The following is a 48,348-nucleotide window of genomic DNA, read 5'->3' as shown; positions in this document are numbered from 1 at the left end:
CTATAGTTGTTTTTATCATGTTATTAGAGAAAGGCATGGAAAAAGAACCATTAGTGTTGGCAATTGACTGTGGTACTCAAAGTGTCAGAGCAATGGTTTTTGATACGTTCGGAACACTTTTGGCAAAGCAGCAAATTGCGTTACAAGCATACATATCACCACAGCCTGGTTGGGCAGAGCAACAACCTGATTACTTTTGGCAGCAGTTGTCGACGGCTTGTCAACAATTATGGCAAAAGTACCCAGAATATCAGTCTCAAATTTCAGGATTAGCACTTACTTGTCAGCGAGGTTCGGTTGTTTTTCTGGATCAACAAGGTATACCACTACGTACTGCTATCTTATGGCTGGATCAGCGCAGAGCGACACAACTGTTACCTTTGCCAGGTTATTTAAAATGTGGTTTAGGTCTTTTGGGGTTATCGTCAACACTAACGTATTTACAAAGTAAAGCACAAGCAAACTGGGTAAGGCAGTATCAGCCAGAAATATGGAATAAAACGGCATATGTAGTCTATTTGTCTGGGTATTTACTGTATAAGTTAACTGGGGAGTGGGTAGATTCAACAGGGGCAATGGTTGGTTATTTGCCTTTTGATTATAAACGTTTACAGTGGGCAAAAACAGGGTCATGGCGCTGGTCATTGGCGGGTATTACGACACAACAGTTGTCAACGTTATACGAGCCAGGTGCATTATTAGGTCATTTATCACCGCAGGCAGCTAAAGCCATAGGCTTAAAGGTTGGATTACCTGTATTTGCTGCTGCCTCTGATAAGGCTTGTGAAGTATTGGGGGCGGGTGCATTGGCATCGGAAGTTGCCTGTTTAAGCTATGGTACCACTGCAACCATTAATACCATTCAGCAAAAGTATGTTGAGCCCATTCGTTTTATTCCTCCGTATCCTGCCGCCATTCCCAAAGCTTATAATACAGAAATAATGGTATATCGTGGGTTCTGGATGGTAAGTTGGTTTAAGCGTGAATTTGGTAAGGAAGAGCAGCTTCGTGCAAAGGAGCTCGGTGTTCCCGCGGAAAAATTATTCGATGAGTTACTGGCAAAGTCTCCTCCCGGTGCTATGGGCTTAACTTTACAGCCTTATTGGTCTCCAGCATTAAAGCAACCTTTTGGTAAAGGTGCAATTATTGGTTTTGGTGATGTTCACACGAGAGCACATTTATATCGTGCTATCGTTGAAGGGTTAGCCTATGCGTTACGGGCAGGAAAAGAACAAATGGAAGCACGTAGTGGGACCGCTATTAAGTCTATCAGGGTATCAGGTGGTGGGGCTCAAAGTGATGCCGTACTCCAGTTGACCGCTGATATTTTTGACTTACCCGTTAAGCGTCCACATACCGTTGAGACATCTGGGCTTGGAGCCGCAATTAATGCTTATGTTGGTTTGGGGGTTTATTCAACCTATACAGAAGCGGTTTCTGCTATGACACGGCATGATAAATCATTTTTGCCGCATACGGAAAATGTTAAGTTATATAATGCACTTTATGGTAAAGTCTATAAAAAAATGTTTGGCAGGTTACGGCCATTATATAAGAATATTCAGCAGATTACAGGTTACCCGTCATACTGAGCATATGAATCAATAATCGATTTTTTTAGCTTCAATCTATCTAGCTTTTGTTACTTAAAACTTCACTATGGGTATATAAATTTTTACCCACAGTGAAGCCACTGAATGTTGACATTAATACTTGCTGAAGTTCTTGAAAACTTCACTGAGACTTGTAATTAACACCGACGTTTTTTTCTGTTAAACATTAATCCTAAACCACCCAGCATTAATAAGACAGGTGTTGCTGGAGTCGGTACTTGGGTAAAAGACAGTGCATCCATACCCCAAACGGTAGGTGAATGGGTTTTGATTACAACTTGATCAATGTTGGTCCAACCTAATTGAATATGGGTGGATTGAGCATCACTTAATGTAAACACCTCACTGGAAATAATCTGCTGGCCATCACGCCATCCTTCAAAGCTTATTAGGCTATCATTGCTATCACTTACCCAGTAGCCGCCATTAAAATTAATTAAACTATTTCCTAGCCAACGCATAATGATGTCTTGGCCAGAAAAATTTAGCACTGCATTAATTCCGTCAATAGCTGCATTTTTTAAGCCCTTTGCTTGCTGGCTTGCATTAAATACTAATGAAGGTCCATCTCCACCAAAAGAAAAACCGCCGTAATTATTTATAACTTCTAAATTACTACCAGGATTAATATCTTCAAAGCTTAGTAAGCTTGCTTGAGCTGAAGTGGCACAGATCGCAAAGGTTAATCCAGCAATTTTTTTATAGATTGACTTCATCCATGACTCCTTATGTATATTATTTAAGTACCTAGCGTGTTTGTTATTGTAGTAAGGGTTTTATCCTTGACCACAGCAGTAGTGGATTTGCTTCGTTTAAAACCCTACATTTTTGGTGTCTTATGTCTTTGGTACAAGACATTTATATCATTATTATTTACTACAACCAGGTCAACTAAAATGGTGTAAAGTATTGCTTTATATCGGTTGTTTTTTATATAAGCTGTTTTGTATAAGTCGAACGTTTTTTTGTTATTGAAAATATTTGCTGTGGTTGATGCTGAGTTACTACTTGTTTAACATTCACTCACAGTATACCCTTCACGAATCATTTATATCCCCCTAGGACGCAAGGGGTTTGTTGTCAGTGTTCTTGACCACACCAGTCACTTGATGGCCCAGCTAGCGCTTTTAAAACAACGGTTGGTGTTATCGTTAGTCTTAACAAATCAGGCTAGCCCCACTAAACCCCCTCGTTATGGGTATATTCTCTTGGAGAACGGCTACTTAACGTATTTAAAAGTAATTGCACTGGAGTCAGGACAACCTGTATAAATATTTTAAGGCATATGTTGTGAGTGAATCTTGTACGATAATGCAAATTTTTTTGGTTGTACAGTGATATAATTTTAAGTAAGTAGAAGACAGTTGTTTGATGTTAAAACAACAAAATATAAAAATAAAGTATTAGGTTGGTATTGTGTGTGAAGTATGGCTGGTATAAATTGAAGGGGTAAAAATAAAACTACAAAGTTACAGAAGGGATGTACCCGTAAAAAGCTTTTTAGAGCAATAAACTAATAATAGCGAGCATTCTCTTAACTAAAGCGATTAATTGTTAGTTTGGTGCATTTGGCCATCATATTCAAATTAACAAAATCACAGAATAGATTCTTCTGTCATGCTTTGAAAAAAGGGATGTTGAGCAATAAAAAAATCCGCGCAACGATATGGAGGACATCATGCGCAAAAAACTTCTTCCGGCAATGATTGCGTTATTAGGAGGCACGTCAGGCCTAGCAGCAGCTGACTCTACAACCACTACCGCTGTGTGTGATCAAGGCATTAATAGTATGCCTTGGCAATTGATGGAGTGTGTTAATGCCTATGGTGTAAAAAAACATCTACAAATGTTTCAAACGATTGCTGATGCTAATGGTGGTACCAGGGCATCAGGTACCAGTGGCTTTGATCAAAGTGTAGATTATGTTGTTAATTTAATGTCATCTGCAGGTTACGATGTTAAGGTTCAACCTTTTGCATTTACTGCATTTGAAAAACTTGGTGCTTCGACAATGGTACAGCTTGCACCAGATTCAAAACAGTATCAGGAAGATACTGATTTTAAAGTGATGACGCATTCTGAACCAGGTAATGTGAGTTCACCTGTTACACCTGTCGATATTCATCTTGGTCCCAATAATAATTCAACCAGTGGTTGTGAAAAAGAAGACTTTGATAATTTCCCTGCAGGAACTATTGCGTTGATTCAGCGTGGTGCGTGTACTTTTAGCTCTAAGGCTGAAAATGCAGCAGCGGCTGGCGCTGTAGGTGTTATTATTTTTAATCAAGGAAATACGGAAGATCGTAAAGGCTTAATGAGTGGTACATTAGGTAGTGACTACAGTGGAGGAATCCCTGTTATGTTTGCTACTTATGATGTGGGAGAGTCATTAGTCCATACCCGCACTCCCCAGCTACAAATGTTTGCCAATGTTAAACGTATTGCGACTGAAACATATAACGTAATAGCAGAATCAAAGGGCGGGAATGCTAATAATGTGGTGATGGTGGGTTCTCATTTAGATTCTGTGGATGATGGACCAGGTATTAATGACAATGGATCGGGGAGTGCTGGAATTCTTGAAATTGCATTACAAATGCAATATCTGATGCCAAAGAATAAATTACGGTTTGCTTGGTGGGGGGCTGAGGAGTCAGGCTTAGTGGGTTCTACCCATTATGTACAGAACTTATCTGAGGAGGAAAAAGACAAAATAGCCTTATACCTCAACTTCGATATGATTGGTTCACCTAATTATTTTAACGGTATTTATGATGGTGATGGTTCTTCCTTTGGACTTGAAGGCCCTCCAGGTTCTGATGTCATTGAGCATACGTTCGAGCGATTTTTTAGTTTATTTGGTCAACCTTACCGGGGGACTGAAATAAGTTTCCGTTCAGATTATGCTGAGTTTTTTAATGAAGGTATTGCTTTTGGTGGACTGTTTACAGGTGCAGAAGGTATAAAAACTGAAGAAGAAGCAAAGCGTTTTGGTGGTGAAGCAGGTAAAGCTTATGACCACTGTTACCATCAAGCTTGTGATGATATTACTAATATCAATGATCGAGCACTTGATATCAATGCTGATGCTGCAGCCTTCACCACATTGATCTTTGCTTTCTCAACCAAGTCTCTCGAAAATACGACAATTCAACCTCCTTTACGTGCTAATACTATGCGCCGCACAGTGCCCGCTCAGAAAATCGAGCCAGAGCGTTGGGGGAATGACTGGTTAAAATAGTCACACCCATTGACAATATAAAAGAAAAAAACGAGCGGCTATTAAGGCCGCTCTCCTCTTTTTAAGCGTGCTTCAATATCTTCTAAGCACGATTGAATGTCACTGACGGTGTCTACAACATAATGTGCTCCTGCACGGTAAAGACTGAGCGTTGCTTCACTACGAATTTTATCTTTTTCTGTATTGCTTAGTTGATTCCATTCACTCATTGAGCGGTTATTGTATTCTCCGCTAATGGCTGTCCCTACTGTCCACATGCCGGCATTAAGACCTTCTTCAATCCCTTTGAGACTATCATCTACTTTGACACATGCGGCGACACTCATAATATCTAAAGCAACCGCACAGGTGAGGGCGAGGTGAGGTGCTGGCCTAGGCTGGCTAACATCAACGGCACTTACCCAGTGATCAATTTTTAAACCTTGTTCAGTCAGCTGTGGAATTAAGTCACTAGCGATATCACGACAGTAATGTGTACAGACTCCGACCTTATAACCTTGTTTTCGTATAAATTGGAAGACAGGTTTACTGTCAACAGGCAATGAAAGTTGTTGACTAGCATACTCTATTTGATGTGTTCTAAACTGCATAATCAACTGCTCGAGTTGCTTTTCATCTGGAAGGGAACTGTGATGCTGTTGCCACTGGCTTTTAAAGCCCTCCATATTAAACAGATACGTTAACTGGGCTAAGTCAGGTAAATCTGCAATGGCCAGTAAAATATCGGGTGATAAATGTATCTGGCAGTGACTAAAAAGCTGTTGAAGTGCTTGACCATTAGCTTTAACACCAAAATCTACCAGTGTACCTGTCATATCAAAAATGACAGCTTGTATTTTGCCGCAGTATTTGCGGTGATAATTGAGATGCATTGGGGCTCTCCCATTAGCGTGGCTACACAATCCGATGTGTTGTCGGGCATTCACTAGAGCCTTAGGGTGCGTGAATTGTGTTGTTATTATGATCTATTTTTGAACATTGCATGCTTACTAAACTCTATAATAGACGGTTTTATGTGAGTCGGCATAAACAATAATTACCTAAATCAACAATAAATTATGATTAGACAGTCAGGTAAGGCGAGGAAAATGTTATAAAAGCTGGCATGCTGTCAATAGGTTTGGGATAAGTTAGTTAAAATATGAAGTAATTATGAAGAAAAATTGAATCCTGTATGAATGAAAGCACTTTTATGACTCGATATTCAAAGTAAAACAATCTGTCTAGTATTTAATATACAGTTTCTTAATAATAGGTTCTATAGAGTGAAATTTGAACAGTATCAGTTGACTCAGAAAATGTTAGCTGAAAAAAGTAGTAAGGAGGCTGAGAGCTTTAGTTGTGATTTTTTCTTATACAAAGCCTACTAAATATTTTTTTAATTATAAGGGAATTCTTTACCTAATATCTAACAATTTGGTAATGTAACTACGCTAGCCTTTGTGCCGTGTTTTTAGCGATGTTGGTTAAAAATACGACAAAATTAGCATTTGGTAGCGATTTTTATTAGGTTGCATGCCTCAAGTTATGAAACGACAAAAAATATTAAAACGCTAGCACCTTTAACGTTTGTTTAGGAAGAGAATTTTTGAAGGTACAGGTTAGGTATAGTTGTTATCATATGAAATAAATAGGTATGTATTGATTAAAAACTGTAACTCATGTGCAGTAGGTTTTATTTAGCTGATCGTGTTTTTACTCTTTCACTGCTCGTTTAGTATAAGAGTCAGCTTCTTAATCAAACTAAAAAATGCTGACTGAGTTATAAATTTAAGCTACAAATATTTTCAACACTGTTTATCCCAAAGTTAGTATTGAGGAGATTATGAAAGCCAAAAAAGGTTTATTCGCAGGATTGATCACGGCGTCAATGTTAACAGTTGCGTCTAGTGGTTATGCAGAACAAAAGATCAAAAATGTTATTTTAATGATTGGTGATGGCATGGGGCCCCAACAAGTAGGCCTATTAGAGTCGTATGCACGGCTTGCACCTCATTCAATCTATAAAAACAAGCAAGGAAAAACAGCTATCACCAGAATGGCTGAAGACGGTGTCGTTGGACTATCTATGACTTATCCTGCTGGCGGGGTTGTTGTTGACTCAGCATGTTCTGCAACGCAGTTATCATTAGGAGTTTCAGCAGGCTCAGAAATGATCGGGCTGGATGATCAAGGCAATGTGGTGGAAACAGTGTTGGAAAAAGCTAAAAAGCTTGGTAAAGCGACGGGCTTGGTTTCTGATACGCGTTTAACTCATGCTACGCCTGCTTCCTTCGCAGCACATCAACCTCACCGTTCACTGGAAAATAAAATTGCCGTGGATATGTTGAATGTGGGTCCTGATGTTATGCTTTCCGGTGGTTTACGACACTGGATACCAGCATCTGTGAACTCTGATGATGCCAGCAAAAAAGGTGTTGCAAAGTTGGTTGGCAAGAATGTCGCCATCAAATCAAAACGTAAAGATGAACGGAACTTGTTACTTGAAGCCCAGAAAAAGGGTTATCAACTTACCTTTGATCACGATCAGTTGAGTAAAGTTAAAGAGGGTAAGGTGCTTGGATTGTTCAGTAATTCAGGCATGATGGATGGTATTGCTTACACTCATAATAAAGATAGCAAACAGCGTCATGAGCCATCGTTAAAGGAAATGACGACTAAAGCAATTGATGTCCTATCTAAAGATAAAGATGGCTTCTTCCTGATGGTTGAAGGTGGTCAGATTGACTGGGCTGGTCATAACAATGACGTGGGAACTATGCTTCATGAAATGATCAAATTTGATGAGGCAATAGGTGCAGTGCTGGAATGGGCTAAGGGACGTGATGACACATTAGTCGTATTGACGGCTGACCATGAAACAGGCTCATTTGGCTTCTCTTATTCAGCCAATAATTTGCCAAAACCACGGAAATTACCAGGTGCTGGCTTTAAAGGCACTGACTATGCCCCGTTTTTCAATTTTGCTAAGCGCAGTGTGCTAGATGATATCTATAGTCAAAATAAGACATTTGGTGACATGATTGCAGATTATCAGGCATTACCAAAAGCCAAGCAAACGCCTGTAGAATTGGCAAAAATAATCAGTGATAGTACTGGTTTTCAAGTCACTGAGGCCCAAGCTAAAGCGATTCTTGCAGATCATTCTAACCCCTTTTATGTAAAAGGACATGATTACCTTGGCGCAAAAACATTACCTAAGGTTAATGACTTTACGGCATTTTATGTTTATGGCGAAGAAATACGCTATAACCTGATTGGCCGTGCATTATCTCAACAGCAGAATGTGGTTTGGGGAACGGGTACACATACTCATACACCGGTTGCAGTATTTGCTTATGGTCCTAAGGACGTTACACGTAATTTTTCATTGTTACAGCACCATGCTGATGTAGGCCAAAAACTTAAAGCTGCGCTACAGTAAGCGTATACTTGCTTTAATAGATGTAAGGGAGTGTCTTGACTGTTTAAGGGGTCAGGCATTCCCTTCAGGTTAGTAACAATGAACTATTTAGAGATACAATATGGGATATGTTGTTACCCCCACACCTTGCCTTTCTTCGTTTAGCTCTGTTTGTCCGACGTTATTAGTACTGTTTTTTCAATGGGATGCTTGCTGAAACTGGTTATTACTGGGTAAAATCACCGTTAGTTTGTGTTTGGGTTATCAGTTTGAGCTTAGTGTTTGATAATTGTCGATGCATTATCACTTAGTTATACAAAATTCATAGTATGTTATTAGCTGTTGCTTGATCGTCAAATGATGTGCGCTGTGTTTTTTGCTAATCTTTTTTAACTTAACTGGCATGAATGTATAACTGCAGAGAGTGGCTGAGTGCTGAAAATTTTATAATGGTGTCAGTTGCTTTATAACGCACTGATTTGACTGTTTAAGTTAAGTATTTGTAGTAGCAAGAATTGATCAAAAAAACATCAAGCTCATGATTGGTATAATGTCGAAGCCTAAAATGAGCTTCAGTTGTTTGGTATTTATGCAGTTCGCATAATAATAGCCTGTTAGTAAGTGATAACTGATCCACATGTGTGAATTAGTTTAAAGCTAACAACGTGCGTGATAATGACAAGCAAGATAAAATACTTCCATGAGAGCAAAAAGATTATTGGTTGAGGATTTCGAATGTTAATGGTGTTACGCAAAACGGCTTTTTCCCTGCTGCTTAGTATGTGTGTAATAGGGCAGAGCTTTGCAGAGCATCCTGATGACCCATGGGAAGGTTTTAACCGATCTGTTTTCCAATTTAACGAAACAGTGGATGAGAATTTTTTTAAACCAGTGGCTAAGGGATATCGCTATGTGACGCCTGATCCTGTTGAGCAATTGGTTACTAACTTTTTTGGTAATATTGGTGAAGTACCCAACATCATTAATGATTTGCTGCAGCTAGAAGGAAAACAAGCGGCTAACGATACGGGGCGCTTATTGGTTAACTCAACTGTTGGTATGTTGGGCATGCTTGATGTAGCTGAACACATAGGGCTTGAGAAAAACTATGAGGACTTTGGTTTGACCATGGGCCATTGGCAAGTACCACGAGGTCCTTATTTGGTTTTACCTTTACTTGGTCCCAGTACTGCTCGTTCTGCAACTGGAATGGTGCCTGATAGTTACATGAACCCCATTCGATATGTTGATAATGTGCCTACCAGAAACGCACTATATGTTATGAAGGTCGTGGATAAGCGAGCAGGGCTATTAAAGTCAGAAGATTTGATATTGGGTGATAAGTACACATTTATTCGTGATACTTATATACAAAACCGTGAATTTCTATTAACGGGTGAACAGCCAGAAGACGACTTTTAATAAAAGATCCTACCTGATTTTGATAAATATCTAGTTGCGGTATGTTTTTCATACCGCTTTTAAGATAGTCATCATGTCTGTTATATAATTTTCTCAATTCTTAGAGCTACTTCATATAACTCATTTGCTGGTTTTTGAGTTACCCGAATTACTGTGCCTTCAGCAATAAAATCAGGAAAATCCTCACGCTCAGAAGGTATAGTAATTTCGAGTGAGCTGCCTTCCACCATAGGTTGTGTAGATTCAATGAGTACTCCGGTACTACTTAAGTTGATGCACTTTACTGCCATTGATGCCTGTGAGTGGTTACCCTCATTGTCTGCCAGGTCCTTGAGTTTGGCCTGAGTGTCCATTTTCATCCGAATAAAGCCACGTTTTTCTGTATAAAACTGGTTACTTAGGTTCATGGATAACCTCTTTCTATAACACCCCGTTAGTGTAAGCATAGGCGTTAAAAGTACGGTTGGTTATGTGTTATTGCTTGAGTTTGACTGACTGTTAAAAATTGTTGCCTATTTTAAAATCACTCTTGCTGTCTCCTATATAAAAGAGTAATGTTGCCCCCCTCATGTAATGCAATTAGTGATTAGCCAGATTTATAGTGAGTAAAGTCACATAACTGGATTGAGTAACATAAGAAAGACCTATTCTGTAAAGGATAGACAAAGCTTGCGAAAAGCAGGTATTGCAAGGTCCGTTTATGAATACCAACAGTAGTAAGCTTTTGGTGATTGATGATGAACCTATTGTCCGAGAAAGCATTGTGGCTTACCTTGAAGACAGTGGATTTGCGATCATTCAAGCTGAAAATGGTGAAGAAGGCATTCGGGTTTTTAAAGAAAAGCATCCTGATCTTGTGATCTGTGATTTGCGTATGCCTAAATTAGATGGTTTAGGTGTTTTAAAAACCATTCGAGGTATATCACCCAATACACCTGTGATTGTGGTATCAGGAGCGGGTGTTATGTCTGATGTAGTTACAGCATTGCGACTGGGTGCCAGTGATTACTTGATAAAACCAATTGGTGATCTAGAGGTGCTTGAGCACTCCATCAATCGGGCCCTGATAAATGCGCAATTATTGCAGGATAATCAGCGTTATCGGGAGAACTTGGAAGAAGCCATCCAGACATTGCGTAATAGCTTGGCGGAACTACAAGCAGATCAGAAAGCGGGCCGTCAGGTTCAGTTGAAAATGCTACCGCAAAGCCCATTCTCAACAGATGATTATGTTTTTGCTCATCATATCAATCCCTCACTCTATTTAAGTGGAGACTTTGCAGACTATTTCCCAATGGGGGAGCATCGATTTGCTTTTTATCTAGCAGATGTTTCGGGTCATGGCGCCTCTTCAGCATTTGTCACAGTATTGTTAAAGCATATGACTATGCTTTTTGTAGAGGAGTGTGAAAAGCAAGGTCGGTTTGAGCAAACAACGCCTGCTGATTTATTGGATTATCTCAATCAGGGACTGAATAGTGCAGATCTTGACAAGCATGTCACTATGTTCTGCGGATTTCTTGATACGAAGTGTCATCAATTGACATATAGTTATGGGGGGCACTTCCCGTTCCCTTTGTTTGCAACACCTGATACAGAGTATTACCTAGAGGGGCATGGCCTACCAGTAGGATTATTTGATGATGCGACCTATGCTAATACTGTAATGGATTTGCCAGCGCAGTTTTCATTAACTATCTTTTCTGACGGCATCATGGAGGTTCTACCTCAAGAACGCCTTAAAGATAAAGAAGCGTATTTGCTGTCTATTATTAGTGAAGGAGCATCAACGGTTGGTGCAATTGTACAAGCGTTAGGCTTGGATAAAATGCAGGATGCACCAGATGATATAGCCTTACTGGTGTTGGCTAGGAATATGTCATGACAGCCGGAAAAATACAATTTGCTGAAAATGAAGGAACGTATGTTCTAAAATTTGTGGGTGATGTGAGGTTAACGCTTTGCTCAACCCTGGATACGTTTCTAGACAAAATGTTTGCTCAGCCTGATTTTAAATCAGTGATTGTTGATTTAACAGAGACTGAGGGAATTGATAGCACATCACTTGGATTGTTAGCAAAACTATCTATTCAGGCTAAGAAAAGGCTTGGCTTGGTGCCCACCGTCGTGTCTACAAATGAGGATATCACGCGTATTTTACTGAGTATGGGGTTTGACCAAGTATTTATTTTGGTTCGTGAGCAGGCTCATCCTTCTCAATCCCTCCAAGAAGTGCCTGTTGAAGAATGTTCAGAAGAGTCAGCTAAGCAAAAAGTGCTGGATGCGCACAAAGTGTTGATGAGCTTGAACGAAAAGAACCGTCAGGCGTTCAAGGATTTAGTGAAGTCGCTTGAGTGTGACGGATAACGCAAAATATCCTTTCTATTTAATGTAATAAACAGCAGCAGATTTAGATCATTCCTGCTGCTGTTGGCTTCAAAGTATTAATAAAGCTGGTTTAATTTATTTTCCAACTTAACTTGGTCAATGGCAAAGTTACGGATACCTTCGGCCAGTTTTTCTGTAGCCATAGCATCTTCATTCATAAACCAACGGAAACTTGTTTCATCAACAGCTGGTTTAGCAATTGAATCACCTAAGTTTTCTGCGTTGAGCTTTTGCTCAAGTGATTCATTGGTAGAGGCTAACTCATCAAGCAGTTGAGGGCTGATTGTTAGCCGATCACAACCTGCCAGTTCTTGAATCTCACCAATATTTCTAAAGCTGGCTCCCATGACGATGGTTTTATAGCCATGCTGTTTGTAGAAGTTGTAGATTGTTGAAACTGACTGTACACCAGGGTCTTCTGTGGCTGAGTAGGTCTTGCCTGTAGCTGCTTTATACCAGTCTAAAATACGACCAACAAAAGGAGAGATGAGATAAACACCTGCATCAGCACAAGCGGCTGCTTGGGCAAAGCCAAACATCAGTGTAAGGTTACACTGGATATCCTCTTTTTCTAATATTTCTGCAGCACGTATACCTTCCCAGGTAGAAGCGATTTTAATCAGAATTCGATCGCTGCTAATCCCCGCATCAGCGTAAAGTGCCATTAACTGCTTTGCTTTAGCGATAGTTGCTTCTGTATTGAAAGAAAGGCGAGCATCTACTTCGGTGGATATACGGCCAGGAATAACCTGCAAAATCTCATTACCAATGCTCACCGCCAGTTTGTCACATGCATTAGCAAGCATTTCCTGCTGGCTTCCACCTTGAACTTTAGACCAGCTAATAGCATCTTGAATGAGAGACTGATATTGAGGAAGTTCAGCGGCTTTAAGAAGTAGTGATGGATTGGTTGTCGCATCCACGGGTTGGTATTTTTTTATGGCTTCAATGTCACCAGTATCTGCAACCACTGTGGTAATTTGCTTTAGTTGTTCCAATTGGTTCTGCATACAGATATAAACTCCGTGAGTGCAAGGGTTTGTAATGTGGGTGGGTAGTATAGCATGCTAGTTAAGAAATGTGGTTACCTAACTAGCCGTTAGTGCTGCAGCTGCTTGCAGAGTTTGTAGATTACTTTCTGGTTTGCAAGCATGTTCACTTAAAAAACGGCGAAAATTTCTTCCTCCTGGCTGCCCCTGAAACAAGCCAAGAATATGTCGGCTTAAGTGATGTAAGCGGGTACCATTATTCAACTGTTTTTCAATATAAGGATAAAATCGGCTAAGGATTTCATGCCGAGATAAGACAGGATAATGGTCATTGAAGCAAAGTGCATCTGCTTGAGCCAATATATAAGGATTTTGATAGGCTTCACGGCCAATCATGACACCATCAACATACGATAAATGCTGTTGCACTGCATTCATGGTATTAACACCACCATTTAAAATAATTTCCAAATGGGGAAATTCTTTTTTGATGGCATAGACCCAGTCATATTTAAGGGGGGGAATATCTCTGTTTTCTTTGGGACTTAATCCTTCCAGAATTGCTATGCGGGCATGAATAATAAAAGTTTCACAACCTACTGCGGAGATTTTTTCAACAAATTGGCAGAGCTGTTCAAATTCTTCTCGGCCATTAATACCAATTCTGTGTTTAATTGTCACAGGAATAGAAACAGTCTTCTGCATTTGTGCTATGCAGTCGGCAACAGTGTCTGGTTCAGCCATCAGGCATGCACCAATACGCCCATTTTGTACGCGATCACTTGGACAACCTACATTGAGGTTAACTTCATCATATCCCCAGTCTTCAGCCATCTTAGTACACAATGCAAGCTCTTGAGCGTTAGAACCTCCAAGCTGTAAGGCTACTGGGTGTTCTTCAGGGTTGAATTGTAAAAAGCGCTCACGATCTCCGTGAAGTAAAGCGCCTGTTGTGACCATTTCGGTATAAAGTAATGTGTGACGAGTAATCAGGCGTAAGAAAAAGCGTTCATGACGATCTGTCCAATCCATCATGGGCGCAATGCTCAGAGTTCGGTTTAGCTTTTTACTACTTTTATTAGTCATATCAACTAGTTATCGATCACTCTTAAATCAAACAAATGTTTTAAAAAACGCTAAAATACAATATATTTCACCTGTCAGTGCAGCAAATGGTGTAGCATTTGGAGTATGCTGCACCATGCACAGGAGGGAACCAAATGTTGACCATTTTAAAACGTTCTAGGGCAAATGGAAGTACCGCTTACCAGGCGTTGGTGAGAGTAAAGCGTAAAGGTAAGATTGTCTATTCCGAATCAAGAACGTTTGATCGAGAACGGCTTGCTCAGGCATGAGGAAAACGTCGTGACTTGGAGTTACAGAGTGCTGAAGGGCTAGAAGAGTTAAAAGCTGCTAAGTTGCCTTAGCTATATTGCCGAAGCTGGCCAAATTAAACCGCTTGGTCACAATGAGAGGCTCAAGAGGGGGCAATTTTTAGTTGCTACTAACAGAGGTGATTGAACATTGTAGAATCTGTTAATCCAGATCCTCAATCTACTTGGGTTACTGATAAGTCGGTTTGAAGAGGTCGTCGGATTAGCTTTGAGGAAACATCAACAGTTGATGTCTGGATTTCGTGGCCAGGAAGAAAGATAGACAACAATCCAATATTCAGATATGTAATATTTTTGAATTTGCTATTGAAACAGCTATGTGGCAAAAAAAAATTTGCAGTTTGTGGATTTTATCCTAAATATTTTTAACTACACCATTCAGTGGAATAACTGTTTTTCCATGCGTTGCCATTAATAATTAAATTATATTTAGTTTAAATGCCATTTTGTCCTTTCCTTATATTACAAATTCTTAACCTAGGTTTTTTTACGGCATGAATTAATGATCTTGGCTATCGCTCGGTTAGCAATAGACGCGAAATATCCATTTGCGTGGAACAAATAACGGTTCTAAAGATTTGGGTTAAATGTTCAAGCGTAATAAAATTAATAACGCGCTAATTAGTCTTTCATTTTTTTTCATTACTATGCCGTCCTGGTCGTTTATATTAAGCTTTTTGAAGTTAATTATTTCTTCTGAGCCAGTTTTCGAGGTTCATTATCCAACCTTTGTCTGCTAATGCACTACATCGAAATACCACAGATATGGTAAGATCACCATCGACCTTTGGCACAATGATTTTACCGCTACGAGTCGTCAACGACCAGAATATCTCCATTATTAATCTCCGTATAAATCATAGAATGACCACTGGCATGTAAGAAGAGAGGCGCTGTGTCTAAGCATTCTGTTTCATAGCTATAAAATCACTATCTGTATGTATATACAGCATTGTGGTCTGCTGTATGGCTTTTAATCAAGATGGCTGCATCAGAGATTTGAGTGAGTTGTTATTGTCTGGAGATGACATAAGCATGCTTGTCTAAACTTATTACGTTAGCCTGGCTACATACTAAAGTGAATAGTGCTACTGGATTATATTCAAAAGGGCAGAGCGATGTTTATGCAACAAAATAAATGCAGGAAAATTTGGGCACCATTAAGGTTTGCAATTGTTCTGTTTGCAGGAGCTTTGATGGCGCCAACGCAGACCCAGGCACAACAGGGAGGTTCTCTTTATGAGCGGTTGGGAGGGTTAGCGCCTATTTCTGTTGTGGTCAGCGACTTTATTGATGCGCTTGTACCTGATGCCACTCTCAATCAAAATCCTGCAATTGACGCCGCTAGAAAACGAGTTCCTTCTCCTTATTTGAAGTACCATGTGACTGCGATGGTGTGTCAAGCTACAGGTGGACCATGTCAGTACCATGGAAAGGGTATGAAAGAGGCTCATGCTCATTTAAATATAACAGGACAAGAGTGGGATCGTATGTTGACTATTTTTAAAGGGGTACTTGCTAAACATCAGGTGCCAGCAAATGAGACCAAAGAGCTTTTGGATATTGTAGAGTCAACGAAAGCAGACATTGTCACTAATATTCCTTAGGGACTGTAATGGTAGAATTTGTGCATGAGTAGACCAGGGAAAGACTGCAGAATCACTATATGAGAACAGGAGTGCTGTGTTTAAGTTTGTTTGTTGGATGTTTTACAATACTGTCCACAGTATTGGAGTAGGAATTGGCATAATAAAGGCCAGAAAACGTGGTTTTTAGTATTAAATAATAATTAATTGCATTTACCTTTTAGAATTTAAGCTCTCCCCTAAAAAATTGAAATTTTGGTTCAATTTTTAGAGGTGCCCTTTAGTTGAAGTGGGGGGTGGACAGGCATCGGATATTAAAAATTGGGATCTTGAGCGGTTTACCGATATGTTTAGTGGGTAACTCTTTTGTGTGACCATTAGGTTTTATTTGTTGTCTGTTGTTCATGAAAGATTAACTGAATCCCTGAAGCTTTTTAAAAGTAATGCATCTGGCTGGACATCTAAAATGGTGGTAATTAATATAGCTACCGCCAATAATTATATCTCTAATGGAAGAGATATAAAACAATAATAATAAGCGTACACTTTATGTTCAGCCCATAGTGAAGAGGCTTAAACGCGCAAGACAGCGTGTCATGAAGTAACCGCTGAACTGGATTAGCCTGATATAAGGAAGTTATGCATTGTGTGATTGGTTAATCATGCAGTGTTAGATTATTGAGATTCAAATAGGGATACATCATGAATCGTTTTAAAAAGGCAGCCATTCAGGGTAGCTTGTTGTTGTTTGTGTGTAGCTTAGCTATTTTGCCATCTGTGCATGGTGCTAGCAAAGGATCTTCTGTTGATCATAGCATTGTTGTAAATTCAGCTGATGAATACTTGAGAGCAGATAGCTCGGGTATTTATCGTATTCAACATGCTGTTTATGCAGTCATTCATTTAAAAAAAATACTTCCTACTGATGCACGTTTTTTCTTGAATGGAAAAGCCGTGACTTTTCAAAACGTTGATACTTCAGGATTGGTGTTGAAGGTCGAGGTAACAAATCTTCGTGATACTTGGTTAAAAGTCAGGTCAGCGCAAGGATCGATTCATCAATTATTGACGTTGAAAAATGGATAAGGGAGTTCTGGGCATGAAAAAACAAGTAATGGCTGTTTTTGGTGTTTTACTGTTCAATGTGTCGTTAGTTTATGCTGCACCAGGTGAAGTCTTTGGCTATTTACGTATGTCTGTTTTTGACTACCATACTCGTTATTTTGATGAGGCTGGTAATGTCCGTATTTATCCAAAGCACGCTCAGATTGACTTAACAGCAGATCAACCAGAGCCTCAGTATTTATTTGTAGATGATACACCTTTGGGAAATGATATTGTCATTTCCTTTGCAGCAGATGAGGTATGGTCTCAGGCGATTTATAAAGTGGCTAAAACAGAGACTCTGGGTAATCCAGCCAATGAGCGTGAGTTAATATGGCAGTTGCAGGATAACGCTATTGTGATTGATGCTAAGTCAGCAGCACTTGAAGGATTTAATGGCTTACATGAAATTGTGGTGAGAGCTCACAGTTATAAGCCACGTTTTGTTAACGTGCATTTAACCAAAAAAGCACCGAAGATTTTTGTTTCGAATGGTCGTCAACCTACCGTAGGGCAGGATCTTACCCTTAAACTGAAGGATTTAAACTACCGCTTTAAAAATCCTGTCTATGAAGTTGCTGTTGATAATCAAGTATTGGCTGACAGCGACTATCGTGTTGTTGCTAACTTAGTGACCATTAATGATCATGTTGTGACGACACCTGGTGTCCATTTTTTACAAATTAAAGCTTGGGGGTATGAAACAGCTAAGCGGGCTTTAAAGTTTGCCGCAGGATATAACAGCACATCATCAGTTATCTCTGAAGAAGAGAGTGACTCAAACTCTCTTGCAACAGGGCCTTATATGAATGCTGCCGTTGTATTTGATTTTGACTTGGTCGGTAATGCTTATATTTTACAGGCGCTTGGATATAAGACTGGTGTCGTAGCGCGTATTATTGATGCCTGGGAAAATACTGAGAGAACGATGGTTTGTGGTAAAAAAGGCAATATTAATGCTACTTCGGGTTTTTACAGCTGGGAAGATTATACCTATGCAATAATGGAAGCCGAGGTTGAGGGTCAGCATTTAACTTTTGACGACTTTTTACAGTCAAATCCAGTTGAATATCAAGGACGGCCTTATCAAGTGAAATTTATGCTGGCAGATGGGCACTTTGGTGAGGCTGTTGCTTTTAACCAAGCTATTGCTCAAGAAGCGCCTAAGCTTGAGGCTTCGCTTAATGAATCGACAGGTGACGTAATTATTCGTACAGAGCAGCCTAGTGAAAAAATACAGGTTTGGTTGAATAACCTGGAACGTGTCAAAGTGGCTGCCACCGAATTATGGCCTAATGAATACACAATTGAAGATAATGTATTAATCATTACTGATAGTGGACGTTTTATGTCTGGAAAAAATCGTATTGCCTTGGTTGCTAAAGGCTTTAGAGATGTGACTCTGGAAGTATGGAAAGGTGAGTAAGGGCTATCCATAAGCAAAACGTTGTCTGCTGCAGATTATGTAGCAGACGATTAAATAAAATTTCAGTTTGCTGAGTGAAGGCTGCCTGTGGCGTTAGAGTAACCAGTCTCTTAACTGGTAATACAACATTCCTAGAGCTAATAGCGGTGACCTGAAGCGTCTTCCGCCTGGGAAATGCATATGTTTTATTTTTTCAAGTATGGCAAAACGTGTTTGGTCACCATTAATGGCTTCAGCTATTAATTGACCTAATAAATGACTCGCGCTGACACCATGGCCTGCATAGGCTTGTGCATAAATAATGTTATTGTCAATAATCCCTAATTGCGGCATGCGATTCATTCCAATACCTAAGAAACCACCCCAAGCATAATCGATCTTAATGCCTGCTAATTGTGGAAAAACCTTTAACATGGCAGGGTAGAGTGACTGTTGAATATTTTTGGGATGCTTCCCAGAGTATGTACATAATCCCCCAAACAGTAGCCGGTGATCAGCGGATAGTCGAAAGTAATCCAGCACAGTACGTAAATCACACACGGCCATATTATAAGGCAGTAGTTGTTTAGCTCGGAGCTCGCCCAATGGTTCTGTCGCAATCATATAGCTGCCAGCGGGTAGAATTTTACCACTGATTTCAGGAATTAAATTACCCAAATAGGCATTACCTGCTGCAACTAAATAATTTGCTGTAATTTCACCATTTGGAGTATGAATGATTACTTTTTTACCACGGCTGATGTTGAGTACAGGGGAGTTTTCATACACAAGTACGCCTAATTCTGTCGCTGCTTGCGCTTCTCCTAAGCATAAATTTAAAGGGTGTATATGGGCGCCCCCCATATCAATGAGTCCCCCAACATATTTTGGAGAATTAATATATTGTTGGATGTTTTCTCGATTGACTTGCTGTAAACGGTGAGGGTAGTGGTAGTGTTCGCAGGCTTCAATATGGTCTGTAATTGCTTTCATATGGCTGGGTTTTAAGGCCGCTTCAAGAAAACCCCAGGTAAGGTCGCAATTAATATCATATTTTTCGATGCAGTCAGTGACTCGTTTTACCGCCTCATGCCCCATATCCCACAAGAGTCGTATACCCGTTTCACCAAGGGTTTTACGAAATGGTTCTAGCCCATGACCGATGCCAGTTAACACTTGACCACCATTACGGCCAGAGGCGCCCCAGCCAACTTGATGTGCCTCTAACACGGCAACGTGATAACCAAGCTCGGCAAGTGATAGTGCGGTACTCAAACCAGTAAAACCTGCACCAATAACACACACATCAACCGCTTGCATACCTTGAAGTTGAGGCCAAGTCCAGGGTAGGCGGGTTGCTGCATAATACGACAGAGGATGGTTTTTGGTGTGTATTATAGGATCATAGTTGAAGCCATCAAGCATGGGCGCATTATCCTTATTATCAGTATCTCCGTCACCTGGAGATACTTTTATACCTTTCGTTGAGGTTATTCATCAAGCGGCTTTTAGATTATTAAATTTGTCGGCGTTTTAATCCTCTTATTAAAAAGCGGCTTGGATGAATGGCTTGTAATACTTCAGTTGATAACGGTATAGGTTCTCCCGCTAGGTAACTTGCGATAATTTCACCAGCCAGTGGTGCTGTAATGAGTCCTCTGGAGCCATGAGCTGCGGTAATCCATAACCCTGGCTGATAAGGCGGAGGGGTGGTAAACGTTGTATTGCCGTTCTGCCGTAGTAGAGCATAGTGCTCGATAAAGTAGGGTTGATCAGGAACTGGCCCGACAATAGGTAAGTAATCAGAGCTGCTGCAGCGAAAGCCGACCTTGTCATTATTTATAGCGTCAGGGTCTAGTGTATTTTCTGCACGCTCATAAAGTTCAGGTATGAGCTGACTGAGTCGTTGAAGGTTTTCATGTCGATCCTGCACAGTACATGTACTATCGGCATTGTCATGAGTAAAGGTTGCCCCTACATGGAGTACATTATCTACCATGGGTGAAATATAACCATCACCACAAATGACTGTTTTGGGGCTTAGGCCTTGGAAAGGTAACTGACTGACTTGACCTCTAATGGCTTTCATAGGCAGCTCAACGTCAGGCAACAATGTTTGGCAGGTATGGCCTGCAGCAATGATAACGTGAGGTGACTGCCAGTGTTGATCTGCCGTGGTCACATGCCAGCCTTGTTCAGTATCTCCTGTCTGGAGTACTAATGAAGTTACCTGTTGATGATAATAGGTTGTGATATTTAGATGGGCCAGCATGGCTTCGCACAGTGCCTGTGGCCATACCCAACCGCTGGTCGGCCACCATAATCCTGGGTATTGGATATGACTACCTGCTTTTGCGGTTAATTGCTCTGCAGTTTGGAACTCAAATAGTTGTGCTGGAAATAGCCCACTCTCTACTAAAGCTTCCTGACGTTTGGCTTCTTGCTCATTGAATGCTAATTGAATTAATCCGCAGTTATCCCAACTTTTTCCTTGATGGACTTCAGAGGGGAGTAGTTGGGGTAGAAGACGGGTGGTGTATTGATAACCTGCTAAGATCAGTTGTGATAGTGGTGTCTGGTGAGCGGAGAGTTTGGTATAAAGCATGCCCTGGCGATTACCGGATGCGGCTTGAGCTGGACCTGCGTGTTGGTCTAGCACCTTAACTTGCCAGCCTCGTTGTGCGAGGGAATATGCAACACTGGCCCCAGCCAGCCCTGCACCAATAATAATGGCCTCTTTTTTTGGCTCGATACTTGTCGTTTTGGTTGATACTTTATTTAATGAGTGGTTAAACATAGCGGGGGGAGGTTGCCACCAAGGAATGGTGGGCATGGTCGATGGGGTATTGGTGAAATGGCCAATTAACATATCTCGCTTATGACCAAACCCTTTCGTTTTTTCGACATTAAAACCAGCAGCTTGTAATCCCCGTTTGACAATACCTGCGGCAGTAAATGTACTTAATGTGGTGCCTGTTTTACTTAAGCTTGCTATTGTTGTAAATAATTCAGGTTGCCACATTTTAGGGTTTTTGGCGGGCGCAAAACCATCAAGAAACCAGGCATCAACAGACCAATTATTAAGGCCTGCTTGCCCCTGTTGTAAAGCTAAATGGGGCAGTTGCTCAAGTGCATCGCCAATTAATAATGTCAGTTGGACACTGCCATGTGCAAAATTAAACCGGTGTATACCTTCAGTAAAAAAAGGTGGATATTGACGAAGTAACGCTTCACAAAGTGGTTGCAGTTCAGGCCATAATTTGAGTGCTTTTTCTAAATCAGTTTTAGTCAGCGGGTATTTTTCAACAGAAATAAATGATAATGATTGAGTGGGCTTACAAACCTCAAGCCACTGTTGCCAGGCACATAAAAAATTAAGGCCCGTGCCGAAACCTGTTTCTGCAATAATAAAATGTTGATGATCACTCAGTTGCTGCCAGCGTGGGAGCAATTGATTATGCTGTAAAAAAACATAGCGGGTTTCAGCTAAACCTGATTGACGTGAAAAATAGACGTCATCAAATTGAGTGGATATGGGTTGTCCGTCCTCATCCCAGTGAATCGTGGCGGGAAGAGTTTTTTGTTCTGGATGCTCAGTGGTCAAAACTACTTACTCCATGGTATCCAGCTTCTGTATTCTCTTTAGAAATCCTTCGTTATGGATATTGACACAGAAGTGGTACGTGTTTTCAGCTTCATCTATGCCCATTTAGGAATGGCTTTATTATAGGTTTTGCTGAGTACCTATTCATTAAAGGGCATTTCTAAAAATCACTATTTTTAGCGATGCCCTAAAGTATTCATTATGGGGATATTTCATAAAGTGAGTACTTTTCCTGTAAATAGATTTTTTTGCAACTAAATAAATCGTTTGGTATGTGAGTTATAGAATAGTATTGAAGACAAACTACAAAACAAATAATTGACAGTTTCTTTGTTACTTTGTCAATAATTTCTGAATTTGTGTTAAAGGTTGACGCTTTTTTTTTACTTAACTATTGCCCGATAGCAGTGCTGAACTACATTTAGATTAAGGCTTGGTCAGCCATGGAAGGTTGAGTCGTGTGTGGCAGTTATGTCGGCTTGAAGTATTTATAAGCTGGGTGGGTGTAGGCTTTGTAATTTAGCCCATGTCAGACGTTAAGCAACCTTCAAGGGGGTGGAGTGATAGCTAATTTTATTGTTATCACGATCATAATGCAGTTGTTGGTGCTGTTCTGTTTTCGATTACGGCATCATTTGAGCTTAGCCATTACCTACAGCATGTTAGTTATTTTGAGCGTGCTGTTATGGCGATTTGGCTATGCTGATTTACGCTTATCAAAAGATCCTCAGTCATTGTTATTAGTAGATGTTGCTATTTATAGCAGCATGATGTTGCAAATTCTGCTGCTATATATTTATGAGGGGGACTTTGCTGCTCGTGTAGGTATTGGCATCTGTGTTGTCAGTGCGCTAGTACCCAGCATTAACCTACTGCTTATTTCACTTTCTGCAGAAAAAATTGTAGTTGATCCTATGTTTATGGTGCCGTTACTAGGGCCAGGATTATTGAGTGCGCTGGTAACTATTGTGACGTTTATTCTTACGGCAGTAACCTGGGAGTGTATACAAAGGCTTGAACAGTGGTTGCCATTGGTGATTCGAGTAGTCATTACACTCATGGTGGTTTTACTACTTGATCTCATGCTCCGGGAGCTGACGGCATTTACAAATTATCTATATGCTCAAGATATTACCCATATTGGTATCCTTGGTGTGGGCACCGCTGTTTTGATCGCGACGTTAATGCTATTGGTTTATACCAAATGGGAACAACGCCCTGTTCATGGTCTGGCCGAAAAACAGCTTTTTTCCCTATTCTCTGGTCAACAAGAAATGCAAGAGGAGATGGACCGACTGCGAGAAACCTTGGAAAGAATGCATGCCCCCGTAACATCTGCTGAAGGTATCAATGCCGCCAGCAGCCAAGTGCAAGCAATGTTAAATAGCCCTGTTATTCAAGTATTTTCATTGGACTTGGACTTTCACTATACCCTCTTTAATGAAACCCATCGTGAGTTGATGCAACGTGTCACGGGTAATGAAATTGGGGTAGGGATGGAGTATTTGGCCCTAGCAGAAAAAATAATCAATAAAGAAGAAGGATTACGTTTTTTTAACCAAATTGTGCGCGGCGAAACCTCGCAAAAACAACAAGAATACTTATCGATTGAAGGAGAACGTATCGTTTATGACATGCGCTATTATCCAACGCTGACATCCGATGGCTACATTACTGGGGTTACGGGGTTTGGTGTTGATATTACCGAACAGAAATGGGCCGTAGACCGTCTTAAAGAGTCGGAAGAGCGCTGGCAACTCGCGTTAGAGGGTAGTCAGGATGGTATTTGGGATTGGGATGTCGTCAATAATGATTTTTTCTATTCGCCTCGCTGGTATGCCATGTTTGGTTATCAGGAAGGCGATATGGATAACAAGGGACAAGAGTGGCTGTCATTAATTCACCCAGATGATCGAGAAAAAACGTTAAGGGAGTTACAAAGTCATACCAGTGGTGATAAAGGGTTTTATATCAGTGAGCATCGTAAGCGTCATAAAGAAGGATTCTACCTTTGGGTGTTGGAGAGAGGAAAAGCGCTTATTAATCGACAAGGGTTTCCAGCACGATTACTGGGGACAGTTTCCAATATTAACCCACGGAAAGAGGCTGAAGAGCGACTTAAAGCCAGTGAAGAACAGCTTCGCTATGCCTTTGAAGTGGCGGATGAAGGCATTTGGGATATCGATCTGCAACAAAAGAAAGTCTTTTACAGTCCACGCTATATCACGATGATGGGATACAGCCCGGATGAATTTGGCCATTCGTTGGATGCCTGGGTTAAGTATGTTCACCCAGATGATCAGGAACATGCCCGGGATTTCTTGCTGCATAAGGTGATAGAAGAAGGGGAGCATGAAGCACAGTTTCGTATGATCCATAAAAATGGGGAAGTCATACACATGTTGTCTCGTGCCAAAGTGGTTGCCTATGATACTAATCAGCAACCTGCCCGTGTTATTGGTATCCACAAAGATATCACTGATCGTGTCTTGCGTATGGAACAAATTGAAAACATGGCCTTTTATGATTCATTGACTAACTTACCCAACCGTCGATTGCTTCTTGAACGCGCACAGCAAAGTCTCTCAATTGCCAAACGCCACAATCACAGTATGGGGGTTATGCTGATTGACTTAGATAAATTTAAGCATATTAACGATACACTGGGCCACGATGTGGGTGATGGTGTTTTAATCGAATTAGGACGGCGCGTTAAAAGTTGTTTGCGGGAGATGGATACCTTGTGTCGGCAAGGGGGTGATGAGTTTACCGTGATTCTTCCTGAGTGTAACTCAGTACTAGCCTTCGATTTAGCCAATCGTATTCATGATACGTTTCATGAGCCATGTTATATCCTGGGGAATCAAGTTCAATTGGAAGCCAGTATAGGTATTGCTTGTTTTCCGGAAGATGGTGATACGCTTTCTGAGCTCTTTAAAAATGCTGATGTGGCGATGTATCAAGCCAAACATAAAGGCCTTGAGGTATCACTCTTTCAAGAAGAACAAGCAGAGGTTATGCAGCGTCGTGCTAGGTTAGAGAAAGATTTGCAGCATGCGATTGGTTCTTCACAAATGTATTTGCTTTATCAACCACGTTTAAGCTTGATCAATGGTGAAGTTACTGCGGTTGAAGTCTTAGCACGTTGGCATCATCCCGAATATCAAATGATTCCTCCTTCAGAGTTTATTCCTATTGCAGAACAGTCAGGTTTGATCCATCGATTAGGTCGGTGGGTGGTTGAGCAGGCTTTTGTACAAGCAACTTGTTGGAAACGTCAGGGATATTCGCTCCGTGTGGCGATCAATGTATCTGCTTATGAATTGCAGAATCATCAATTACACACCAATATTCGTGATTTGTTACAAAAGCATCAATTGCAAGGCTCTGATATAGAGCTGGAGCTGACTGAAACAGCGGTTATGTCTAATGTAGAAAGCTCCGTTATGCTGCTTAATGATATTAAAGAGCTTGGATTAGGTATTTCTATTGATGACTTTGGTACAGGTTATTCTTCTCTTAGTTATTTAAATCGGCTACCTATTTCTTGTGTCAAAATTGACAAGCAATTTGTGCATCAAATTTCTTCATCAAGCACTGAGGGGGAAGATGATGTGGTCATTGTTCGTTCAATTATTACCCTGGCAAAAACAATGGGTTTAAGAACAGTCGCTGAGGGTGTTGAAACTATTGAGCAGCAACAATATTTACAACACTTGTCATGTGATGAAGCGCAAGGTTATTTGTACTGTAATCCTCTCGACCCTGATGACTTAGAAAAATACTTAAGGACTCATCAACCTATTAATAAAATTGCTTAATCAAAATTTGAAGAGAAAAGGCCAAATAATATCTGTCAATAATAAATGTGTTGGGTATTTTGGCTCAAATAGACTCTTTAATCTTTAGTAAATGGCACCTCTAAAGTCAGTTACTTTGTTTTGATGTACTTGCTTTCAGTTGAAATGGATCTTGTTTTGGCCAAACACGTTTTCCTGCAACAAAAGTTGCCATAACTTGAGTTTGCCAAATACTATTATCTGGGATACTAAATAAATCCCGATCGATGATAATAAAGTCAGCGTATTTTCCTGGTTCAAGGGTACCCAGAATTTTTTCCTGAAACGCGGCATAAGCTGCATTTTGGGTGAAGAGTGCCAATGCTTCTTCACGGCTAAGTCGTTGGCTGGGTAGCCAGCTTGCGCGAGGTTTTAGTGCTCGCTCTTGACGTGTAATGGCGGCATGCAAACCATAAAAAGGATTAGCAGGCTCAACAGGAAAATCAGAGCCACCTGTAAGCACAATCCCATGTTGTTTTAAGCGCTGCCAGGCATATGCACCATCAAGGCGTTTTGGACCTAAACGCTGTTCAGCCATATCACGATCACTGGTAGCATGAGTGGGCTGAACAGATGCGATTAAGTGAAGTTTATTGAATAAATCCATATCGTTAGGATCAACAATTTGCGCGTGTTCGATGCGGTGGCGTCCTGGCTGCTTGTGCTTCAACTGTTTTATATTGGTTTTAGCTAAACGTTGATAAAGTTTGAGCGCAGTGCCATTGCCACGATCACCAATCGCATGGGTATTTATTTGCAGGCCTTGTTGAAAAGCAGACTGTACTTTTTTTATTGCCTGGTCTAGAGAATATTGTAGTAAACCTTGCTGTCCAGGTGCATCAGCATAATCGTTATAAAGGGCTGCTCCTCGGCTACCCAATGCTCCATCAAACATCAGTTTGATACTGCGCCAGGTGAACATATTGTCAGTAGAGAAGATAGGACCTTTCGGCAGCCATTGTTGATAATCATCAGCACTCGCTGAAAGCATGGCATAGACTCGAATGGGTAGCTGATGTTGCTGGGCAAGTTGTTGGTACAGCGCAAGCGTTTCACCTGACACCCCAGCATCATGCACACTGGTTATACCCAGTTTGGCTAGCTGCAGTAGTGTTTTTTTCAGCAATTGTTGTTTTTCGTTAGCTTGTGTTTCTGGAATATGTGTTCGAACCAGGTCCATGGCTCGATCGATAAAAATACCCGTTGGTTTGCCTTTTTCATTACGGAGAATCTGGCCGCCTTCAGGATCTGGCGTATTGGCATTAATACCTGCAATTTTCATAGCTTTGCTGTTGGCCCAAGCCGCATGACCATCTACTCGACGTAACCAGATGGGACGGTCGCTAATGACTAAGTCTAAGTCATGTGCTTGTGGATAGGTTTGAGGTTGCCAGTGCATTTGATTCCAGCCGCGGCCGATCAACCACTGCTGTTTAGGATGATCAATAGCAAACTGTTTGATTTTTTGCAGGGCGGCATGCTTGGAGCGGCTGGCCGTTAAATCAATGTTTTGCTGTTTGTAGCCAAGGCCCAGCACATGACCGTGAGCATCAGTTAGGCCTGGCAGAATGACATAGCCTTGGCCATTTACTTTGGTAATTGTGGAAGGTAGCTGTAGCCATTGGTTGGATGTTTGGTAAATAGCTTTGACTTTGTCATCGCTGATATGCAGTGCTGAAAATGTCTTTAACTGGTTTTGGGCTGTTAATGTATACCCTTGTACATTGTATATCAGCCACTCTGAAGCATACGACAGTGTACAGGTAAGTAGCCAAACACATACCAAACTTATTGTATATTTACAGACCTTGTTAACAATCATCCTTTATATAACCTTATGCTCCATGCTGGTTAAAATGATCTTGCCTATAGTTGATGACACTTAAATGACAGGCTAGGTGCTATGAGTTTATTAAGTACCATGAATCTATTTAGATAAAACTTGTTAACCCCCAGCGACTCAACATAAAAACACTGATTCCTGCGACCAGGGTAAATAGCAGAGAGTTTTTCCACCAGGCAACAATGATGGCTGCGACTGCCGCTATTAACGCAGGGTTGTGAATAGAAAGGTTAAGCGTTTGCTGCTCTGATGACAGAATCGCTGGCGCAATAATGGCACTGAGTACGGCAACAGGCACAAAGCTCAGTGCTTGCTGGGTATTTGTTGATAGACGAACTTGTTGTGCCGCTAAAAAAAGTAGACTACGAATGAGGTATGTAACAGCACACATGCCAGTAATTAATAGTACTTCAAACACGTTGACTTCTCTCCAGTAATTTAGTGGTACTAATACCCATCATTACACCTGTCACTGCGGCAGCAATCAGCCCTAACTGATGAGGCCATTGTTGGCCAATAATAGCGACCACAGCGGCACTAATAGCGGCAGTGAGCATAGGTGCTGATCGTAACTGGGGAATAAGCAAGCCTATAAAGGTAATAGGCATAGCGATTTCTAAACCTAATTGATCAATGGCTGGGAGTGTCTGGCCTAAGTGTAGACCCAAGAATGTAGCTATTTGCCAGCAAAAATACAGGGTAAACATTGAGCCTAAGTACAGCCAGTGTTGGTATTGGTTTGTTAAGGCATCACTATTAGCAACTGATTGCAGCTGATCTATGTTTTGTAATTTGGCTGTATGGCTTGATACCACCGCAAACGTTTCATCTGTGAGACCAAAAGCCATTAATGCCCGCCAGCGAAAGTTTAAGGACTTAACCATAGGCAACAGGGATGCTGCATAGAGTAAGTGCCGGAGATTGACGATGGCTGTAGTGAGAATAATTAATTCCAGACTAACACTACTGGCCAGGAGTCCTATGGCAATAAACTGACTGGAACCTGCAAACACAAAGAGGGACATAGCAAGTGTAGCCCATTCACTCAGGCCACTTTGCAACGCAAGTGTTCCATAAATAATGCCAAAAGGAAGTGCACCAATTACGAGTGGGATGGTTTGGTGCATGCCTGATATAAAAGCATGCTTGTGATAATTTGTTTGATTGGTAACGAATGAGTTGGTTGTGTTCATAAGATTTACAGCTCAATTAACAACATTGTTTTTTGATTTTTTAGCGTAAGGTTTTTTTCATATAAATATCGGCTCTGGGAAATTCAGGTAGGCCATCAATAGGACCTGTTTCTTTGAAGCCTAACTCTCGATATAAGTGAAGTGCTGCTTTAAGCTGGCGATTGCTTTGGAGCACCAGGCATTGGGCACCGACCATGGTTGCCATGCTGATAGCGTATAACATGAGGCGGCGACCAATACCCAGCTGTTGATGTGTTTCTTCAACAGCGAGTTTAGAAAGCTCAAAGATATCTGAAGTTATTCTTTTTAAAGCTACGGTGCCAATGGGTTGGTAATCTGCTGCAGCGAACAGGATATAGCCACCATCATTCAGGTAATACTCTTCTGGGTGGAATAGTGCGTATTTGTCCAGCGCGGTGACAGAGAAGTAATGTTCTAGCCATTGTAAATTCAGCACTGCAAACGGCTCACGCCATTCAGGCTGCCAACCAGATAGTTTTATTTCTGCAGGGCTGGAATTGGTTTGGGATACGTTATCTTGGATATGATTGAGTTTAGCAAGCCAGGCTTGTTGCAAAGAGTTTTGATTGATTGCCTGTTCCATTGCAGAAATCGCAGGTAACAGTAAAAAGCCTTGCTGACTACCAAATTGTTGCAGTGTTGAATGCATTGCTTGCCACAGTGGTATAAGTGATTGATAAAGTTGGTTGGCTTGTGGCGTCAATTCAAGTAATTGTCGTCTTTCATCGTTTGAGTCTGGTTGTTTGATAGCTAATTTTGATTTCACCATCATGTTAGCCATTTGACTAACCGCAGCATGGGTAACGCCTAATGCTTGACTGAGCTCGCTGATACTATTGGGGCCATGACGATAAAGCAGTTGTAGTAGTGGAAATAGACGAGGGTTAAAGTCGATATTTAACGTTTTATAGGTTTGCGTTACTTCGCTAATAAGCTGATCACTCAGCCGCTTTAGGCGGCTACCTAGTGCTAAATAATCCAGTTCTGCAAGGAAATCCATATTACTTACCTTTAACCCTTCTTTGATGTGCTCACTACTTGGTACTTATCAAAACAAAACGTGTTACGTTTGCGAGCTTTTTCATTCGCTTATCCGCATTTTTGGGACTATGCTTCATGATGTTAAAGCAATTACGTAAGTGCTTATATAATTACTTTAATTGATTACATATCATTCTGCAATCTTACTCAGGCAAGGATGCAGATGTTTTTCGTTGTTTACGTAAACGGTTCCAACCATCGAGGGTAAACAAAGCCAAAGCAAACCAGATCAGGCTGAATGAAAATAAGCGTGTGAGAGATAAAGGCTCCTGGTAGATTACAATCGCTAAAAAGAAGGTAAAGGTAGGTCCGATATATTGTATAAATCCCAATGTACTAAGTGGAATCCGAGTTGCTGCAGCGGTAAATAATAAAAGGGGAATCGTTGTAACCACCCCTGCTAAGCTCAGCATAAAGCCATCGTAAAATGAGGATGTAAATACTGTTTGGCTGGTGTAGTTGGAGTATAGGCAGTAAGTCAACGCAACTGGCAGTAATACCAAGGTTTCCACTGCCAGGCCTGCAACTGCGGGTGCTTGTGCCTTTTTACGAATTGCGCCATAGCAGGCAAATGAGGTTGCAAGAATCAGGGCAATCCAGGGCAATCGTCCTAACTGAATAAGTTCAATAACAACGCCTAAGCAAGCAATCGACACAGCAATCCACTGAGCTTGAGATAACTGTTCACGAAACAACATAAAACCAAACAGCACGGTTACCAAAGGGGTAATGAAGTAACCTAAGCTCGTTTCCAATATTTGTCCATTGGTGACAGCCCAAATAAATATTAGCCAGTTCCCACCTATGAGTATGGCTCCGCCTACTAATAGCAGTAACTTGCGACGATCGTTGATGATTTCTTTTAGTGTGTGCAATTGTTTTTGAATGACCAATACTAATGTCAATAAAAGAACTGACCAAATCACACGGTGGCTAATGATTTCAAAAGAAGATGCGTGTCCAATTTGCTTAAAGTAAATAGGGGAGAGTCCCCACCAAACAAAGGCACTAATAGCACACAGTGTTCCTGTGCGTGATGCAGCCATAACAATAACTCCTAAGTACTACAAACCTATATTCTATATCCTCAGAAGGATTCATCAGGGAATATTGCCATAACCTTCTTGAGTTAAGCCTTTTATGCTTAGTAGGCTTTTTTGGCAAGACCCTAAATAATGACCGTTGAGGGAGTAATCAACTGTGGGGGTATTTTGTGCATCAGATGTCAATGGTTTTATACAGGAAAAAAGCCTGTAGTAGCATACATAACCATTTGTGTATCTGTGCTAATATTCTTGACCTTATGATGATATCATCACATTGAATATACCTTTGTATTGAATATTGTTTAATTAATTGAATGGGGCTAAATAAGTACTTGTACTAAACTCTCATAGGATAGCTTTTCATTGGCTAAGATTTGACTATAATGGCGCCGCCAAAATAATCCAAAGCACAGGTTTGTGCTCAAAAATATCTAACTTAACAATTTCATATATACATATATTAAATGGCTGCAACTAACCCTTGGTTTTTTTGCTCATGGTGTGTTCCGAGCTGGTAAAGCGTAGTGTGCCCGGATAACTCATTCACAAGGGCGTAATATCACTAGCCAGCGATAAAACCAGGCAAGGGGTTGTTGTTTAAAAATAGTTTCTTCGAGTTTCTGTATTGCTATAGCGATCCATTGGAAGGCTTTTTGCGCTCAGAGAGCCATAGGTCTTTTCTCAATGAGTCAAGATAAAGTCACTACGATGTAAAGTGTGAAGCATAATTTTGAGCCTTTTTTATACGTAGTGCTTATTCAAAAGGATCTCTTTAGCAACCTGGGTGTTTGGATTACACCTTTATAAACATGTGCGATAGACATTAATGCGTTTTGCTATCTTGCATTCACAGTGAGTGGTTTAACTCCCCATGGAGCAGGATATAAGTATTTGCGTCACCTGTAAACCGGGTATTTAGGTATTCAGCTATGGTATTGGATCAGTTGTCGTATAATGAATTATTAGAGTTTGTGCTGCTTTGCATAACCTCGTTGTTTACTATGATAAACCCGCTAAGTATTACGCCCATTTTTGTAGCGATGACTCATGATCTTGAGCCTAGTGATGCTCGTCATGTAGCTTTAAAAGCCACAATTACTGCTGCGGTGATATTAGTGTTGTTTGCGTTAACAGGGCAGTTTATTTTTAAAGTATTTTCAATTTCAGTTGATAGCCTGAAAATTGTGGCTGGTGTACTGTTTTTTTTGATGGGCTATGAAATGGTTCAAGCTCGGCTTAGTCGCACCAAGTTTGATAAGCGTAGCCTTGAAGATACTGAAGAGTATACGAACGACTTAGCAATTACTCCTTTGGCGATTCCATTGATTTCGGGGCCTGGTGCAATTGCTACGGTGATTATTTTAATGAGCCAAAGTAATCACATGTTGTATTATAGTATTTTATTTTTAAGCATTATGGGAGTATGTGGGGTTACCTATATCTTCTTATTATTTGCTAAACCTATCATGAAGTGCTTAGGGGAAAGTGGAAATAAGGTTTTAATGCGTATTATGGGATTGATAGTGATGGTGATTGCCGTAGAGTTTTTCTTTGGTGGACTTAAACCCATTTTACAATCAATCCTAATGATTAACCCACAAGCTTAATGTTTTCACCATAAAGGCTTTCCCATATTTGAAAGAGTGGGCTATTTCCATTGAGATGAGCCCACAAACAATCCTTCTTCTCATCTTAATCCGCTGAAATGTTGGTCAGTCCGGATATTCCAACCCCTTTATTTACATATCAATTCAATGAATGATACGAAGCTGCTAGGTGTATTAATTATCTTTCTTAACAGGATACAGCCGTGTCATATGGGGGGAAATATTTATCAGGCGACGATGGGCTAATGGACCATGGATAAACTGTAACGCTTCTTCAAGTTTGGAAAAGGTGAACTCATGATAACGGCAACAGCGATTGCTATCACGAAATTCTACAAATACTTGATAGCGAGGGAGACTAAATTTTTGGGGTTGTTTAAGCCAGGCTTGGGAAATCCAGACAAACAATGAGCAATCATAATGCTGGTGATGGATAAACCAGTTCATCGACGCTTGATCGCGAAGTGTTAGGACAGGTGTCGTCTTTTTGGGATGTGGTGCGTACTGGCTTACCACAAAATCACACTGCATGGTGTTCTCCTAGCCTATTAGAGAACTGACGCTGATTAAGGGGCCTATTTTAATTGCCTAAGGGCCACATCTCCGCATTACGGAATCCACCTTGCCTAGGAATAGCAGGTTGGCGAGGACGTCAGTCCTACTCTTGATGTTACTTACTGGTCTAAGCATTACATTGGTGACACCATTACATTTAGGTACTAAATGATGTCACAAAAAATTGTTGCTATAAGCAGCATTTAATGATCGCTAATTAAATCAGGGTTCTTAAGTTCTGACAAGTTATCCTTGTTAAGAGTGATGTTTCATGTGTTGCATTTGTCACTTTGGGTGTGGAAAGGTAAAAAAGTTTTAGTGAATGGCTGAGATTATTTGCGTAGTGTCTACGCTTGAATTTAGTCAAGTGTTTACCTGGGAGAGGGTGCAATTACAAGGGTTCTCAGCTAACATACTGGGTTTGGCTTAAATAGCCTCTATTCAATTCAAGAAGTGCACAGCGGAAAAATCTTTGCATGAGTTATCAGGTACTGGCACGTAAGTGGCGACCACGCACATTTAAACAACTTGTAGGGCAATTGCATGTGCTTAAGGCACTGGTCAATGCGCTAGACCATGATCGCTTACACCATGCCTATTTGTTTACAGGTACGCGAGGGGTAGGAAAGACTTCGATTGCCCGTATCCTCGCTAAAAGCTTGAACTGTGAACAAGGCGTTAGTTCTGAACCCTGTGGGCAATGCGACGCCTGTCGTGAAATTGATGAGGGCCGTTTTGTTGATTTAATTGAAGTGGATGCAGCATCGCGGACCAAAGTCGAAGATACCCGTGAACTGTTGGAAAATGTTCAATATGCCCCCACCCGTGGCCGCTACAAAGTCTATTTGATAGACGAAGTTCACATGCTGTCTGCCCATAGTTTTAATGCGTTACTGAAAACTTTAGAGGAACCACCGCCTCATGTTAAGTTTTTACTGGCAACAACAGATCCCCAAAAATTACCTGTCACTATACTTTCTCGTTGTTTGCAGTTTGCGCTGAAAAATATGTCGCCTGAGCGAATTGTGGGCCATTTACAGTTTATTCTGGCTGAAGAAAATGTGAGTTTTGATATATCGGCGCTTTGGCAGTTGGCTCGGGCGGCAGATGGTAGTATGCGGGATGCGCTTAGCTTAACTGATCAGGCCATCGCATTTGGTAGTGGCGAAGTTCGCGAGTCAGAAGTTGCTACTATGTTAGGGACGATTGATCCTCACCAGGTTTTTCATGTTGTGGAAGCGCTTGCCGAAGGCAATATACAACAACTGTTGAATACTATTGCGCATCTTGCTGAATTTGCACCTGACTACACAAGTGTACTAGCGGATTTATTGTCTGTTTTGCATCGTATTGCTTTAGCGCAAATGGTTCCGGATGCGGTAGATAATAGTCAAGGTGATCAACAGCGGTTATTAGCATTAGCAGCAAAAATGACTGCTGAAGATGTTCAGCTTTATTATCAAATTGGCCTCCTAGGACGGCGTGACTTACCATTAGCCCCTGATCCTCGAGGAGGGTTTGAAATGGTCATGCTCCGTATGCTGGCATTCCGTCCAACACCTGTAGAAGGACCGCCTCAACAGGCATTAGTGAAGACCTCGGATGGGCAAACAGCAGACGCTCATGTCGCATCAATGGAGGTTTCAGCCACATCACTCGTTGATGATGTACAGCAGGATTCCCCTACTGCGGAGATACCGCTGCCCCCAAAGTCATCACTGAGAAGTCATCTGGTTGAACAACCAGAGGCTTCACCAGCACCAGAAGGTACTTTCAATCCTCTTGATAACGTTAATGCATCAGAAAATCGAGATGCTTCTCAGAATAATAGTAGGTTACAGGTTCGTGCTGCAACGGCTACAGAGACGGCAACGACTCAACAGGTGGGTCTGCATGATATTGAAGCCAGTGCGCCACCATTAGGTGAATCTTCAGAACAAACATCTTTTCAACCTAATCCTTTACAGCAACCTGTAGATAAGCTCAGTGCTGGAGAATCAGGTAGATCTGAGTTAAATAAACAAGTTGCCCAGACAGTAGCGCAGCACGTCAGTGAAATTCAGATCAATACGAGTGTGGCCAGAGCACTTTCGAGCATGTCACCTGAGCAATGGCCTGAACTCTTTTGGCTGTTAGGGCTGGGTGGTGTGACCCAAACCTTAGGTTCTCATATGGCGCTCATGAGTATGGATCAAAATCTGTGGACATTGGTGTTAGACGAAAAACAGTCCATGCTATTTAGTGATACTCACCAGTCTCGTATTGAGCAAGCTATCAGCAAGTGGTTTGGTGAATCCGTTCGTTTACAGATTTCAACTGATGAAGTGACAGAAATGACACCTGCCCGCTGGGCGCAGGAAAAGAAAGCCAAGCGCCTGGCAGAGGCCAAACAAAGTATTGAAAATGATCATATTGTCCAGGCGTTGTTAGCACAGTTTTCTGCTACAATCGTGGAACAATCGATCACCCCGATAGATGAGAAGAATTAAATACTTACCATAACCCGTTTATTGAGGTACGTATGTTTAAAGGTGGTATGGATAATCTAATGGGCCAGTTACAACAGGCTCAGGAAAAATTGCAAGAGCAGATGAAAAAAAACCAGCAAGAGCTGGAGCACTTGGAGATAAAAGGTGAGTCTGGTGCTGGTATGGTCGCTGTGGTTATGAATGGTCGTTATGATGTGCGCCGAGTAACAATAGACCCAAGTTTACTTAAAGAAGAAAAGGAAATGCTTGAGGATCTTATTGCCGCAGCAGTAAACGATGCCGTTCGCAAAGTGGAAGCAGAAAGTCAAAAACGCATGGGTAGTTTAACCGATGGACTTGGGCTGAATATTCCCGGTGGCTTTAAGCCTTTTTAATGAGTGTTACTGGCGATTTGCTTTTAGCTTTTGGAATTAAAAAATGGCTTTTAGTCCCCTGATTAAACAATTAATTGATGCATTACAGTGCTTGCCTGGTATTGGGCCAAAATCAGCGCAGCGTATGGCACTTCATCTACTGGAACGTGATCGTAAAGGTGCAGAAAGAATTGTGGCCAGTTTGGCCACTGCATTGAGTGAAGTGGGTCACTGTCGTTCATGCCGAACCCTGACAGAGCTAGACTACTGCTCAATTTGCGCTGATCCCAAACGTGATGAAAGCATATTATGTGTCGTTGAAAGTCCTGCAGATATGCTAGCGATTGAACAGGCAGGGGGATATCGAGGCCATTATTTTATTCTTCAGGGACACCTTTCCCCCATTGATGGGATTGGCCCTGAAGAAATTGGTGTTGATGACTTATTAACTCAGCTTCAACAACGGGCTGTTGGGGAAATGATATTAGCCACCAATCCAACGGTTGAAGGCGAAGCAACTGCTCACTTTATTGCTCAACAGGCTATGTCATTGGGCATTAAAGTGACTCGAATTGCACATGGTGTTCCAATGGGTGGTGAACTTGAATACGTTGATGGTGGCACATTACTTCATGCTTTTGCGGGACGAAAACAAATGGGACTGGGTGAATGACAAACTGCCCAGTACATTGGGTTGATACGCCTGCAGCGTTGGCGGCTATGGTCGCTGACTGTTTAGCGGCTGACGTCATTGCGCTGGATACTGAATTTGAGCGAAGTCATACTTTTTTTGCTCAGCCTTGTCTTATCCAGTTATGTGATGGACAGAAAGTATACTTACTTGATCCCATTGCTATTTCTGATTTAACCCCTTTAGGTGCGCTTTTGGTCGAGCCTCGCATTATTAAAGTATTACATGCGTGCTCTGAAGATCTGCAATTGTTACAGCGCACGGTACAGCAGCTACCTCAACCCCTTTTTGATACGCAGTTAGCGGCAGCGCTTGTCGGACTTGGTCATAGTGTGGGGTATCAGCGATTGGTAGCAGAGATGCTAGGCATGTCGTTGGGTAAAGCGGAAACCCGGTCAGATTGGCAGGAGCGTCCGCTTACACCTGCGCAACAACAATATGCGATAGATGATGTATGGTATTTACACCAGTTATATTATGCTTTGTGTAAACAGTTAGATGTACTAGGTCGTACGCAGTGGGTTTTGGATGATGGCACCGCACTTTGTGCCGAATATCAGGTAGTGACAGCAGTTACAGAATATTACCGTCAGGTAAAACAGGCTTGGCGTTTGTACCCTCGAGAGTTAGCAATATTGCAACTGCTAGCAGCCTGGCGTGAGCAGCAACTATTAGTTCGTGACATTCCGCGAAACCATTTGTTAAGTGATCAGCTGTTATGGCTAATTGCCCGTCGGAAGCCTCGCTATAAAGCGCAACTGGCAACATTTAAAGGCATCAAGGCGAGTGTTATTAAGCGAGATGGCGATGCTATTTTAAGTTGTGTTAAGCAGGGACTGACTAAGCCTGAAAAAAATTTACCTGACCGTCTCCCTAAACCACTTCCCCCTTCAAGTAAGCGTTATGTTAAGAAAGGTAAGCTGTGGTTAGCCACTAAAGCGGAAGTTCTGCAGATTCCTGTAGAAGTGTTAATGCCCAAAAAAGCCTTTCAAGCTTTAATTTGTTCTGGGTTGTATGATGATGACTTTCGTTGGTCAATGGATTTCGAAAATTGGCGATATCATTGTTTTGGCCAGGAACTGGTGGCATATTTAAATGAGATTAAACAAGGTTTAGAGTCGTGATAGTGGATAAAGTCATTGTTGCTGTTTACAAAAGTCGTCGCAAAGATGAAACCTATCTTTATGTTAAAAAACAGGATGGATTAACAAAAATTCCTGAGTCGCTATTAACCATTTTTGGGGATCCTGAGCCTGTGATGACGCTGTTATTGCATTCAGGTAAAAAACTTGCTCGCGTTAGTGTAGGTCAAGTACTAGAAGCACTTACTGAACAAGGCTTTTATCTACAAATGCCGCCTCCAAAAGATGAGTATTTAGTGACGTTACCTGATGAATTTCTGTGTTTTAATGATCCGGAATAAATATAAATAATGACTGATGTAATGATTCCATTCTGGCAACAGAAATCATTAAAACAGTTTTCCAAAGAAGAATGGGAATCTGTATGTGACGGCTGTGGTCTATGCTGTTTACACAAGCTTGAAGACGAAGATGATGGGCAAGTGTATTACACACAAATTGCTTGTCGACTTTTGGATGACGATAGTTGTCGTTGTCAGAAGTACGAACAGCGTACTCATCATATTCCTGAGTGTACAGTACTCTCGCCAGAGTACATCGCTGAGTTTCACTGGTTGCCACCCACCTGTGCCTATCGCTTACTCGCAGAGGGCAAACCTTTACCTGCCTGGCACCCATTAGTGACAGGGCGCGCTGAAAGTATTCATGAAGAAGGTGTTTCTGTTAAAGGGAAAACGCTTTGTGAAACACAAATTCCTGAAGAAGACTGGCAAGATTACTTAATTCATTGGGTCGAATAGAAAGTATTAATATTATTTATTCTTATTGCCTGCCTATGATACACAATATTTATGTAGGTTATTTCTGATATTTTTTTCTTAGAAATTTTTCTAATGCTGTCGAGTCTTATCGTCAGCATAAAATGCTTATTTCATATGTTTTGACTTTAAAGTCGTATAAATACCTTCAAGTATGCATTAGATAACTTGTTATCAGCGCTTAGTAGTTAAGCTTTCAGGGAACGATTCCAATTATAGGAAAGCTGAGTAGACTATTATAAAAAAGCCAAGAGGCAATTATTACTCTTCAATATGTAATGAATTTATTGTTAGTTGTTAACAGTATTTAAGTTAGTTTGGGAAATATTATTAAGCTTATTATCACGGGTGTTATAGTGGGGATTAAATGGAATTAAATGCTATAAAAAACACATTGGTCAGTGTTTTAGCCTTTAGTGCTTCAATGTTTGTTTATGGTGAAAATAATGCGCTTTCGGCTAAGCCTCCATATGCCATTGTGGACAGTGGAGTGACAGATTTTTATAACAATCATGCGATGATATCCAAGCCTAAATCAGGTGAAGCATTTTATGGTCAGGATGCTCATTATCAGATTAATACACCTAACTACACTGATAACGGAGATGGTACTATAACTGATAATGTGACGGGGCTTATGTGGCAAAAAAATATGGGGGAAAAAATAATATTTAGTGACGCTTTTAAGTATGCTAAAAAACTAAAGTTAGGTGGATATTCTGATTGGCGAGTACCTACAATTAAAGAATTGTATTCTTTAATTCAGTTTACTGGCAGTGTAAGAGGGCAAAGAGCCATTAAGCCTTTTATCGATACTCGTTATTTCAATCAGCCTCTGGGTAATAGCCGTAGGGGGGAGCGTGAAATTGATGCACAAACCTGGAGTTCCACTGAGTACGTGGCTAGGACGATGGGTAATGACGAAACTGTGTTCGGTGTTAATTTTGTCGATGGTAGGATAAAAGGGTATCCTAAATTTCACCCTCGACGGCGGCAGGCAAATAAAATGTATTTCCGCTTTGTGCGCGGAAATAAAGCATATGGTAAAAACAACTTTGTTGATAATAAAGATGGAACCGTAACAGATGTTGCTACTGGGTTGATGTGGCAAAAAGACGACAGTAGACGTGGTATGGCGTGGGGTCAGGGGTTGCAGTACGCTGAAAATTTAAAGTTAGCAGGTTATGATGATTGGCGATTACCCAATGCAAAGGAATTGCAAAGTATTGTTGATTATTCGAAATCACCTCAAACACATGGCTCTGCAGCGATTAATTCTGTTTTCAAAGTCTCCAAATTGAATGCATCCAGGGAAAAAAATCAGTTTCCTTATTATTGGACAAGTACAACCCATTTGGATGGTAGAAATTTGTATGATTCTGCTGTGTATATAGCCTTTGGTGCTGCATTAGGCCGTATGCATGGTCGTATTATGGATGTCCATGGTGCAGGGGCGCAGCGAAGTGATCCTAAGTCAGGAAATGCTAATAATTATCCGCGCTACTTTGGGCCACAGGGCGACTTACAGCGAGTCTATAATTATGTAAGGTGTGTCAGGTCAGCGTATTGAATGTGAGATTTTCTTGAATATATTGCCGGAAAATAAATCGATTCTGGCAACAGGGCACCTCTAAATTTTTAGAGGTGCCCAGCAATTAATGATGATTTAAAATGACATGATCTTGGCTTCTTAATAGGATGAACTAATTAAGAATAAGGTTAAAAATAGTCAGGAGTATCAGTTGTTGTTGTGTGAGTTGAATTCATATTACATGCTCTAAACTGAATACCATACTGATGGGTAAGTTTGCCATCTATAGTATCTGTAGTAATTAAGCCTCTAGCATTGGTATTTCCATTATTATTAACCCGCAGCTCTGTTGATACAACCACTGGCTCTTTGGCTCCACAGCTTGACCAAACAACAGAGTGTAAGCCTAAACGATCACTGATCAGGTAATTATCATCATAAGGACCATTAAACTCGGTCTTTAAACGGGCTTCTTGAGGGTAACCAGCAAAGAAATAACGTGATTGCTGAAGCGCGTTTACGCCCTCTTCAAGTGCAGCATATCCTCGATAATTGACATCAACGATAGTAAAAGCGTAGCCATTAGGAATATTAAGTTGTGCGGTAAGCGTACAATTTTTACGGCCTTCTCGGTTTGGGATATTAGGGCCTACTTCAGCAATATAAGCATCAAAACCTAACACAAATGATTTTCCATCAGGTGCAACTGTGGCTGCGACGGTTCCAGATGGACAGCCTGAGCCAGAGTTTTTAACTATATCGATAGTGACAGGGATGTTGTTGCTGGCTAAAGCTGAGGTTGCTAGTGCTAATGCTGGTAATAATAAAAAGGTTTTGTGGATTAAGTGTTTTGATATTTTCATGGTCATCTTTCCTTGATGTAGATGTTAATAAAGTTCTATTGTAGGTTGATTTAAACTCTACGATAAACTAAGGGGCCAGGGAAATGGTTTTTCTGACTGATTAGGAAAAAGTTGGTTGTTTCGTTAAACAGTGGTTAACAAGTATCGTTACAGCATCACTTTTTAAAACCCATTGTTTAACTTGGGTAAGAGGTTACAATAAAATATATGTAAGAATTGAATGAGTGAGGTGAATTTTGTATTGAAGATTTATTAGTATTTAATGTTTTTGATGTCGTAAATTGTCGTAGTTAATGGGATTTAGTAAGGGTGAACGATAAAGATGTTTATGGAATAGTGTTTTAAACAAGTATTCGGTTTTTGTAATATGTTTAATAAAGCTATTCTTAGTTTGTCAGAAGTGTTTACTAAGGGTATTTTGTTAAAGGTGTATTAAGAATGCTTCAACCACAAATATTAATATTTCCTATGTTTGTTGGATTATTATGGACAACAAATGTGTCTTATGTATACGCTAAGGAAGTAAAAATATGTGACGATGATGTTGAATATCCACCTTACACTTATTATGAACGAATAAATAACAAGGTTTCAAAAAAAATAATAGGTATTACCAATGATACGTTGACAGTTGTTTTTGAAGCACTTAATTTGAACTATCATATTGATCATATTCCTTGGAAGAGGTGTTTATTTGAAGTTGCTAAATTCAATAAACGAAAACGTTATGAGATGTTTTCTACAGGTTCGTATACGTTAGAAAGGGCTGAAAAGTACTACGTGACTTCTCCTTTTAGTGAAATTTATCCTGCTGTTTTTTATTCTAATGCACATTTCACTGCGGATATAAATGTTGATAATATAGAAATATTGCAAAAATTTGATTCAGTATGTGGTGTTTTGGGATACTTTTATAAAGAGTATGGTTTAACCCGTGAGTCAGATTTTATCCGCGTGCCAACAATAATCGCTGGTTTTAAAATGCTAGAGTCAAATCGATGTCAAATTATGCCTTTAGCAATACAAGTTGGTTATGGATTAAAACTTATCGAAAAGCATAATGTACCTGAGACAATTAGAGCAGCACGAATTAAAGTGATTAAGTCTGAAACACTTCACTTTTTTATATCAAAAAAATCTCCGCGCGCTTTTGAACTTTATACAAAAATAAATCATGAATTATTACGTTTAAAATATGAAGGTGTGTTGGATGAAATTCATGCTAAGTATGAAACGTTATATACGCAATGAATAAGTATGCTTTGTTAAATCTATGTTTAGAATACTTTTTCTTGTGATATTATTGCTGCTGTATCATTTTTCCTAAATAGTGAGAAAGAATATTATCAATGGTTCCATCTTGAATCATTGCTTGATGAGCTTCGTCAAAACGTTTGACGAGGTCGCTGGCATGTCCGAACTTAGAAAATCCCATATGGCTTGGAATGCGTTCAAGATCCACCAAAAGCGATAATTGATCACTCTGTCCTAAGCGTTTCAATAAGTAAGCTACAACGTTTTTATCATCAACTAAAATCTGACAACGGCTATGGAGTATTTTTTGAATATTTTGTAATGAGGAATTTGCAAGATCAACGTAAGGGAGGGTGCCATTAAGCTCCGCCTGATCAAAAACAGGGCCTGAACTGTAACCACGCACACGGCAAAAATGATATTGTCCCAAAAGCGCAAGGTCACCATCAAAATGGATATCATGATTAGCGTGTATGAATAATGATTTATATTCATATGTTAAAGGTTTAGCTGAATACGCTGTGAAATAAATCCGGTCATCAGTAATAAACATAGGGAATAACCCATCGCCTTTACCTGTTTTCATCTCATGCAGGGAGAGCCCAGGGTTGAACGACTAACTCGTATTTTTGTTTCATTCTCGCCATAGTTTCTTTAACTATATCGACGACAAAACCTTTAACTTCACCTGACTCAACATAAGCGTATGGAGGAAAGGACAAGGTTAATAAACGAATCGTTTCAGCATGAAGTTGACAGGAGAATATTAGGGTAAAGAGTAGCAATCGTTTTAACATTGTGTATTTCCATTATTTAATACTTATACACGTAATTCACTTAGCTAAAGTTTCACCATTTCAGTATCAAAAAAGGGGCTTTTTTGTTACTGAAATGGTGAAACTTTAGTTGCATAGATACTTGCACTAATAACAGGAGACATCAACATGGTCAGTGCGTTAAAGCTGCTGAGTAGACCATTGACCCTAACTAAGTGCTCTCTGGGCACCATTAAGGGAATCATTGCATTAACAGCAGGGGTTTGAATGCCTGTGCCTAATGAGCGGAAAATCAAGGCAAGAAATAATAACCAGATTGATTTAAAGCCCAAAATAAATGAAATAAAAATCATTGCTGTTGCTAATGCAATTAACCCATCAGACATCATATTGACTCGTTTTTTATCAAACCGGTCTAACCATGGGCCGGCATAAAAAGAAATGGCGATTTGCGGGAGGAACCCGCAAATCGTTGAGATAGCCACCATAGCGCCTGAAGAAGTATTGATGACAATATGCCAAATGATGGCATGCTGAACAATGGATGATCCTAACAGTGATATAAATTGAGCAGAAAGAAATAACACTGTAGTTTGCTTCCAATATGATGAAATTGGAATGTTTTCGCTCATAAGTATTACCTTTGTACAAACTCAGTGATATTCAGCTCGTGGTCGATCCATGCAGAATAAAAGTCCACTTCGTGACAAACCAGAATTACACTACCTTTAAAGTTTTGTATGGCTTTTTTAAGGTTCTCTTTGGCATGTGCATCAAGATGCGTCGTTGGCTCATCAAGAATTAATATGCTCCTAGGAGAAGCCATTAAATGACATAATTTAACCCGTGTCTGTTCTCCACCACTTAGAGAGTGAACAGGTTGTACCGCTTGATCGTCCTTGATTCCACAACGAGCAAGTAAGCTACGAATTGCACCAGGCTTAAGGTTTTGATGCCACTGAGCTATTAATTGTAAGGGACTCAACTGAGGAGAGTCCCAGTGTAAATCCTGTCTGAAATAGCCAATGACTGTTTGCGGACCATACTGATATGAGCCCGACAGAGCTGAAACTTGATGGACCAATGTTTTTAATAATGTTGATTTACCAATACCATTAAAGCCTTTGATTGCCAGCTTTTCACCCGTAGCCAGCGACAAGGTTATCGCAGGTAAAAGAGAGTGGTTATAGCCTACTTCAAGTTGTTTTGTCGTTAACGCTTCGTGTCCAGCAAGTTTGGAAGCGGGAAAGTCAAAATCAAGCTTTTCATGAAGAACAGGGTGTTCTTGTAAGGTAATTCTTGCTAGCATTTTCTTTCGGCCTTTTGCTATTCGAGCATTCACTCCGGCAGCATTTCGGTTTATGTAGTTTTCAAGTTTAGCTTTTTTCTGTTTTAATTTTTCATGTTTAACAACACTGTGTTGGATCGCTTGTTCTTTTTGAGTAAGAAACGCTGAATAATTCCCTCGATATTTTGTTAGTTTACGGTTGTCGATATCACATATTGATGTAACGATTTTATCCAAAAAACGTGTGTCATGTGATACCAGAATTAATGCGCCTTTATATCCAGTGAGGAAAATTTCTAACCACTTAATATGCTGCACATCGAGGAAGTTTGTGGGTTCATCGAGCAGCAGTACATCAGGTGATTCAATCAGCAATTTCGCTAAAATAACTTTCGCGCGTTGTCCTCCGCTTAAACGACCTATTTGAGTATTTAGCCCAAAAGCATTGAGACCTAAGCCAAGAACAACTTTGGCAATTGTATTTTCAGCGGTGTAATAACCTTCTTGCTCAAGTAAAAGCTGAATATTCGCTGCTTTTTTATAAGCTTCATCTGTCTTATTGGTCGGAGGATTAGAATAAAGTTCGATCATTTGGTCTTCAAGTTTTGCCAAATGAGCAAACGCAGTGTGCAAGTATTCAATAACAGTTAACGAATCATCGATTTGGGCATGTTGATCAAGATAGCCTACTTTACTATTGGACTGCCAATGTACATTGCCACTATCAGCCGTTATTTCTGCAGTGATTATTTTTAATAGCGTACTTTTTCCTGTGCCATTTTTACCGACTATGCCCATATGTTCATTTTTATGTAGTGTCAGGCTTGCTTCGTGATATAGCATCTTACTTGCTATCTGGTAATTAAGTTCAGTTACACATAAAAGGCTCATTTCAACAACTCCAAAAAAAGCGAAGGGTTTGCATTATCTGCAGACCCTTTGCTTTGAATTGCTTAAAAAAAACAACTGTTGCGATTCCTTTTCAGGAATAAAAAAAGGGTCCATGACGAAACGTCATGGACCCTTTTTAATCTCCTTTTTCAAGTCAAACACAAGCCTACACAATAGTGCATTCCAAGTGTATGAGTTGATGAAGATTATTAAAGCTTTTTGCTTTCAGGCTCCGAGCAACGCTTCATCAGGCATTTGCGCGGAGCAACGTCGAGTGACGAAGCATTTGAAAAGGATATAAAGCATATTATGTTGTAACGATTTGCTAATTAGGTTGTTTTATTATTTAAATGGTTGTTTATTATCTAAACAGCGACAAAAATTTTCGCAATTTTATATCAAAGCCATTTAAAATAGCAAATTTTTAGCTGATAGCTTAAAAATTAAGCTGCATGTAATAGCATTTGCTTTCTCATGTCCGCAATCATTTTGTATCCCATCGCCACTAATGTCAGCGTAGGATTGGCTGCAGGTAAGGTGGGTAGAATGGCATTACTCAAAATATACACGTTATTAACACCATGTACTGTAAAGTCTGTATTTACCACACCTTGCTCAGGCGAGTGAGCCATACGACAGGTACAGGCTGCATGATCCCCACGTTGTGGGTAAGTACCTGTACGTATATTTTCTAGCCCCATTTTTTTTAGGACAGAATGCATCTGTTCTACATAAAAATCAGCAATATTAGGGTCATACATTGCTTTTGGTGTGTCGATAATCGTTTTAGGGAGAAAATGTTTTGTCCACTCTTTGTCTGGATAAACACGGTTTTCCCAGAAGGGAAGTGGTTCTAGATTGCCAAAGAGCTGTAATGTTTTCTGACCTGAGATTTGTGCTTGAATAGCTTCTGGTGATTTACCTGCTAACATGGATGTCACGAAATCAATACGGGCGCTATCATTATCCATAGCCATAAAGAATTTACCTTGTGTTTGAAAGGCTTTGCTATCAAAGTGCCGACTGGCAAAGGTAGGAAAGCCTAGTTCACATTGGTAATGGTTGGCTGATGTTGTTTGTCCTGCGGCATAGAAAAATGGATTAGCTGAAAGGTAACGACCCACTAAATCATGGTTATTACCTATCCCTTGCGGCCAGAATTTATTACGTGAGTTGAGTAGTAATTTAGGCGCCTCCAATGCTCCGCTACAGATAAAAACGGCATCTCCTTCCAGATGTTTTACACGTTGTTGCTTAATATCGTAATAACTTACACCTTGTACTGTATCTTGGGCAGACATGAGCAACTTGATGACGGGAGACTCAAGACGAAGCTCAAAGTTACTTTGGGGGTCCAGTGTGCGAAAGGGTTGCATGCCGTTAAATTTACCGTCTACAGGACAGTAATTACAGGTTCCTGCTGTTAGGCACTTGCCATGTCCATTTTCTGCTTTACCGTAGCGGGTAATGGGTAAGTGTTGATAGGATAAACTTAAAGTATCAAAAGCTTTAATAAAAGGCTTTGCAACCAAGGGGTAAGGTGCTGCTTCATAAGGAAAAGGGCGACTGCGTGGTGGGTTTTGATTTTGAGAGTCACCCGTGACTCCTAAATAAGTTTCGGCTTCGCAGTAGTAAGGTTCAAGCTCATCATAGTTAAATGGCCAGTCAATTCCACGCCCAGTATTTTGATGAAGCTCAAAATCTTCTGGTTTAAACCGCGGTAACCAGCCGCCAAAATGTAATGTTGAGCCGCCTTTGCCAAAAATACGGCTGCCATTTAAGTACCAAGGCTGGATACCCTTGGCAGTGAAGTCTTCTTCGGTATCGTAATGGGACTCGTAGGGTGCTGATCCACCAGTAACGTAATGTAACCACTGGCCATAATCGCCCATTTTAAATTCTGGACCTGCTTCCAGCATAATGACTTTTTCATATAGTTTATACTGCAACAGTTGTGTAGCAATAAAAGTACCAGCAACTCCAGAGCCAATCACAATAGCTGTTTTCTTATACATCATCATTTATTGTCCTGTAGGGGGTTGGCTGATCAAGATAGCCTCTTGTAATATGACCATTAATGTTCAGTAATCCATAAGCCTGGTAGCCTGTACGAGTGATATAAAGTTGTAGTAACTCTTTAGCGGCTAACTTTAGATGTGAGTCTTCTTTGGCGTCATTCGCTATCGACAGCAGTTTGGTCACAGCCTTTGTGTTGTCATGATAAGTGTTAAATAGAATTCGATAGTGATTGATAAGTGACTGATAAATTTCATAATATTTATTGTCGATGTCAAGTTTAACATTGATAAAGTACTTAACCGTACTAAGGGTAATGGTTTCACCTCCCCAATATTGGGTGAAGTAATTTACAATGTTTTCAATGATACAATACTCTTTTTCATTAAAGCGCTTAGCGTTTGTTTTTTCTTTGCTTATTGCTGGTGGAACTGCCAACATACTCAGTAAAGTTATTGACGAAGCATTAAACTGTCGCCTAGTAAATTTCACTGTTCTTCTCCTTGCACCATTTTAAAAAGTAATTTGTACATATCGTTTGTTCGTAGTTATTATTGCTTTCTAACCTCGAAAATAGTATGTGAAATGGATAATTAGTATATAAACCAATGTATCAGGCTAAAGTAAACATCCAGGTCAGGCGTGAATATAGCTTTGAGCTGAAAATTGTTTACATTTTGGTTTGCAATAGTAAAAAATGCCAAATAGTATTGACTAAATATCAGGCTGTTTAGTGAGTAAACTACAGTATATTTATTGGCTGAGTATGCGATTATTAATATACGACATATAATGAATACCTCTGAATATGATGATGTTTAGGGATTAGATAAATGTCAAGACTTGATAGGATATATTTTGGGTTGGCTATGATTGAGGAGAGCATATCAAAAGTTAATGATACGTAAAAAATACGTATTTTTTGCTTGTTTTAAGAGTTTTAATGCTACTAAGTTATTTGATATTAGACTTTAGTATAATAGTCAGATATATATTAATTGT

The 48,348-nt window shown here is 40.4% G+C and carries 40 protein-coding genes and 1 riboswitch; of the genes, 20 read left to right on the top strand and 20 right to left on the bottom strand.

Translation table 11 applies throughout. The features are described 5' to 3' along the window. The coding region (locus KCG35_RS15470) for an FGGY-family carbohydrate kinase (RefSeq protein WP_309227402.1) at positions 1-1,592 on the top strand (1,592 nt) is incomplete at its 5' end. Positions 1,593-1,750: 158 nt separating this feature from the next. Here KCG35_RS15470 and KCG35_RS15465 read toward each other — a convergent pair. Then, complete coding sequence (locus KCG35_RS15465) at positions 1,751-2,329, bottom strand: PEP-CTERM sorting domain-containing protein (RefSeq protein WP_215820692.1); 579 nt, start codon at positions 2,327-2,329, stop codon at positions 1,751-1,753. Between the two features lie 962 nt (positions 2,330-3,291). Between KCG35_RS15465 and KCG35_RS15460 the strand changes: the two genes are divergently transcribed. Continuing rightward, complete coding sequence (locus KCG35_RS15460; RefSeq protein ID WP_304956755.1) at positions 3,292-4,854, top strand: M28 family metallopeptidase; 1,563 nt, start codon at positions 3,292-3,294, stop codon at positions 4,852-4,854. A 41-nt stretch (positions 4,855-4,895) separates the two neighbouring features. Here the strand turns inward: KCG35_RS15460 and KCG35_RS15455 are convergent, their stop codons facing one another. Next, positions 4,896-5,726, bottom strand: coding sequence for an HAD-IA family hydrolase (locus KCG35_RS15455; protein WP_215820690.1), 831 nt, complete (start codon positions 5,724-5,726; stop codon positions 4,896-4,898). Between the two features lie 953 nt (positions 5,727-6,679). On the opposite strand from KCG35_RS15455, the gene KCG35_RS15450 reads away from it, so the two are divergent. Then, on the top strand, positions 6,680-8,278 hold the full coding sequence (locus KCG35_RS15450; protein WP_230409202.1) for an alkaline phosphatase: 1,599 nt from the start codon (positions 6,680-6,682) through the stop codon (positions 8,276-8,278). 714 nt (positions 8,279-8,992) lie between these two features. Next, positions 8,993-9,679 carry an MlaA family lipoprotein gene (locus tag KCG35_RS15445; protein WP_215820689.1) on the top strand — a complete coding sequence of 229 codons (687 nt, stop codon included), beginning with the start codon at positions 8,993-8,995 and terminating at the stop codon, positions 9,677-9,679. Positions 9,680-9,759: 80 nt separating this feature from the next. Here KCG35_RS15445 and KCG35_RS15440 read toward each other — a convergent pair whose 3' ends face one another. After that, entirely contained in the window at positions 9,760-10,086 is a 327-nt protein-coding gene (locus KCG35_RS15440) for a PilZ domain-containing protein (RefSeq protein WP_215820688.1), read from the bottom strand. A 293-nt stretch (positions 10,087-10,379) separates the two neighbouring features. Here KCG35_RS15440 and KCG35_RS15435 point away from each other — a divergent pair, with 293 nt between their 5' ends. Beyond that, on the top strand, positions 10,380-11,564 hold the full coding sequence (locus KCG35_RS15435; protein ID WP_215820687.1) for a SpoIIE family protein phosphatase: 1,185 nt from the start codon (positions 10,380-10,382) through the stop codon (positions 11,562-11,564). Beyond that, positions 11,561-12,046, top strand: coding sequence for an STAS domain-containing protein (locus KCG35_RS15430; RefSeq protein WP_215820686.1), 486 nt, complete (start codon positions 11,561-11,563; stop codon positions 12,044-12,046). The genes KCG35_RS15435 and KCG35_RS15430 overlap by 4 nt, the downstream gene beginning before the upstream one ends. 77 nt (positions 12,047-12,123) lie before the next feature. Here KCG35_RS15430 and tal read toward each other — a convergent pair whose 3' ends face one another. Both tal and dusA read right to left on the bottom strand, forming a co-directional pair. Continuing rightward, the gene (gene tal / locus KCG35_RS15425; protein WP_215820685.1) at positions 12,124-13,077 is read right to left on the bottom strand and encodes a transaldolase; all 954 of its coding nucleotides are present in this window, start codon (positions 13,075-13,077) and stop codon (positions 12,124-12,126) included. Between the two features lie 78 nt (positions 13,078-13,155). Further along, entirely contained in the window at positions 13,156-14,142 is a 987-nt protein-coding gene (dusA, locus tag KCG35_RS15420) for a tRNA dihydrouridine(20/20a) synthase DusA (RefSeq protein WP_215820684.1), read from the bottom strand. 134 nt (positions 14,143-14,276) lie between these two features. Between dusA and KCG35_RS26695 the strand changes: the two genes are divergently transcribed. The 4 genes from KCG35_RS26695 (at position 14,277) to KCG35_RS15405 (ending at position 18,566) form a co-directional block, all read left to right on the top strand. After that, positions 14,277-14,411 (top strand): hypothetical protein, encoded by a 135-nt coding sequence (locus KCG35_RS26695; RefSeq protein WP_255561981.1) that lies wholly within the window; start codon positions 14,277-14,279, stop codon positions 14,409-14,411. A gap of 1,235 nt (positions 14,412-15,646) precedes the next feature. Continuing rightward, positions 15,647-16,057: a group I truncated hemoglobin gene (locus tag KCG35_RS15415; protein ID WP_215820683.1), complete on the top strand. Its 411-nt coding sequence runs from the start codon at positions 15,647-15,649 to the stop codon at positions 16,055-16,057. 681 nt (positions 16,058-16,738) lie between these two features. Next, on the top strand, positions 16,739-17,122 hold the full coding sequence (locus KCG35_RS15410) for a hypothetical protein (RefSeq protein WP_215820682.1): 384 nt from the start codon (positions 16,739-16,741) through the stop codon (positions 17,120-17,122). A gap of 13 nt (positions 17,123-17,135) precedes the next feature. Continuing rightward, positions 17,136-18,566 (top strand): hemoblobin-interacting domain-containing protein, encoded by a 1,431-nt coding sequence (locus tag KCG35_RS15405; RefSeq protein ID WP_215820681.1) that lies wholly within the window; start codon positions 17,136-17,138, stop codon positions 18,564-18,566. A 93-nt stretch (positions 18,567-18,659) separates the two neighbouring features. On the opposite strand, the gene KCG35_RS15400 is transcribed toward KCG35_RS15405, so the two are convergent. Together KCG35_RS15400 and mnmC are read right to left on the bottom strand one after the other, a co-directional pair. Continuing rightward, the gene (locus KCG35_RS15400; RefSeq protein WP_215820680.1) at positions 18,660-19,970 is read right to left on the bottom strand and encodes an NAD(P)/FAD-dependent oxidoreductase; all 1,311 of its coding nucleotides are present in this window, start codon (positions 19,968-19,970) and stop codon (positions 18,660-18,662) included. A 91-nt stretch (positions 19,971-20,061) separates the two neighbouring features. Further along, positions 20,062-22,149 (bottom strand): bifunctional tRNA (5-methylaminomethyl-2-thiouridine)(34)-methyltransferase MnmC2/FAD-dependent 5-carboxymethylaminomethyl-2-thiouridine(34) oxidoreductase MnmC1, encoded by a 2,088-nt coding sequence (gene mnmC, locus KCG35_RS15395; protein WP_215820679.1) that lies wholly within the window; start codon positions 22,147-22,149, stop codon positions 20,062-20,064. Between the two features lie 560 nt (positions 22,150-22,709). Between mnmC and KCG35_RS15390 the strand changes: the two genes are divergently transcribed. Further along, on the top strand, positions 22,710-25,970 hold the full coding sequence (locus KCG35_RS15390; RefSeq protein ID WP_215820678.1) for a sensor domain-containing protein: 3,261 nt from the start codon (positions 22,710-22,712) through the stop codon (positions 25,968-25,970). 106 nt (positions 25,971-26,076) lie between these two features. On the opposite strand, the gene KCG35_RS15385 is transcribed toward KCG35_RS15390, so the two are convergent. From KCG35_RS15385 to rarD, 5 genes are all read right to left on the bottom strand, one after another. Next, on the bottom strand, positions 26,077-27,810 hold the full coding sequence (locus KCG35_RS15385; RefSeq protein ID WP_215820677.1) for an amidohydrolase: 1,734 nt from the start codon (positions 27,808-27,810) through the stop codon (positions 26,077-26,079). Between the two features lie 109 nt (positions 27,811-27,919). Next, entirely contained in the window at positions 27,920-28,249 is a 330-nt protein-coding gene (locus KCG35_RS15380; protein WP_215820676.1) for an AzlD domain-containing protein, read from the bottom strand. After that, complete coding sequence (locus tag KCG35_RS15375; protein WP_215820675.1) at positions 28,242-29,024, bottom strand: AzlC family ABC transporter permease; 783 nt, start codon at positions 29,022-29,024, stop codon at positions 28,242-28,244. Before KCG35_RS15375 ends, KCG35_RS15380 begins: the two co-directional genes overlap by 8 nt. 40 nt (positions 29,025-29,064) lie before the next feature. Beyond that, the gene (locus KCG35_RS15370; protein WP_215820674.1) at positions 29,065-30,045 is read right to left on the bottom strand and encodes a bifunctional helix-turn-helix transcriptional regulator/GNAT family N-acetyltransferase; all 981 of its coding nucleotides are present in this window, start codon (positions 30,043-30,045) and stop codon (positions 29,065-29,067) included. A 184-nt stretch (positions 30,046-30,229) separates the two neighbouring features. Next, complete coding sequence (gene rarD / locus KCG35_RS15365) at positions 30,230-31,132, bottom strand: EamA family transporter RarD (RefSeq protein WP_215820673.1); 903 nt, start codon at positions 31,130-31,132, stop codon at positions 30,230-30,232. A gap of 929 nt (positions 31,133-32,061) precedes the next feature. Between rarD and KCG35_RS15360 the strand changes: the two genes are divergently transcribed. Continuing rightward, on the top strand, positions 32,062-32,739 hold the full coding sequence (locus KCG35_RS15360; protein ID WP_215820672.1) for a MarC family protein: 678 nt from the start codon (positions 32,062-32,064) through the stop codon (positions 32,737-32,739). A 174-nt stretch (positions 32,740-32,913) separates the two neighbouring features. Here the strand turns inward: KCG35_RS15360 and KCG35_RS15355 are convergent, their stop codons facing one another. Next, positions 32,914-33,270, bottom strand: a complete 357-nt coding sequence (locus KCG35_RS15355; RefSeq protein ID WP_215820671.1) for a hypothetical protein — start codon at positions 33,268-33,270, stop codon at positions 32,914-32,916. A gap of 39 nt (positions 33,271-33,309) precedes the next feature. Continuing rightward, positions 33,310-33,415: riboswitch (SAM-I-IV-variant riboswitch) on the bottom strand. A 355-nt stretch (positions 33,416-33,770) separates the two neighbouring features. Between KCG35_RS15355 and dnaX the strand changes: the two genes are divergently transcribed. From dnaX to KCG35_RS15320, 7 genes are all read left to right on the top strand, one after another. After that, positions 33,771-35,783, top strand: coding sequence for a DNA polymerase III subunit gamma/tau (gene dnaX, locus KCG35_RS15350; protein ID WP_215820670.1), 2,013 nt, complete (start codon positions 33,771-33,773; stop codon positions 35,781-35,783). A gap of 32 nt (positions 35,784-35,815) precedes the next feature. Continuing rightward, positions 35,816-36,157: a YbaB/EbfC family nucleoid-associated protein gene (locus KCG35_RS15345; RefSeq protein ID WP_215820669.1), complete on the top strand. Its 342-nt coding sequence runs from the start codon at positions 35,816-35,818 to the stop codon at positions 36,155-36,157. A 43-nt stretch (positions 36,158-36,200) separates the two neighbouring features. After that, positions 36,201-36,809 (top strand): recombination mediator RecR, encoded by a 609-nt coding sequence (gene recR, locus KCG35_RS15340; protein ID WP_215820668.1) that lies wholly within the window; start codon positions 36,201-36,203, stop codon positions 36,807-36,809. Further along, positions 36,806-37,951: a ribonuclease D gene (rnd, locus tag KCG35_RS15335; protein ID WP_215820667.1), complete on the top strand. Its 1,146-nt coding sequence runs from the start codon at positions 36,806-36,808 to the stop codon at positions 37,949-37,951. The genes recR and rnd overlap by 4 nt, the downstream gene beginning before the upstream one ends. Then, positions 37,948-38,250, top strand: coding sequence for a YcgL domain-containing protein (locus KCG35_RS15330; RefSeq protein ID WP_309227400.1), 303 nt, complete (start codon positions 37,948-37,950; stop codon positions 38,248-38,250). The genes rnd and KCG35_RS15330 overlap by 4 nt, the downstream gene beginning before the upstream one ends. A 9-nt stretch (positions 38,251-38,259) precedes the next feature. Next, positions 38,260-38,709 carry a YcgN family cysteine cluster protein gene (locus KCG35_RS15325; RefSeq protein WP_215820666.1) on the top strand — a complete coding sequence of 150 codons (450 nt, stop codon included), beginning with the start codon at positions 38,260-38,262 and terminating at the stop codon, positions 38,707-38,709. A gap of 385 nt (positions 38,710-39,094) precedes the next feature. Beyond that, on the top strand, positions 39,095-40,297 hold the full coding sequence (locus tag KCG35_RS15320) for an Lcl C-terminal domain-containing protein (RefSeq protein ID WP_215820665.1): 1,203 nt from the start codon (positions 39,095-39,097) through the stop codon (positions 40,295-40,297). Between the two features lie 149 nt (positions 40,298-40,446). Here KCG35_RS15320 and KCG35_RS15315 read toward each other — a convergent pair whose 3' ends face one another. Next, on the bottom strand, positions 40,447-41,121 hold the full coding sequence (locus KCG35_RS15315; RefSeq protein ID WP_215820664.1) for a DUF4360 domain-containing protein: 675 nt from the start codon (positions 41,119-41,121) through the stop codon (positions 40,447-40,449). A gap of 438 nt (positions 41,122-41,559) precedes the next feature. Here KCG35_RS15315 and KCG35_RS15310 point away from each other — a divergent pair, with 438 nt between their 5' ends. Further along, complete coding sequence (locus KCG35_RS15310) at positions 41,560-42,372, top strand: substrate-binding periplasmic protein (RefSeq protein ID WP_215820663.1); 813 nt, start codon at positions 41,560-41,562, stop codon at positions 42,370-42,372. A gap of 49 nt (positions 42,373-42,421) precedes the next feature. On the opposite strand, the gene KCG35_RS15305 is transcribed toward KCG35_RS15310, so the two are convergent. The 6 genes from KCG35_RS15305 to KCG35_RS15280 all read right to left on the bottom strand — a co-directional run bounded on the left by KCG35_RS15305 (position 42,422) and on the right by KCG35_RS15280 (position 47,838). Then, the gene (locus KCG35_RS15305; protein ID WP_215820662.1) at positions 42,422-42,961 is read right to left on the bottom strand and encodes a substrate-binding periplasmic protein; all 540 of its coding nucleotides are present in this window, start codon (positions 42,959-42,961) and stop codon (positions 42,422-42,424) included. A gap of 1 nt (position 42,962) precedes the next feature. Further along, a complete protein-coding gene (locus tag KCG35_RS26690) occupies positions 42,963-43,172 on the bottom strand; it encodes a transporter substrate-binding domain-containing protein (RefSeq protein ID WP_215820661.1) in 210 nt (69 codons plus the stop codon). Positions 43,173-43,258: 86 nt separating this feature from the next. Continuing rightward, positions 43,259-43,783 carry an MFS transporter gene (locus KCG35_RS15295; protein WP_215820660.1) on the bottom strand — a complete coding sequence of 175 codons (525 nt, stop codon included), beginning with the start codon at positions 43,781-43,783 and terminating at the stop codon, positions 43,259-43,261. Between the two features lie 5 nt (positions 43,784-43,788). Continuing rightward, on the bottom strand, positions 43,789-45,330 hold the full coding sequence (locus KCG35_RS15290; RefSeq protein WP_215820659.1) for an ABC-F family ATP-binding cassette domain-containing protein: 1,542 nt from the start codon (positions 45,328-45,330) through the stop codon (positions 43,789-43,791). A 443-nt stretch (positions 45,331-45,773) separates the two neighbouring features. Next, positions 45,774-47,351 carry a GMC oxidoreductase gene (locus KCG35_RS15285; RefSeq protein ID WP_215820658.1) on the bottom strand — a complete coding sequence of 526 codons (1,578 nt, stop codon included), beginning with the start codon at positions 47,349-47,351 and terminating at the stop codon, positions 45,774-45,776. Then, complete coding sequence (locus tag KCG35_RS15280; RefSeq protein ID WP_215820657.1) at positions 47,338-47,838, bottom strand: hypothetical protein; 501 nt, start codon at positions 47,836-47,838, stop codon at positions 47,338-47,340. The genes KCG35_RS15285 and KCG35_RS15280 overlap by 14 nt, the downstream gene beginning before the upstream one ends. Between the last annotated feature and the right edge of the window lie 510 nt (positions 47,839-48,348).

It is taken from the genome of Zooshikella harenae, assembly GCF_018837975.1.
GTDB classification, from domain to species: Bacteria; Pseudomonadota; Gammaproteobacteria; order Pseudomonadales; family Zooshikellaceae; genus Zooshikella; species Zooshikella harenae.
This window is presented reverse-complemented; position numbering and strand designations above follow the sequence as displayed.

Coding starts and splice junctions, on each gene's coding strand:
- KCG35_RS15405 (WP_215820681.1), top strand. CDS start 17,136: ATGAAAAAACAAGTAATGGCTGTTTTTGGTGTTTTACTGTTCAATGTG.
- KCG35_RS15400 (WP_215820680.1), bottom strand. CDS start 19,970: ATGCTTGATGGCTTCAACTATGATCCTATAATACACACCAAAAACCAT.
- KCG35_RS15450 (WP_230409202.1), top strand. CDS start 6,680: ATGAAAGCCAAAAAAGGTTTATTCGCAGGATTGATCACGGCGTCAATG.
- KCG35_RS15460 (WP_304956755.1), top strand. CDS start 3,292: ATGCGCAAAAAACTTCTTCCGGCAATGATTGCGTTATTAGGAGGCACG.
- KCG35_RS26690 (WP_215820661.1), bottom strand. CDS start 43,172: ATGTTAAAACGATTGCTACTCTTTACCCTAATATTCTCCTGTCAACTT.
- KCG35_RS15430 (WP_215820686.1), top strand. CDS start 11,561: ATGACAGCCGGAAAAATACAATTTGCTGAAAATGAAGGAACGTATGTT.
- KCG35_RS15445 (WP_215820689.1), top strand. CDS start 8,993: ATGTTAATGGTGTTACGCAAAACGGCTTTTTCCCTGCTGCTTAGTATG.
- KCG35_RS15295 (WP_215820660.1), bottom strand. CDS start 43,783: ATGAGCGAAAACATTCCAATTTCATCATATTGGAAGCAAACTACAGTG.
- KCG35_RS15385 (WP_215820677.1), bottom strand. CDS start 27,810: ATGATTGTTAACAAGGTCTGTAAATATACAATAAGTTTGGTATGTGTT.
- rarD (WP_215820673.1), bottom strand. CDS start 31,132: ATGGCTGCATCACGCACAGGAACACTGTGTGCTATTAGTGCCTTTGTT.
- KCG35_RS15305 (WP_215820662.1), bottom strand. CDS start 42,961: ATGAAAACAGGTAAAGGCGATGGGTTATTCCCTATGTTTATTACTGAT.
- rnd (WP_215820667.1), top strand. CDS start 36,806: ATGACAAACTGCCCAGTACATTGGGTTGATACGCCTGCAGCGTTGGCG.
- KCG35_RS26695 (WP_255561981.1), top strand. CDS start 14,277: ATGTTGACCATTTTAAAACGTTCTAGGGCAAATGGAAGTACCGCTTAC.
- KCG35_RS15435 (WP_215820687.1), top strand. CDS start 10,380: ATGAATACCAACAGTAGTAAGCTTTTGGTGATTGATGATGAACCTATT.
- dusA (WP_215820684.1), bottom strand. CDS start 14,142: ATGACTAATAAAAGTAGTAAAAAGCTAAACCGAACTCTGAGCATTGCG.
- KCG35_RS15410 (WP_215820682.1), top strand. CDS start 16,739: ATGAATCGTTTTAAAAAGGCAGCCATTCAGGGTAGCTTGTTGTTGTTT.
- KCG35_RS15465 (WP_215820692.1), bottom strand. CDS start 2,329: ATGAAGTCAATCTATAAAAAAATTGCTGGATTAACCTTTGCGATCTGT.
- recR (WP_215820668.1), top strand. CDS start 36,201: ATGGCTTTTAGTCCCCTGATTAAACAATTAATTGATGCATTACAGTGC.
- KCG35_RS15315 (WP_215820664.1), bottom strand. CDS start 41,121: ATGAAAATATCAAAACACTTAATCCACAAAACCTTTTTATTATTACCA.
- KCG35_RS15360 (WP_215820672.1), top strand. CDS start 32,062: ATGGTATTGGATCAGTTGTCGTATAATGAATTATTAGAGTTTGTGCTG.
- KCG35_RS15440 (WP_215820688.1), bottom strand. CDS start 10,086: ATGAACCTAAGTAACCAGTTTTATACAGAAAAACGTGGCTTTATTCGG.
- KCG35_RS15375 (WP_215820675.1), bottom strand. CDS start 29,024: ATGAACACAACCAACTCATTCGTTACCAATCAAACAAATTATCACAAG.
- tal (WP_215820685.1), bottom strand. CDS start 13,077: ATGCAGAACCAATTGGAACAACTAAAGCAAATTACCACAGTGGTTGCA.
- KCG35_RS15325 (WP_215820666.1), top strand. CDS start 38,260: ATGACTGATGTAATGATTCCATTCTGGCAACAGAAATCATTAAAACAG.
- KCG35_RS15355 (WP_215820671.1), bottom strand. CDS start 33,270: ATGCAGTGTGATTTTGTGGTAAGCCAGTACGCACCACATCCCAAAAAG.
- dnaX (WP_215820670.1), top strand. CDS start 33,771: ATGAGTTATCAGGTACTGGCACGTAAGTGGCGACCACGCACATTTAAA.
- KCG35_RS15290 (WP_215820659.1), bottom strand. CDS start 45,330: ATGAGCCTTTTATGTGTAACTGAACTTAATTACCAGATAGCAAGTAAG.
- KCG35_RS15320 (WP_215820665.1), top strand. CDS start 39,095: ATGGAATTAAATGCTATAAAAAACACATTGGTCAGTGTTTTAGCCTTT.
- KCG35_RS15285 (WP_215820658.1), bottom strand. CDS start 47,351: ATGATGATGTATAAGAAAACAGCTATTGTGATTGGCTCTGGAGTTGCT.
- KCG35_RS15345 (WP_215820669.1), top strand. CDS start 35,816: ATGTTTAAAGGTGGTATGGATAATCTAATGGGCCAGTTACAACAGGCT.
- KCG35_RS15370 (WP_215820674.1), bottom strand. CDS start 30,045: ATGGATTTCCTTGCAGAACTGGATTATTTAGCACTAGGTAGCCGCCTA.
- KCG35_RS15310 (WP_215820663.1), top strand. CDS start 41,560: ATGCTTCAACCACAAATATTAATATTTCCTATGTTTGTTGGATTATTA.
- KCG35_RS15455 (WP_215820690.1), bottom strand. CDS start 5,726: ATGCATCTCAATTATCACCGCAAATACTGCGGCAAAATACAAGCTGTC.
- KCG35_RS15415 (WP_215820683.1), top strand. CDS start 15,647: ATGGCGCCAACGCAGACCCAGGCACAACAGGGAGGTTCTCTTTATGAG.